The sequence below is a fragment of the Streptomyces sp. NPDC048659 genome (assembly GCF_040650575.1).
GTDB lineage: Bacteria > Actinomycetota > Actinomycetes > Streptomycetales > Streptomycetaceae > Streptomyces.
Genome location: NZ_JBEZHM010000012.1, coordinates 57,672 through 115,342 on the forward strand (window position 1 = coordinate 57,672; position 57,671 = coordinate 115,342).

Below are 57,671 nucleotides of genomic sequence, written 5' to 3' on the forward strand. Positions count from 1 at the left end.
GGCGCCGGTGGTGCCGGGCGCCGAGGCGGCGGAGGTGTTGCCGGCCGCATCGCGGGCCGCGACCTTGTAGTACCACTGCTGCCGGATGCCGGCGGTGGTGTCCCGGTACTCGGTGTTCGACACCCACGGCGAGACGGCGGTGTACGCGCCGTCGGCGGTGGCGGAGCGCAGCACCTGGTAGGCGGTGGCGTCGGCCGCCTTCGCCCAGCTCACCAGGACCGCGTCGGCCGCGACCGCGGCGGTGACCGTCCCGGGCACGCCGGGCGCGGTGCGGTCGGCGGTGGTGACGGCGAGGTCGGCGGTGCCGGAGCCCTCGTTGTTCGCCCGGTCGTGGGCGCGGACCTCGTAGAGGAAGCGCTGTCCGGTGGCGGGCGGGGTGTCGGTGACGGAGAGCCCGGTGGTGGACGCGAGGGGGCGGGCGGGGAACGGCTGCCCGTCCAGGCGCCGGTAGACCCGGTAGCCCGCGAGGTCCATCTCCTGGCTGCGGGCCCAGGAGACCTTGGCGCGCCCGGTGGCCTTGTCGTACGCGACGGTGGCGCCGGCCGGGGCGAGCGGCTTGACCTTGTCGACGGAGGCGGCGGTCCGGGGCGCGTACGAGAACTTCACGTTGGCGGCGCCGGTCCAGTTGACGAAGTCGACGCGCAGGGTGTGGCGGCCCTTGGGGATGGTGAGGTTCAGGGTCCGCTTCTGGACGGCGGAGTAGTCGGCCCAGAGGTTGTAGACGCGGGCGCCGTCCAGGTAGATCCGGATGCCGTCGCGGCTCTCGATGGGCACCGTGAAGGGGCCGCCGGAGCCGAAGTCGCGGGTGACGGTCCAGCGGACGCCGAACCGGTCCCGGGGCAGCCCCGCGGCGGGGGCGCCGCTCCAGCTCTCGTTCACGGCCGTGTCGCAGTCGGTGCGCTTCGGGGTCCCGGTGAGGGTGGTGTTGGCGAAGAACTCCCGCTTGTAGGCGGGAGCGGCGCAGCGCACCGCCGCGGTGGCGGGGACGGCGGTGGTGGTGAGCAGTCCACCGGCCGCGGCGATCACCACGGTGGTGGCCACCGCGGTGTGTCGAGCTGTTCTCATGCGGTTCTGGGGGTCCTTCGGTCTCGGGCTGCGGTCGCGGCCGCGCCGGACGGCACGGCCGTGATCCAGACCACCGAGGGGATCGCATGGTTGTACGAGCTTTTCGCGCCGGTCAGCCGCCCCCGCCGCCCGGCATCATCCCGTCGCCCTTGAGGCGTTCGATGTCCGAGGGGCGGACCTTGATGACGAGGAGGGCGATGAGGAAGGCGACGACGCCGAAGATGGCGGCCGTCACGAAGCCGGCCGAGACGCCGGAGCTGAGGACCTGGTCGCCCCAGGGTGGGGGGAGCTGGCCGGTTCTCGCGAACTGGGCCTTCTCCAGGGGGTTCGCCTGGGAGAGGAAGAGGGGGACCTGGGTGTGGGCCTCGTTGCGGCTGGCGGTGCCGAAGACCGTGACCAGGATCGACAGGCCGAGGGAGCCGCCCACCTGCTGCATGGCGTTGAGGAGGCCGGAGGCCGCGCCGGCCTCGCGTTGTTCGACGTTGGACAGGGCCGTGATCGTGAGCGAGACGAACATCAGGCCCATGCCGAGGCCGAAGACCAGGATCGGGCCGAGGATGCTGCCCAGGTACGTCGAGTCGACGTCCGTCAGCGTCAGCCAGGACAGGCCCCCCGCCGCCAGCAGCGAACCGGTCACCATGAACGGTTTCGGGCCGTAGCGCGGCAGCAGGTTGGAGGTGAACCCGGCGCCCACCGCGATGATCGCGCTGACCGGCAGGAAGGCGAGGCCCGTCGACAGCGGGCTGAAGCCGAGGACCTGCTGAACGAAGAGGGTCAGGAAGAAGAACATGCCGAAGATCGCCGCCGCCAGGCACAGCATGATCGCGTAGGTGCCGGAGCGGTTGCGGTCGGCGAACATGTGCAGCGGCGTGATGGGCTGCTGCGAGCGCCGCTCGTTCAGCACGAACGCCACGAGCAAAACGATCGCCGCCACGAACGAGCCGATCGTGTACGGGTCGCGCCAGCCCTCCTGGGCCGCGCGGATGAAGCCGTACACCAGGGCGGCCATCCCCAGGGTCGAGCAGAGCGCGCCCGCCAGGTCGAAGTGGCCCGGGTGGCGTTCGGACTCCTTGACGTGCCGGGGTGTCAGGAAGGCGATGAGCAGGGCGATCGGCACGTTCACGAAGAAGATCCAGCGCCAGTCGAGCCATTCGACGAGCATCCCGCCCGCCACCAGTCCGATCGCGCCGCCGCCCGCCGACACTCCCGCGAAGACGCCGAACGCCCGGTTGCGTTCCGGGCCTTCGTCGAACGTCGTCGTGATCAGGGAGAGCGAGGTCGGCGAGGCGATCGCGCCGCCGACGCCCTGCAGCGAGCGGGCCGCCAGGAGTTGCCATTCGCTCTGGGCGAGGCCGCAGAAGAGCGAGGCGAGGCCGAAGAGCAGAACGCCGAAGATGAAGACCCGGCGGCGGCCGAGGATGTCACCGGCCCGCCCGCCGAGCAGGAGCAGTCCGCCGAAGGTGAGGGTGTACGCGTTGACGACCCACGACAGGCTGGTGGTGGAGAAGCCCAGGGCGCTCTGGATGTGCGGGAGCGCGATGTTCACGATGGTGATGTCGAGGACGACCATCAACTGGCAGGAGGCGATCACGAAGAGGGCGATGCCCTTGCCGTCGCCCTTCCTCTTCGGGGCGACGGCCTGCGGGGTGGTCGGCTTGGGTGTGCTCATGGCGCATCGCGCCCTCACCTGGGGAAGCCGTGGGCCGGTCAGTCCACCTTTCGACCCTAAGCCCGGCCCCCGCACCCGACCAGTTGATCTTCGGGCGCCCGGCCGGGCCCCCTGCCGGGCCTCCTCACTCCAGGACCGCGAAGCCGTCGATCTCCACCAGCGCCTGCTCGTCCCACAGGCGTACGGTCCCGATGACGGCCATCGCCGGATAGTCCCGGCCCGCCAACCGGCGCCAGATGCGGCCCAGTTCGGCGGAGTTCCGGCGGTAGTCGGCGACGTCGGTGGCGTACACGGTGACCCGCGCGAGATCGGCGGGCGAGCCGCCCGCGGCCCGGAGGGCGGTGAGCAGGTTGCCCAGCGCGGTCTCGAACTGCTCGGGCAGGGTCTCCCCCGTCACCTTCCCGTCCCGGTCGAGGCTGGTCTGCCCGGCGAGGAAGACCAGCTGGGAGCCGGTGGCGGTGACGGCGTGGCTGAAGCCGGCGGGCGGGGACAGGTCGGCGGGGTTGTGGCGGTACAGGCTCATGCGGGGGCTCCTGCCCGGGATGCGGGGGCGTATGGCAATTCCGACGTGCCGGCGGAACCGGCCGGGTCGGCCGGCCCCTCCGGCTTTTCCGTCCCCGCCGACCTCGCGTCCCGGTACAGCTCCTTCGCGATGATCGTGCGCTGCACCTCGGTTGCGCCCTCGTAGATCCGGGGCGCCCGGACCTCCCGGTAGAGGTGTTCCAGGAGGTGGCCGCGCTGGAGGGCGCGGGCCCCGTGCAGCTGGACCGCGGTGTCCACCACGTACTGGGCCGTCTCGGTGGCGAGCAGCTTGGCCATGGCGGCGCGCCGGGGCACGCCGGGCTCGCCCCGGTCGTGGGCCTCGGCCGCCGCGTAGACCAGCAGCCGGGCGGCCTCGGTGCGGGTGGCCATCTCGGCGACCTGGTGGGCCACGGCCTGGAGGTCCGCGAGGACGCCGCCGAAGGCGCGCCGGTCCGCGGTGTGGGCGAGGGTCGCGTCGAGGGCCGCCTGGGCCATGCCGACCGCGAAGGCGCCGACGCTGGGGCGGAAGAGGTTGAGGGTGCCCATGGCGACCTTGAAGCCCTGCCCCGGCGCGCCGAGCAGGTCCTCGGGTCCGACGGGGACGCCGTCGAAGACGAGCGCGCCGATCGCGTGCGGCGCCAGCATGTCGAGCGGCTCGCCGGTCAGGCCGGGGCGGTCGGCGGGGACCAGGAAGGCGCTGACGCCCCGGGCCCCGCCCTCCGGCTCCCCCGTACGGGCGAACACCGTGATGAAGTCCGCCTCCGGCGCGTTGGAGATCCAGCGTTTCTCGCCGTGCAGGCGCCAGCCGCCGGTGGCCGGGTCGGGGACGGCCCGCAGGGTGAGGGCGGCGGCGTCGGAGCCGGCGTCCGGCTCGGAGAGGGCGAAGGCGGCGACGGCCCGGCCCGCGACGACCTCGGGGAGCCAGCGGGCGCGCTGGGCGGGGGTGCCGAAGGCGGCCACGGGGTGGGTGCCGAGGCCCTGGAGGGCGAGCGCCGTCTCGGCCTCGGTGCAGACCCGGGCGAGGGACTCGCGCATCAGGCACAGGTCCAGGGCGCCGGAGTCGAAGAGCCGGGCGAGCAGTCCGTGCTCGCCCAGGGCGGCGACGAGGGGCCGGTTGACCCGGCCGGGCTCGCCGCGCTCGGCGAGCGGGCGGAGCCGTTCGGCCGCGAGCGCCCGTAGCCGCGCGCACCAGGTGATCTGTTCCGGATCGAGCGAGAATGCGGGCATGTGGGCGCCCTCTCTGGCGCTCGCGCGCCGACGGCGGAGCGCGCCGCCGCCGGGCCGAACCGAGACGGCGTATCGCGAACCGTTGACTGTCGTCACCATCACGATACGCTTTTCGGGCGACGGTCGACCCCACCACGACGATCCCACCCGACAGGGGGACGGACGCATGGAGCTGACGCCCTCGGCCCACCAGGACACCTTCGCCCGCGATCATCTGCCGCCCTCCGGGCAGTGGCCGCGCCTGCTGTTCGACCTGCCCGAGCTCGCCTACCCCGACCGGCTCAACTGCGGGGCCGAGCTCCTCGACCGCACGGTGGAACGGTTCGGCGCCCGCCGCCCGGTCTTCCTCGACGGCGAGGGCGGCCACTGGACGTACGGGCAGCTGCGCGAACGGGTGGACCGGATCGCGCACGTCCTCACCGAGGACCTCGGCGTGCGCCCCGGCAACCGGGTGCTGCTGCGCGGCCCCACCACCCCCTGGCTCGCGGCCTGCTGGCTCGCCGTGATGAAGGCGGGCGCGGTCGCCGTCACCGTTCTCGCGCAGGCGCGGGCCGCCGAGCTCGCCGTGATGGCCGAGATGGCCCGGTGCGGGCACGCCCTGTGCGACGTGCGGGCCGTCGACGAGCTGGCCAAGGCGGAGGTGCCGGGGCTGCGGATCGTCCCGTTCGGCGGCGAGGGCCCGGACGACCTGCTCACCCTCTCCATCGGCAAGCCGGACCGGTACGAGGCCGTGCCGACCGCCGCCGACGACGTGGCCCTGATCGCCTTCACCTCCGGCACCACCGGGCGGCCCAAGGGCTGCATGCACTTCCACCGGGACGTGCTCGCCGTCGCCGACACCTTCTCCGCGCACGTCCTGCGCCCGGAGCCGGGCGACGTCTTCGCCGGCTCCCCGCCGCTCGGCTTCACCTTCGGCCTGGGCGGGCTCGTCGTCTTCCCCCTGCGGGCCGGGGCGTGCGCGGTCCTGCTGGAGCAGGCGGGCCCCAAGCAGCTGCTCGCCGCGATCGACCGGCACCGGGTGTCGGTGCTGTTCACCGCGCCCACCGCCTACCGGGTGATGCTGGACGAGATCGGCGACCACGACCTCGGCTCGCTGCGCCGCTGCGTCTCGGCGGGCGAGAACCTGCCGGCCGGGACCTGGCGGGACTGGCGGGAGCGGACCGGCGTGGAGCTGATCAACGGGATCGGCGCGACCGAGCTGCTGCACATCTTCATCTCCGCCGCCGACGGCGAGATACGCCCCGGCACCACCGGCCGCCCCGTCCCCGGCTGGCAGGCCAGGATCGTCGGGCCGGGCGGCCGGGAGCTGCCGGACGGCGAGGAGGGGCTGCTCGCGGTGCGCGGCCCGGTCGGCTGCCGCTACCTCGCCGACCCGCGCCAGACGGAGTACGTGCACGACGGCTGGAACATCACGGGCGACACGTACGTCCGCGAGCCCGACGGCTACTTCCGCTACGTCGCCCGCGCCGACGACATGATCATCTCGGCCGGGTACAACATCGCCGGACCCCAGGTGGAGGAGGCCCTGGCCGCCCATCCCGACGTCCTGGAGGTGGCCGTGGTCGGGCACCCGGACGAGCTGCGCGGGCAGATCGTGGTGGCGTACACGGTGGTCCGGGCCGGGGTGCCGCGCGACGCGGGCACGGCGGCGGCCCTGCGCGCCTTCGTCCGGGCCCGGCTCGCCCCGTACAAGTCGCCCCGCGAGATCGTCTTCCTGGACGAGCTGCCCCGGACGGCGACGGGGAAGCTCCAGCGCTACCGGCTGCGGGAGCCGGCGGAGCCGACCGGTCCGCCGCCCCGGGGCGCGTCCACCGCCTAAAGTGATCACGTGGCCGAGCAGCACACCCCCCGTTCCCTGATCGTCTCCCTGTACGGCGCGTACGGCCGGTCCCCGGACGGCGCGCCGCTGCCGGTGGCGGAGCTGATCAGGCTCCTCGGCGTGCTCGGGGTGGACGCGCCGTCGGTGCGCTCCTCGGTGTCGCGGCTGAAGCGGCGCGGGCTGCTGCTCCCGGCCCGGACCGCCGACGGGGCGGCCGGCTACGCCCTGTCGGACGACGCGCGGATGCTGCTGGACGACGGCGACCGACGGATCTACGCGCGGACCGAGCCGAGCCTCTCCGACGGCTGGGTGCTCGCCGTCTTCTCCGTCCCCGAGGCCGAGCGCCACAAGCGGCACCTGCTGCGCTCGCGACTGGCCCGGCTGGGCTTCGGCTCGGCCGCGCCCGGGGTGTGGATCGCCCCCGCGCGGCTGTACGAGGAGACCCGGCACACCCTGGAGCGGCTCGACCTGGCGGGGTACGTGGACCTGTTCCGCGGCGACCACCTGGGCTTCGCGGCGACGGCCGAGGCGGTGGCGCGCTGGTGGGACCTGCCGTCCATCGCCAAGCTGCACGAGGAGTTCCTGGACGCCCACGAGCCGGTGCTGCGCGCCTGGTCGGCGGCGCCGGGCGGCCCGGAGGACGCCTACCGGGCCTATCTCCCGGCGCTGGACTCCTGGCGGCGGCTGCCGTACGCGGACCCGGTGCTGCCGCTGGAGCTGCTGCCGGAGAACTGGCCGGGCAGCCGCTCGGCGGAGGTCTTCGCGGCCCTCCACGAGCGGCTGCACGCGCGGGGCGGGGAGTTCGTGACGGGCGGATCCCCGGACGAAGCGCGAGCCTAGGTTCCGCCTGTCGAACAGGCCCTAGTTCTCCTTGCGGCCCGTCGGCGGGCGGCGGCTGCCCGCCCGGTACGGGGCGGGCCAGGGGGCCGCAGGGCCCGTGTACTGCTGTTCGGCGGCGGCGTGCAGGGTCCAGTGGGGGTCGTAGAGGTGCGGCCGGGCGAGGGCGCAGAGGTCGGTGCGGCCCGCGAGGAGCAGCGAGTTGACGTCGTCCCAGGAGGAGATCGCGCCGACCGCGATCACGGGGACACCGACGGCGGCGCGGATCCGGTCGGCGTACGGGGTCTGGTAGGAGCGCCCGTACTCGGGGCGCTCGTCGGGGACGACCTGGCCGGTGGAGACGTCGATCGCGTCGGCGCCGTGGGCGGCGAAGGCGCGGGCGGTCGCGACGGCGTCCTCGGTGGTGGTGCCGCCCTCGGCCCAGTCGGTGGCGGAGATCCGGACGGTCATGGGCCGGTCGGCGGGCCACGCCTCCCGTACGGCGTCGAAGACTTCGAGGGGGTAGCGCAGCCGGCCGTCGAGGTCGCCGCCGTAGCCGTCGGTGCGGTGGTTGGTGAGGGGCGAGAGGAAGCCGGACAGCAGGTAGCCGTGGGCGCAGTGCAGTTCGAGGAGGTCGAAGCCGGCCCGGGCGGCGCGGCGGGCGGCGGCGGCGAACTCCTCGCGCACGGCGGTGAGTCCGGCCCGGTCGAGGGCCTGCGGGGTCTGGTTGACGCCGGGGCGGTACGGCAGCGGGGAGGCGGCGACGAGCGGCCAGTTGCCGTCGGGCAGCGGCTGGTCGATGCCCTCCCACATGAGCCGGGTGGAGCCCTTGCGGCCGGAGTGGCCGAGCTGGACGCCGATCGCGGTGCCGGGGGCGGCGGCGTGCGCGAAGGCGGTGATCCGGGCCCAGGCGTCGGCCTGTTCGTCGGTCCACAGGCCCGCGCAGCCGGGGGTGATCCGGCCCTGGGCGCTGACGCAGACCATCTCGGTCATGACGAGCCCGGCGCCGCCGAGGGCGCGGGAGCCGAGGTGGACGAGGTGGAAGTCGCCGGGGACGCCGTCCTCGGCGACGTACAGGTCCATCGGGGAGACGACGACCCGGTTGCGCAGGGTGAGGCCGCCGAGCCGGAGCGGGGTGAACATCGGCGGGACGCCGGGCGGGCAGCCGAAGTCGCGCTCCACGAGGGTGGTGAAGGCGGGGTCGCGCAGCCGCAGGTTGTCGTGGGTGACGCGGCGGCTGCGGGTGAGCAGGTCGAAGGCGAACTGCCGGGGCGGGCGGTCGAGCCGGTCGGCGATCTCCTCGAACCAGCGCAGGCTCGCGACGGCGGCGCGCTGGGTGGACTCGACGACGGGGCGGCGCTCGGCCTCGTACGCGGCGAGCGCCTCGGGGAGGGTGGCGGCGGTGTCGACGTGGGCGGCGAGGGCGACGGCGTCCTCGACGGCGAGTTTGGTGCCGGAGCCGATGGAGAAGTGCGCGGTGTGGGCGGCGTCGCCGAGCAGCACGGTGTTGCCGTGCGACCAGCGGGCGGTGACGAGGGTGCGGAAGGCGGTCCAGGCGGAGTGGTTGCCGCGCAGCGGGCGTCCGCGCAGCACCTCGGCGAAGATCTTGGCGCAGCGGGCGGCGGACTCGGTCTCGTCGAGCTCGTCGAAGCCCGCGGCGCGCCAGACCTCCTCGCGCATCTCGACGATGACGGTGGAGGAGTCCGTGTCGTAGGGGTAGGCGTGCAGCTGCATGACGCCGTGCTCGGTCTCGGCGATCTCGAAGCGGAAGGCGTCGAGGGCGAAGTCGGCGGCGAGCCAGATGTAGCGGCAGCGGTGGGTGGTGAGGGTGGGCCCGAACGCCTCGGCGTGGGCCTCGCGGACGCGGCTGTGCACGCCGTCGGCGGCTATCACGAGGTCGTGGGAGGCGGCGAGGGCGGCGGGCGGCGGGGCCTCGGCGCGGAAGCGGAGGTCCACGCCGAGCCCGGCGCAGCGGTCCTGGAGGATCCTCAGGAGCCGGTGGCGGCCGAGGGCGGCGAAGCCGTGGCCGGTGGAGCGGAGCAGGTGGCCCCGGTGGGCGATGTCGATGTCGTCCCAGCGGACGAGGGCGGCGCGCAGCTGGGCGTGGACGGCGGGGTCGGCGTCCTCGATGCCGCCGAGGGTCTCGTCGGAGAGCACGACGCCGAAGCCGAAGGTGTCGCCGGGGGCGTTGCGCTCCCAGACCGTGACCCGGCGGCGCGGGTCCCCGCGCTTGAGCAGCGCGGCGGCGTACAGCCCGCCGGGACCGCCGCCGACGACGGCGATCCGCAGCGGCGCGCCGGGTGCGGGGGGCGGCAGGGGTCCGCCGTCGGGCTCGGCGGTCGGGAGGGGCGCGCCTGGCCCGGGGGGCTGCGGGGGCGCGCCCGGCGCGGTCATCGGCCCCGCCACTTCGCGGGGCGCTTCTCGGTGAAGGCCGCGTGGAACTCGGCGTAGTCCTCGCCGTGCATCAGCAGCGCCTGGGTGGCCGCGTCCATCTCGACGGAGGCGGCCAGCGGCATGTCGAGCTCGGCGGTGAGCAGGGCCTTGGTCTGGGCGTGGGCGAGCGCCGGGCCCTCGGCGAGGCGGCGGGCGAGGGCGGCGGCGCGGGTGTCGGCGGCGCCCTCCTCGGTGAGCTCGCTGATCAGCCCGATCCGCTCGGCCTCGGCGGCGCCGACCGGGTCGCCCAGCATGAGCAGGCGGGTGGCGTGGCCGAGTCCGACGACCCGGGGCAGCAGGTAGGCGGCGCCCATGTCGCCGCCGGAGAGGCCGACGCGGGTGAAGAGGAAGGCGAAGCGGGCGGTCGGGTCGGCGACGCGGAAGTCGGCGGCCAGCGCGAGGACGGCCCCGGCGCCGGCGGCGACGCCGTGGACGGCGGCGATGACGGGGAAGGGGCATTCGCGCAGCGCCCGGACGGTCTGCCCGGTCATCCGGTTGAAGTCGAGGAGCTGGGCGGTGTCCATGGAGAGGGTGGCGCCGATGATCTCGTCGACGTCGCCGCCGGAGCAGAAACCGCGCCCCTCGCCGCCGAGGACGAGGGCGCGCACGGCCCGCTCCCGGGAGAGCTCGGCGAGCAGGTCGCGCAGGTCGGCGTAGGCGCCGAAGGTGAGGGCGTTGAGCTTCTCGGGGCGGGCGAGGGTGATCGTGGCGACCCCGTCGTCGACGGTGAGGCGCAGGTGCCGCCAGCGTTCGGTGCGGCTCGCGGAGCCGGTGAAGGGGCTCATGGGGGACGGCCTCCCTGGGCTGTGCGCGTACGGGTACGGCAGCACTGGCATCGCCTTCGCGAGGGTATCACTCCGTTGTGACTGTCGTCACGAGTCCGCGATACAGCGTCCCGCGGAGTGCCGCCGCGCGGGCCCGGGGCGGCTCCGGGGCCCGTTCGGGGCGGCCACCCGGGACCGGCGTCGGCCTTGTACCGCGAAGGTCCCGGCACCTCGCGGACCCAGGTCCCTTGTCACGCCGGACGGCCGCCTCTGGATTCGGCGATTCCACTCCGTAAGGTTGAAACCAGGACGTCCCCCACCGCCCACGCAGAGCCCGAAACGGAGGCCCCCCACCGTGTTCGAAGCCCCAGGCCCCGCCTCCTGGCGCGTCGTGCTGCCCCACACGACGGCCGCCGTGCCGATGGCGCGCGCCCTCGTGCGGACCGCCCTCGCCGACGTGAGCGGCGGGGAGGCGAGAGCGGCGGACCGGGACACGGCGGAGCTGCTGACCGCCGAGCTGGTGGCCAACGCCGTCGAGCACACCGCGGGCGACGGCCCCATCGAGCTGGTCGTGGAGCTGCTCCCGGCCCCCGGCGGCTGTCAGATCGAGGTCCACGACGGCCGGCCCGCGGCCCCCGGCGAGCTGATCTGCCCCGAGCCCGGCGTGCCGGTGGACCCCTGGCAGGAGCACGGGCGCGGGCTCCTGCTGATCCGCGCCCTCAGCAGCGACTGCGGGCACCGCCCCACCGCGCAGGGCAAGGCGGTCTGGTTCACGCTCCCGGCCCTGCCGGCGCAGCGCCGTCGCCCGCCGGCGTCGTGACCAGGCGGGACCTGCGGCGCCCGTACAGCGCGTAGACGAGCGCGCCGACCACCAGGAAGACGGCGAACTGCACCCAGGTGGACCAGCCGGTGCCCCAGATCAGATAGCAGCAGAAGCCGACACCCAGGATCGGGCTGACCGGGTAGAGCGGGACCCGGAAGGAGCGGGTCAGCCCGGGGTCGCGGCGGCGCAGCGCGATCACCGCGATGTTCACGACGGCCATGATCGCGAGGGTGCCGATCGTCGTCAGGTTGACCACGACGTCGAGCGAGGCGAAGGCCGCCGGCACCGCGAAGACGCAGGCCACGATCCAGGTGTTGGCCACGGGGGTGGCGCTCTTCGGCGAGACCCGCTCGAAGACGCGGGGCACCAGCCCGTCGCGGGACATCGACATCAGGATGCGGGTCTGCCCGTACATCACGGCGAGGACCACGGAGGCGATGGCGACGACCGCGCCGAAGGCGATGATCCCGCCGCCGACGGTCGAGTGGGTCACCTGGTTGACGATGAGCGAGAGGGCGGCCGGCTTGTCGGCGACGGCGTCGGCGCCGAGCGCGCCGATCGCGGAGAGCGCGACGGCGCAGTAGAGCAGGGTGACCACGCCGATGCAGATGAGGATCGCGAGCGGGATGTTGCGCCGCGGGTTCTTCACCTCCTCGCCGGCCGTGGTGATGGCGTCGAAGCCGATGTACGAGAAGAAGGCGACGGAGGCGCCCGCGGTGATGCCGGCGGTGCCGTGGGTGGCGAACGGGGAGAGGTTGCCGTCCTCGAAGGCGCTGAAGCCGATCACGCAGAAGACGATCAGGATGCCGATCTTCAGCACGGCCATGGCGGCGGTCGCCCGGGCGCTCTCGCGCACCCCGCGCACCAGCAGCGTCGCGGCGAGCAGGATGACGATCACGGCCGGCAGGTTGACCACGCCGCCGTCGGCGGGTCCGGCGGAGAGCGCGGTGGGCAGCTGGAAGCCGAAGAGGCTGTCGAAGAGCTCGTTCAGGTACTGGCTCCAGCCGACCGCGACGGCGGAGACGGAGACGCCGTACTCCAGCAGCAGGCACCAGCCGACGAGGAAGGCGACGCGCTCGCCGAGGCTCGCGTACGCGAAGGAGTACGAGGAGCCCGAGACCGGGATCGCGCCGCCCAGCTCCGCGAAGGAGAAGGCGGTGAAGACGCAGGTGATCGCGGCGAGCACGAAGGAGATCACCACGGCGGGCCCGGCCTCGGCGACGCTGTCGGAGAGGCCGACGAAGATGCCGGTGCCGACGATGGCGCCGATGCCGAAGCAGACGAGCTGGAAGAGGCCCATGGTGCGCTTGAGGCCGTGGCCTTCGAGGTCGGCACCGGATTCGGCGATCAGCTGCTGGGGGGACTTGATCCGCCGGGCGGACGGGGACATGCGGTGGTTCTCATCTCTGGTCGGGCAGACGCGAGGGGGGTCCGGGCATGTATGCCCGAACCCCCCTGAAGGATGCGATCGTAGACCCCACCCTGCATATTCACCCAATTGGCCGCAATTCCATACAGCACATCGGGCGCGATTCCCTACGGCGCGAGGCTCAGACGGCCGGGTCGCCCATGGTGGCGACCATGACCGCCTTGATGGTGTGCATCCGGTTCTCCGCCTCGTCGAAGACGACCGAGTGGGCCGACTCGAAGACCTCGTCGGAGACCTCCAGCTCGGTCAGCCCGTGCCGGGCGTGGATGTCGCGGCCGACGGCGGTGCCGAGGTCGTGGAAGGCCGGCAGGCAGTGCAGGAAGCCGACGTCCGGGTTGCCGGTGGCGCGCAGCACGTCCATGGTCACGGCGTACGGGGAGAGGGCGGCGATCCGCTCGTCCCAGACCTCCTTGGGCTCCCCCATCGAGACCCAGACGTCGGTGGCGACGAAGTCGGCGCCGCGCACGCCCTCGGCGACGTCCTCGGTGAGCGTGATCCGCGCCCCGCTCGTCTCGGCGAGCCGCCGCGCCTCGGCGACGACGGGCTCGGCAGGCCAGTACGCCTTCGGGGCCACGATCCGCACGTCCATGCCGAGCAGGGCGCCGGTGACGAGGTAGGAGTTGCCCATGTTGAAGCGGGCGTCGCCGAGGTAGGCGAAGGCGATCTCCGTCAGCGGCTTGGCGCAGTGCTCGGTCATGGTGAGCACGTCGGCGAGCATCTGGGTGGGGTGCCAGTCGTCGGTGAGCCCGTTGAAGACGGGGACGCCGGCGAAGGCGGCCAGCTCCTCGACGGCCGCCTGGCTGTCGCCCCGGTACTCGATCCCGTCGAACATCCGGCCGAGCACCCGGGCGGTGTCCTTGACCGACTCCTTGTGCCCCATCTGCGAACCGGCCGGGTCCAGGTAGGTGGTCGAGGCGCCCTGGTCGGCGGCGGCGACCTCGAAGGCGCAGCGGGTGCGGGTGGAGGTCTTCTCGAAGATCAGGGCGATGTTCCGGCCCCGCAGGCGCCGCACCTCGGTGCCCGCCTTCTTCGCCGCCTTGAGCTCGGCGGCGAGCGCGATCAGGCCGCGGAACTCCTCGGCGGTGAAGTCCAGCTCCTTGACGAAGTGGCGGCCGGTGAGGTCGGTGGCCATGGGGCGCTCCTGGTGGGATTCGGGAGAGATCGCGCGGGGTCGGCGGGGCCGCCCGTACGGGATCAGGACCCTGGAAGTGTATACGTAATTCAGAATTCTTATACAGCCTCTCGTTCCACCGGACAGCTCATGCACCGGGGGCCGCCCCGGCCCCGGCCCAGCTCGCTGCCGGGGATCTCGATCACCTCGATGCCCTGTTTGCGCAGATGCGTGTTGGTGGTGACGTTCCGCTCGTACGCCACGACGACACCCGGCTCGACCGCCAGCACGTTGCAGCCGTCGTCCCACTGCTCGCGCTCGGCCGCGTGGACGTCCTGGGTCGCCGTGAGCACCCGGATGTCCTGGAGCCCGAGGGCGGCGGCGATGGCGCTGTGCATCTGCTCCGGCGGATGGTCGGTCACCCGCAGCGTCCGCCCGTCGTCGCCGGGCTCGATCGTGTACGAGCGCAGGTTGCCGAGGCCCGCGTACTGGGTGAACGTGTCCTGGTCCACCATCGTCATCACCGTGTCCAGGTGCATGAACGCCCGCCGCTTCGGCATGTCCAGCGCGATGATCGTGCGCGCCGAGCCCGCCGCGAACAGCCCCCGGGCCAGCATCTCCACCGCCTGCGGGGTGGTCCGCTCGCTCATCCCGATGAGCACCGCTCCGTTGCCGATGACCAGGACGTCGCCGCCCTCGATCGTCGACGGGTAGTCGGACTGCCCCTCCGACCAGTGGTGGAAGCCGCCTGCCGCCGGGCCGGTGAAGAGGGGGTGGTGCTTGTAGATCGCCTCGAAGTGGACCGTCTCGCGCTGCCGGGCGGGCCAGCGCATCGCGTTGATCGACACCCCGTCGTAGATCCAGGCCGAGGTGTCCCGGGTGAAGAGGTGGTTCGGCAGCGGGCCGAGCAGGAAGTCGTCCAGCTCCAGGGCGTGGAAGCGGACCGAGGTCGGCTCGCGGTGACCGGCCAGGAACTCCCGCTTGGTCATCCCCCCGACCAGCGCCGTCACCAGCGCGGCGGTGTCCAGGGAGTCGAAGGCCGCCCGCAGGTGGTCGGTGGCGAGGGGCCCGTACTCCTTCTCGTCGAAGACCCGGTCGAGCACCAGCTCCCGCGCGGCCGGCAGCTCCAGGGCCTCGCGCAGCAGGTCACCGAAGAGGTGCACCTCGACACCGCGGTCCCGCAGCACGTCGGCGAAGCCGTCGTGCTCCTGGCGGGCCCGGCGCACCCACAGCACGTCGTCGAAGAGGAGGGCGTCCTTGTTGGTCGGGGTGAGCCGCTTCAGCTCCAGATCGGGCCGGTGCAGGATGACGCGGCGCAGCCGCCCGGTCTCGGAATCGACATGGAATCCCATGCGCCCATCCTGACGGAGCCGGGCGGCTCGCGCGTGGTTGCGTCGGGACCTGTTCCGTCAGGACCGGATCCGTAGGGACCAGACCCGTCGGGACCGGATCCGTCAGGACCGGACGACCATGACGGTGACGACGATCAGCAGGACCAGGACGGCGACGAGCGCCGAGACGATCACCCGCCCGTCCCGCGACGGCCCCTGCCCGGCGGGCGCGGGCACGTGCGCGTCGGAACGGCGGGCGTCGGGGGGTGGGGTGGCGGGGGGCGATGGGGGTGGGGGTGGTGGGGAGGGAGACGGGGATGGGGATGGGGAGGCGGGTGGTTCGGCGGGGCGGGGTGGCGGGGAAGGGGGCGGGGCGGTCCGCGCCGGGGGCGGGAGCTGGGTGGGCGGCGGCTGGGACGGGGCCGCGCCCGACGGGCGGTCCCGTTCGGCGAACCGGTGGGCGCCGAGGACCAGGCTGCGCAGCACGGACTCGGGCAGCTCCGAGCGCTCGTCCCCGACGATCATGAAGAACACGGTCCTGGCCGCGGGGTGCGGGCTGGCCCGGAACCGGGCGAGCAGCTCCGCGAGCTCGCGCGCCGCCGCCTCGGCGCCCGCGCCGCGCAGCACCGGGCGCACGGCCCAGCGGTGCAGGGCCGCCGCGTCGGCCGCGCGCTCGACGGGCTCGACCGTGTCGTGCGGGTGGACGCGGAAGACGAAGTACGCCTCGGCCAGGACCAGATCCCGCAGCTCGTGGCGGAGCCGCCGGTTCCAGGTGGGGATGCGGTGCGCGGCCTCCTGGACGAGGACGGTGAGGAGGCTGTGCGGGAGCGCGTGGCCGCGCAGCACCGCGAGCAGGTCCGCGTCGGACGCCTCCCGCACGGCGGCCTTCGCCGCCCCGACGTTCTCCGCCCGCTCCAGCCGCCCGCCGAGCCCCCCGTCCTTCACCACGACCCCCCGGCGCCGCAACCGCCGGCCGGGCTTCACGGGGCCGGCCCAAGGGGAGGGGGTGGGGGCGGGTGTAGGGGTGGGGGGAGCTGCCTGGGGCTTGGGTTGGGGGTGGGGCTGGGGCTGGGACTGGGACTGGGCTTGGTGTGGGGGCTTGGGTTGAGGCTGGGAGGCGCGCGGTGGGGACTCCTCGGGCGTACGGACGGGCTCGGTACGGCCCGAGGACTCGGTTCGGGCGGGTGGCTCCGTACGGGCGGGCGGCTCGGTACGGGCAGACGGCTCGGTACGGGCAGTCGGCTCCGTACGAGCGGGCGGCTCGGTACGGGCAATCGACTCCGTACGGGCAGGCGGCTCCGTACGAGCAATCGGCTCCGTACGCCCCGCGCCCCCCTGCTCCTCCCGCGCCCCGCCCCCGCCCCCGTGTACGGGCTCCGGCTCCGCCGGGCGGGTCGGGGTGGCCGGGCGGGGGCGGCGGGCGCGGTCGAGGGTGTCGGCGGCGGTCTGGGCCGTGGTCAGCAACGGGGCGCCCGGGCGGCCGGTGTGGGCGTCCAGGAACGCCTTGCCCACCGCGAACTCCCCGTTGTGGCCCTCCGCCAGGCCGCGCAGGTGGTGCTCGACCAGGCGCGCGGCGGCCGACTCCGCCGCGTCGCCCCGGCGTTGGCGCGGGTCCGCGCGGTGGCGGTCGGTGTTGCGGGCGGCGGCGCCCGCCCAGCGGCTGACGAACACGAAGCGGATGGCGGGGAGTTCGGCCGTGTCGTGGCTGGCGAAGGTCCAGCTCCGGTGCACGTGGCCGAACATGCTGTGCAGCCCCCACAGCACGGGCAGCGCCGTGTCGCCGCGCTCGTCGAGGAAGGTGAAGCGGCCCTCCGGGTGGCGCAGCAACTCGGCCGCCGCGCCGCCCAGTTCCTCGGCGGCCTCGGGGATCCGCCCGTCGAGGGCCGCCTGCCCGAGGCCCGCCGCCTCCAGGAGCTGCTCCTCCCGCACGGTCCCCAGCCCGTCGCGTACCTCGGCGAGGGGAAGTCCGGCGCCCTCCCAGTCCCAGGCGTGCAGCCCCAGGCAGGTGGCGGGGCTCAGCACGTCCGGGGAGCCGACCAGGGCGTGGCAGAGGGTGGACGCCCCGCCGCGCGGGTCGGTCCAGGGCAGCCGGTGGACGAGGACCGCGTCGCTGCCCCGGCGCTGGAGCCGGATCAGGGCCGGCCTGGTCTCCTCGCCGCTGGCCCGCAGCAGCGAGCCGGCGGCGTGGAACAGCCCCTCGGCGTCGGCCCGCGCGCCCGACCAGGCGACGGGGCCGAAGCCGGTGGAGCCGGAGGCGTTCCCGCTGTCCCAGCGGAAGACGACCTGGTCGAGTTCGTCGTGGTTTCGCGCCATCAGCCTCTCCCTCGAAGCAGCCCGCACGCGGCGAACACCGACAGCAGCGGGGCCAGGACCCGGCGCGGGCGGACGCCGTTCGGGAAGCGGTCGCCGCGCGCCTGGCCCCCGGTGGCGGCGACGAAGTGCAGGGTGCAGTGGGCGTGGTCGTCGAAGGGCCGCAGCCAGGCGGTGCTGGCGTGGTGGTGGAGGAAGGCGTACGCGTCCCGGCTCTCGGCGCCCGCGTCCCCCTCGTCGTACCGCTCGGGCAGCGCTTTTCCGAGCCAGTGGTCGACCACCGGCTCGAAGCGGAGCAGGTCGCTCTTGTTGATCGCGACGGCGGCGGGGGCGGGGACGAAGCCGTCCGTCCGTTCCAGCCGGTTGAGGACGGTGGTGAACGCCTCGTCGCCGAGGTCGCGCCGGGCCAGCCGGTACAGGCTTCGGACCGGGTCGAGCGAGGGCATCCGCAGGGCGCGCAGCGGGTCCACGACGAAGACGAAGGCGTCCACGCCCATCAGGAAGCTGGTCACCGCCCCGTCGCGGGCGAGGTCCTCGCCGGCGAGGTCGAAGAAGACGACGGGGCGCGGAGTGCGGCCGGGCGCGGAGACGAGGAGGCCGTCCGCGAAGAGGGCGAAGTCCTGCTGCCCGGTCTGGCCGAGCTGCCGGCCCTGCTGGAGGCTCTGCACCCGGTCGCGCAGAAAGGCGCGGTGCGCGTCGGGGTTGAGGGGCAGGGCCCGCAGCCCGTACGGCTCCAGGGCGCCGAGCTCGACCTCGCCGAGCATCGCGGCCATCAGGTGCGTCTTGCCGACGGCGGAGCTGCCGACGAAGGCGATGCTGAGCGGCTCGCCGTTGGTGAGGTAGGGGACGGGCAGTTCGTGCGCCTCCTCGCCCGAGGCGTGCGGGCACAGGTGGTAGGCGGTGCGCAGGGCGTCCTTGAGGCGGGCGGGGCGCTGCTCGCCGCCGAGGTCCAGCCGGGTCCGGTTGCCCATGGCGTCGATGGTGACGAGGAGTTCGGGGTCGTAGTGGACGGGCAGCAGGCAGTACGGGCACATCCGCGCGGGCGGCGGGGGCGGGGCGGGCGGTTCCGGCGGGGCGGGCGGCGCGGTCCGGGTCCGGTCCTGCTCGCGGCCGAAGAGCGGGAAGCGGCGGCGCTGCGGGGCCCGGCCGGCCGCCGCGTCCCGCGCCTCCCGCTCGCGCCGGGCCGCCGCCTCGCGCAGGGTCGCCTCCTTGCGGGCGAGCTCGGCGTCGTACCGCTCACGGCCCTGGTCGAGCGGGTCGGCCGTGTCGGCGGTCCGGGCGAGCGGGTCGGCCATCCGCAGCAGCCGCAGCAGCGCGGCGGGGGACGGCCGGGCGGTCGCCGCCGGGGCGAACAGCCCGCTCTGCGCGAGGGCGCTGAGCCCCCGGTAGGCGGCGAGGTCGGCGGGCGGCCCGTCGGCGCGGTCGGCGAGACCGGGCGGGCCGGGGTGCCCGGAGTGCAGGTAGTACGCGATCCTGGCCAGCGACCACAGGTCGTCGCGGGTGTCGGCGGTGCCCCGGCCCGCGCGCTGTTCGGGCGCGGCCCAGGGCGCGGGGCCGAAGGGCTCGCGGGGCTCGCCCGCGCGCTGCACCGCGTACGGCTCGCCCAGCCGGACGTGGGCGCCGTTCCAGCGGACGGTGGCGGGGTCGAGGGCGCGGTGGACGAGTCCGGCCGCGCCGAGCAGCCGGACGGCGACGGCGAGCTGGCCGACGATCTTCTGCTGCTCCTCGCCGCCGAGCCGGGACACGCAGTCGGCGAGCGGGGCGCCGGGGGCGCCCCGGTAGAGCACGAAGGGCTCCGGCCCTTCGAGGTCGAAGCCGACGAGCCGGGTGAACAGATCGGCGAACTTCTCCTCCCCGTAGCGCCGTTCGAGGGCGACGGCGGCGGCGATCTCCCGTTCCAGCAGGGTGTACGTCCGGGGGTCGCCCTGCGCGGCGCGCGGCAGCCGGAACTGCACGACGGGCCGGCCGTCGTCCAGGACCAGCCGCCGGGTCAGAAGGTGCGGCCGGCCGGGGACCGGCCGCTCCTCGCCGGGGACGGCGGTGCCCCGGAACCACTCCTGCCCGTGGGTCAGGAACTCCAGCTCCTCCGGGTCGGCCTCGCTCATGTGGCCCCGCCCTCCTCCGCCCGCACGGTGCGCACGACGTCCGCGCGCAGCGGTACGAGCCGCAGGACGCCCGCGTGGCGGCCGGAGTCCGTCCACACCACGTCCTCGACGGCGCCCCGCCAGATGTCGTCGCCGGTCGTCCCGCGCCGCATGGTCTCGGGCACGAACCGCACCCGGCGCACCGCGCCCGGCTCGTGGGAGAGCAGCCGCAGGTGTTCGGGGCCGCACAGCGGGACGGTGCGGGCCGGGTCGTCGTCGCCTATCAGGCGCGCCACCGCGTCCGGCGCGACCCCGGTCAGGCGGGCCGCGTCGGGCCGCCCGCCCCGGTCCCGGCCGGGCGGCGGGGAGGCCGCGGCGTCGCGTTCCAGCCGGGTCCTGGCCTCGTCGAGGAGCTCGGCCATCGGCCCGTCGAGCGGGTGCCGGCCCGCGTTGCCCGGGTCGCGCTCGATCCCCGCCCAGCAGCTGTCGAGGAGCGCCACGACCCCGTCGAAGAAGTCGCCCGCGAGGGTGTCGACGAGGGCGGGGCCGCCGTCCCCGTACCGCCGCTCCAGCCACGCCGGGGCGGCGGTGGCGGGGCGGGGTCCGGAGCGGGTGCCGGAGCCGGTGCCGGTGCCTGCGCTGGAGCCGGTGTGCGCGGTGCCGTCCGCGCGGGCCGCGCCGCCGGTCCGCGCGCCGCCGGGGGCCGCCGCCCCCGGACCCGTACCGCCCGATGCGGCGGCTCCCCCGGGGCCGCTCCCGGAATCGCTCCCGTACCCGCCCCCGTATCCGTAGCCGTCGGTCTCCGGGGAGTCGTCCCAGTCCCAGCCGGTCGCCTCCGGCCGGTGCGCGGCGCCCGGCGCGGGGTCGTCGGCGGGGCGGCCCGTCCCGTACGGGTCGGGGTCCGGCTCTCCGCCGTGCGCCCGCGCGGTCGCCGCGAGGCCCTTCAGCAGCCGGGCGACCGCCCCCGCCCCGTCCGAGCAGTGGTGCCGCACCTCGGCGAAGAGCCAGTCGTGCACGGCGGTGGTGACAAGCAGGCCCTGGATCTCCTTGAGCATCCGGCCCGCCGCCTCCGGGTCCGCCCGGTCCCACCAGTCGTCCACGCCCCGGGTCCAGTCGCGCAGGGCGAGCAGCACGACCGCGGCGGCGGCAGCCGCGGCGGCGACGGCGCCCGCCCACGCGGGCAGGGCGAGCCAGCCGCCCGCCGCCGCCCCCGCGAACCCGCCGACGAGGCCGCCGAAGAGCCGGGGCGCGGTGCCGGTGCTCCCGCCGCCGTCGAGGCGTCCGTCGGGCGAACGGTTCGGCCGGCGGCGCAGCATCCGGTGGGCCAGCAGCGCGGCGAGCAGGCCGACGGCCGGGCCGAGGACCCACCCCGCCACGGGCCACAGCCCCGCCACGGCGGCGAGGACACCGGTCACCAGCGCGGCGGCGGACCGGGAGCCGCCGGCCAGGAACGGGTGCCGCCCGCCGAGCCGGTCCAGCTGCACCGGGCCGCAGATCGCGTCCAGGCGCGCCAGGCGGGCGGCGCTGCCCGCCGGGGCGGTACGGGCCGCGAGGGCGGTGAGCCGGGCGGCGACCGAGCGCAGCGGCAGCCGCCGGCCGAGCAGCTCGTGGGTGTGGTCGCGCAGCGCGGGCACGATGCCGGTACGGGTGATCTCCCTCGGCAGGTCGGGGAGTTGGACACCCCGGTCGCGCAGCAGGCCGCGCTCCTCGACGGTGGGCCGGGTGCCGCCGGCGAGCGCGAAGGTCTCGGCGACGGTGGCCCGGAAGCGGCCGAGGGCCAGCGTCAGCCGCTCGATGTCCCCGGGGAGGTCTGTGTCCCGGCCGGCCGCGCCGAGCAGCCCCGCCGGGCCGCGCACCCTGGTGTGGGCCTCGACCGCCTCGTCGAGGGCGTCCTCGCAGGCGCCCAGCTGGGCCCTGGCCTGGCCGTGGGCGGGCAGCCAGGCGTGCCCGGCGAGCGAGCGGGGCACCGACTCGTCTAGCAGCAGGGCCAGTTCGCCGGGGACCTGGCCGACGGCGGCGGGGGTGGGGACCTCGGGGCCGGTGAGCGCCTCGATCGCCTGCCGCCAGGCCCGCTCCCGCGCCTCGTCGGTGAGGTCGTGCTCCAGGATCCGTACGGAGGGGACCGCGACCCCGTGCACGACCCGGCCGAGGCCCCGGAGCACGGCGTCGAAGACCTCGGGGGTGGCGAGCACGTCCAGGAGCGGGCGCAGGGCGTCCGCGCCGGAGTCCCTGGTGTCGTCGAGCAGCCAGAGCACCCCGGCGGCGGGGGGCCGCAGGGTCAGGGAGCGGCGCAGGGTCCGCTCCCCCGGCGCGCCCACGGCCAGGCAGACGATCTGCGCGGGGCCGTAGGAGGAGAGGCGTTCGTAGAGGAGCTGGTGGGCGACGAGCCGGTCGGCGTCGTCGACGACGAGGAAGCGGCGCTCGGCGCCGGGCTGCGGGGCGGCGAGCGCCCGGCGCACGGCCGCGTCGGCGCCTCGGTCGGCGTGCGCGGGGGTGTGGCCGCCGGCCCTCAGGTCGAGCAGGACGGCGTGGCCCGGCACGGGCTGGTCCAGGACGGTACGGTCGTTCACTCGTCGTCCCCCTCCAGGTCCCAGGGGTAGCCGCCGCCCTCGGGCACGGACTCCGGGCCGGCCGCGGACGACCCGCGCTCCCGGTCCCAGTCACGGTCACGGTCCCGGTCCCGGTCGGTGCCACGGTCCGTATCCCGGTCCCGGTCGGCACCCCGGTCCCTGCTCGTGCCCGTGTCCCGGCCCCAGTCCCGCTCCCGCTCCCGGCCCCGGCCCGTATCCCGATCCCGGTCCCGGTCCCGATCCCGATCCCGGTCCCGGTCCCAGTCCCGGCCTGTATCCCGGTCCGTATCCCGGTCCCAGTCCCGATCCCGGCCCGTATCCCGATCCCGGTCCCAGTCCCGGCCCGTATCCCGGCCCGTATCCCGGCCCGTATCCCGGCCCGTATCCCGGCCCCAGTCCCGATCCCCCTCCCCGCCCGTGTCCCGCTCCCTGTTCGTCTCCCTGCCCGTGCCCCCGTCGGCCGCCCCCCGGCCCGGCGCGTGCCGTTCGAAGAGGGCGCGGAGGGTGGGCCGGGTGGCGCGGCCCGCGCCGGAGAAGCGCGTGTCGAGGGCGCCGGGGTAGGTGACCTCCCAGAAGTGCCGCAGCGGGGCGAGCCATTCGGCGTCCTCGTCCCCGTACTCGGCGGCCAGCTCGTCGAGGAGGACGAGCTGGCGCGGGGCGACCTTCTCCACGAAGTGGGTGAAGAGCGGGGACGGTGCCGTCGGGGTGTGCGCGAGCCCCTTGGGCAGGGCCCGCATCAGGCGCTCGCAGAACTCCTCGATGATCTGCCCCTCGTCGAGCAGCGCCCACCGTTCGTACGCGCGCAGCAGCCCGGCCCAGCTGGACAGGGCGCCGTCGAAGCCCTCCAGGCGCAGCGACATGGTCGCGGACTCGCCCTCCTGGAGGCGGATGCGGACCAGGTCCGGGGAGTCGGGGCGGCCCTCGGTGTGGATGTGCCCGTTCCACATGGCGTTGAGGAGGCGGTGCAGGATGCGCTGCCGGTCGTCCTCGGTGGAGACCAGCCAGTCGTCCTGGTAGCCCAGGCGCTGGCGCCAGTGCAGGAAGTCGTCCTGGCCGGCCGAGTCGCGCGCCTCGGCCCAGAGCGTCAGCACGTTGCGGACCTCGGAGATGTCCGTGAGGTTCATGCCGCTGCGGAAGAGGACGACGGTGAGGGAGTCGGTGTCGACGGCCCGGTACTCCTGGGCGGCGCGCGGCGGCAGGTTGAGCTCCTGGCGCAGGTACTCGCCGGCCCGGCCGTCGGACTCGCTCGCCGGGTGCACGATGAGGATCTTCAGCGGGCCGCCGCCGTCCGGGGTGAAGCCGACCGGGAGGAGCCCGGCGAGCGCGGAGCGGAACTGCCCGAGCCAGCGCGGGTCCACCTTGGACTCGGCGGACTCGTCGCCGGACGCCGCGCGCAGCAGCAGCTCCATCGAGGGCAGCAGCGGGCGGTCGAAGCGGTCGTCGTTGGCCTCGCCGAACAGCTTCTTGACCCGCCGCTCGACGACCTGCTTGATCTCCTTGACGGCGGCGCCGGGCGAGCGGCGCACCGCGTCGAGGGCGCGCCGCCAGTCCTCGGGGCGGACCAGCCGTTCGAGCAGGCCGGCGGCGTCGGTGTTCTCGGGCAGGCCCTCGCTCTGCACGAGCCGGTCGAGGACGTCGTCGTAGAAGGCGCGCAGGCTGTTCTGCGGGGGCAGCAGGTAGGAGATGCCGGTGCGGTCGTCGCGGTAGAGCTCGCGGCGCCGGTCGGCGAACTGCTTGCCCTCGTCCTGCTCGTGGGCGCGCAGCACCTTCGCGAGCTCGCCGAGCTCGCCGAGTATCCGCAGCAGCGGGGGCCGCCACTGGGAGTCGCCGGCCTTCCAGGCGCGGTGCCACAGGGCGCGGGCCCGCCACTGGTACCACGCCTCCTGCCGGGCCAGCGCGTCCTGCACGTCGGGGTCGCTCCAGCGGGCCGGGACGAGGCCGCCGGCGCTGCGCTTGATGTGCGGGATGACGGGGGCGGAGGTCGGGGTGTCCGGGGGCCGCTCGGGGTCGTTGCGCCGGTTGTCGAGCATCCCGGTGAAGCCGACGGAGGCGACCCGGTCGGGGTGGCCGGGCAGCCCGTTGAGGACGGCCTCCAGGCGGAACGGGCTGATGACGCCGAGGAGTTCGCGGGCGGCGGTGCCGGGCTTGAAGTCCTCGGTGAGCCGGGGCACCTCGCGGGCCAGCTCGGACTCCAGGCGGCGCAGCGAGTCCTCCATGTCGCCGAGCCGGTCGCGCAGGGCCTGGGTGATGGCGCGGCTGCCCTTGGGGAGCTGCTCGGGCGCGGGCACGTCGGGGGCCTCGCGGCTCCACAGCCGGCCGACGCCGGAGCGGTTGAACATGTCCTGGACGAGCTGCTTGTCCTCGCGTCCGCCGCGCCGGGCCTTCTCGCCGAGGCCGCGGACGGCCTGGGCGAGCAGGCGGGCGGCGACGATCTCGGCGAGGTCGTCGACGGGGACGGTGAGGGAGGCGGCGAGGCTGGTGGACATGCCGCGGTAGCCGATGCCGGTGCGGGCCGGGGTGGAGCGCTCGACGCTCTTGTTGATGAAGCTGGCGGCGAAGGACTGGTAGTCGTCCTCGGCGCGGCTCGCGGCGCCGCTGTCCTCGCTGAGCTCGGTGCCGACGAGGGACAGCACCATGGCGGTGATGGAGCGGCGCAGGTCCTCGGTGCCGATGACGGCGGGCTTGGAGAAGAGGAAGGCGGTCTGCACGGTGGACGGGCGCAGGGACACGACGCCGTCGCCGGGGTAGTGGACGCTGATCCGGCCGCGCTGCTCGACGTCGCCGACCTCGTCGAGGGCGTCGGGGACGTTCTGGTCGTCGACGAGCCGGGAGAGGTCCACGAGGGCGCGGGCGGAGTTGAGTTCGGCCTCACGCCCGCCGCCCGCCTCGGGCGGGAAGGCGGAGGGCATGACGACCAGCGGGTAGATCTTGACGCCGGGGACCTTGGAGCGGCGGAACTCGTGCCCGATGAGGTGGATGAAGTCGTAGAAGATGCCGGCGCCGGTGCCGCCCGCGACGGAGAAGGCGACGAAGACGTCGCAGCCGCGGATCCGGCCGCCGCCGACCCGCTGGAGGTCGCCGGCGGAGTTGCCGATCGCGCCGATGGCCTCGCGGAGTTGGCGCAGTACGGGTTCGAGGCCGGAGCGCATGGTGGCGAAGAGGGCGGCCCGGCCGACGGTGGGCAGCTGGCCCGCGCCGTTGTGCAGGGGTGCCACGCGCGGCTGGCGGGCCTGCGGCGGCAGCCAGAGCCGGGTCTCCTCGTGGAGGGCGACCCGCAGCATCCGGGTGACCTCGGGCGAGGAGTCGTAGTCGGTGGGCAGCAGGTCGCGGACCATGCGGGAGGTGCGGGCGTAGGCGGCGCCCTCGGCGCCCTTGGCGCGGAACTGCGGCTGGCGCAGCAGCTCGGACTCGCTGAAGTCGGCGTACACGAACTGCAGGCAGTCGGGCAGCTGGAAGGGCAGCCGCCGCCCGCCGTCGACGAGCTCGGTGCCGTCGGGACCGCACAGCTCGCGGCGCAGGCTGCGTTCCAGTTCGCTGCCGATGCGTCCGCCGGTGCCGCCCAGTCCGACGAACAGCATGGGCTGGTAGATCTTCATGTCGTCTCCCTGGAGGACCCTGGGGACCCTGAGGACCCCGTGGTTCGGTCGTTGGGGGTGTCGCGTGCCGGGCGGGGTCAGAAGTCCCCGTTCCAGGCGCCTCTCGTGTCGGTGCCGCCGTCGGTGTCGGGTCCCCGTCCGGGTCCGTGTCCGTGTCCGGGGCCGGATCCGGGTCCGGATCCGGGTCCGGTGCCAGGGGCGTCGGGGCGGGGGCGGGGGCGGAGCCAGGGGATGCCGAAGCCGCCGGTACGGGGGGTGGCGCGGGCGCCGGGGGCGCCGCGCACGAGGAGCTCGCAGTCCTCGACGGCGACCGCCTCCCCCGGCCGTACGGGCTCCTCGCGGCCCCCGTGGAGGCGCAGCAGCAGCTCGCCGGTGCCGGTCCTGCGCAGCCGGTGGGCGGCGGCGCCGCCGCGGGCCCGGCGCAGGGTGGGCGCGGCGCCCCGTACCGCCTCGACGGCGAACGGGAACTCGCCGCCCGCGCTCTGGCCGGCCCGGATGGTGAGGGTGTCCAGGGTCCGGCCGTCCCGCCGCAGTTCGAGCCGGGTGCCGGCGAGGACCCGGCGCCGGCTCCGGGCGGCGAGCCGGACGCCGACGACGGCCCCGGCCGCGGCGAGCAGGGCGGCGCCGCCCACGACCCACGGCCACCACCGCTCCCACCAGGTGGGCGGGGCCTCGACGCGGACGTCGAGGAAGGCGGTGTCGAGCGGCCGGTCGGGGGCGGCGGTGTCCACGACGGCTACCTGGCCGCCGAGCTCGCCGAGCGGGGTGCCCTTGCCGACGGTGACGGTGAACGGCACGGTCGTACGGGTGCCGGGGGCGGCGACCACGGTGGCCGGGGTGACCGCCAGGCCGCCGGAGCCGGAGCCGGGGGCCGGGGCGGAGCCGGGGGCGGTGGCCGGGGCGGAGGCGGAGGCTCCCGTCCCGTCCGTGAGGCCGATCCGCAGGGTGTGCGGTCCGGTGCCGTTGTTGGTGACGGAGAGGGTGCCGCGGACCGTGCCGCCCGGGTACACCGTGACCCGGTCGACGGAGAGCCCCGCGGTGACCTCGGGGGTGCCGACGGTCGTCACCGTGTACAGCGGGAGCCGGTCGGAGGTGACACCCGGCGCGGACATCCGGGCGACCAGCTTCAGCGCGCCGGACGCGCCGGCCGGGACGGTGAGCGGGCCCGTGAACCGGACGTCCCCCGCCCGGCGGTCCGGGGCCTTCCCGTCGTCGGCGAGGCGGGCGGTGACCGGGGCGAAGCCCGTACCGCTCAGCTCGACGGTGACGCCGACCCCGGCCAGCTGCCCGGGGTCGGTGACGACGACCCCGCGCCTGGTCTGCATCCGCACCTCGACCACGGCCCGCTCGCCCGCGCGGGGCGAGGCCGGGTCCAGGGTGAGCACGGACCGCAGCCGGCCCTGCCAGATGGCCCGGACGGCGACCTCCCGGTCGCGGTGGCCCTCGGGCGCCTCGATCCGGACCCGCCAGCGGCCCGGCAGCGGATTGCGCACCCGCAGCGCCTCCACGGGCCCGTCCTCGCCGCTGACCTCGAAGGTGGAGTCGTCGAAGGCGCCGTGCGTGGGCACCTTGCGGCCGGCCGGGTCGTAGTAGGTGACGCGCACCTTCGGGTCGTGCTTGCTGACGGTGAGCGAGCCGTCGGTGGCGATCGGCGGGATGGTGACGTACAGGTCGGCGGGCGGCTTGCCGACGGTGCCGTGCTCGATCCGGGCGCAGCGGGCGGCGGCGAAGGTCTCCTGGAGCACCGCGTCGAGCTCGGCGGAGGTGCCGGCCACCCGCATCCGGGGCGTGGAGCCGGGCACGTCGGAGCAGGCGCCCCGGTAGCCGCCCTCGGCCATGGCGGTCAGCGCGCCCTCGTCGATCCCGGTGCCGAAGCCGAGCGGCCAGATCTGCACGCCCGCCTCCCGGGCCTTGGCCAGCTCCTCGTCGAGCCGCTTGGCCCCGTTGGCCTGGCGGGCGGCCGGGTCGGTGCCGTATTCGGGGCTGTCGCCGACGTCCAGCTTCCCGTCGGTGAGCAGGAAGACCACCTTGGGCGTGGCGGGCGCCCCCGGTGTCCTCGCGGTGCTCGGCGCGGCGCCCGAGGTGAGCCGGCTGACGGCCTGTCCGATCGCCGCGGGGAAATCCGTGCCGGGGCCCATCCGGGCCTCGTCGCGCCGGGTCAGGTCCTGGACGCAGTCGCTGAGCCTGCGGCGGCCGGCCTCGTCGACGGGGAGGAGCGGGCAGATGTCGCGGACCGCCGCCTGCCCGGTCTTCTCGGCGCTGCTGAAGCCCAGCACGATGGCGCGGGACCGGTCGGAGATCTCGCCCTGGGTGAGTGCCGCGGCGGCCTCGGTCTCGCGGACCAGGTCCTTGTCGGCGAGGCTGCGCGACTGGTCCACGACGACGGCGAAGTCGATGGGATCGGGCCCCTCGCCCGGGTCGGCGGTCCCAGCGGTCCCGGCGGTCCCTTCGGTCCCGACGGCCGGGGTACGGGACGCGGCCTCGGCCGGTGCCGCGGCGGCGGGGCCGCCGAACGGGCCGGACAGGGCGAGCAGCGCCCCGGCGAGGAGCAGGGCGCCCCTCGGGTGTCTCCACTGCATGGTCAACTCACCACAGTTCGCTGAGGAGGGCCAGGACGGCGCCGAGCACGAGGGACGCGACGCCGAGCCGTAGCCATCGGTACTTGGCGGCGAGCACCACCCCGTGGACGCTCGCCTGTTCGAGGAGCCAGCCGGTGGCGTCCGTGGCGGAGCCCTCCAGGCGGGCCCGCAGGTCACCGGCGGTGGTGCCGGCCGTGAGCTCGCGCAGCAGGGTGCGCTCGGCGCCGAACCGGGTGCGCGGCAGGACGACCGAGACCAGCATCAGGACGCCGAGGGTCCACAGCAGTCCGGCGACGCCCAGCAGGACGAGCCCGGGGCCGCCGGGCAGCGGGCCCTGGTCGCGGGAGAAGACGACCGCGAGGAAGGCGAGGGCACCGGACAGCAGGATCGCCGCCTTGGTGTCGGCCCGGCCGATGTCTTCGCGGACGGTGGTCAGCAACTGCTCGGCCATGTCCCGCAGTTCGGGGGGCGCGGGCGCGGGGGCGGTCCCCGCGCCCGGCGGGTCGGCGGTGGTCATTCGTCGTCCCAGTCGTCGAAGTCCGCGCTCCGCCGCGAGCCGGGGGCACCGGAGGAGCCGGACGAGCCCGACGAGCCGGGGCCGGGCCGGTCGGCCTCGGGGGCGTACCCGTCCCTGCCCCCGTCCCCGTCCCCGTCCCGCTCGAACGACGCCTGGACCCGGGTCGGTTCGTAGACGCGCGGGTCCGCCGGAGCGCCCGGCGACTCCTCGTCGTCCCAGTGGGGCGCGGTCGGCTCCGGGTCCGCCGCCGCCTCCAGGGCCCGGCGGCCGGGGCCCCGGGCGGAGTCGAGGACCCGGTCGGCGACGCCGCCGATGACGGCCCCCGTGCTGCCGCGCAGGTGCTGGAGGATCTGGAACGCCTGCTCGTCGATCTCGTGCCGTTCGAGCACGCCGGAGTCGAGCAGCCGCTTGAACACCTCCAGCAGGTCGGCCTGGCCCTCGCGCTTCTCCCGCGTGAGCTGGGTGCGGATCTCCCACTCGTGGTCCGGGTTCTTGGCCATGTGGTGGGCGATCTGGGCGAGGTCGCCGCGCCGGAACATGTCCTCCAGGTCGGCGGCGCGGGCCATGATCTTCTTCCGCTCCCACTCCTCCCGGCGCAGCTCCGCCTCGGCCTCCCGGGCGTCGGCCCGGACGGTCACCTCGACCTTGTCGGCGCGGGCGATCTCCTCGCGGACCTGCTCGTCCAGGTCGAAGAACACGTACACCTGCGTGCGCAGCCCGATCTCGCGGCCGAGGACGAGCCGGCCGGTGCTCAGCTCGTCGCGCACGGCCTCGTCGGCCCGCTGGGCCTCGGTGAGGCGGAAGCGGCGGGAGAGCGAGCGGAGCCCGTCGAGCAGGTCGTCGTGGAGGAGCTCCGCCACGTTCCACACCTGTTCCTTCACCACCCGGTACGGGTCCTCGACCGTCCACTTGACCCGGACCCGGGCGTTGAACGAGGCCCCGTCCCCGGCGGCCGGGAGCTTGAGCGAGAACTCCGTGACGTTCTGCCCGAGCTGCACCTCGAAGACCGTGTACGGGGCGCGCAGCAGGGGCTTGTCGTTGTCCTCGTTCCGGTCGGGCCAGACGATCCGGTGGCCGCCGTTGCGGTAGAGCAGCACGGCGGCGATGAGGCCGCTGGTGCGCCGGTATGGGGGCGCGATCTCGCGGATCAGCGGCCCCAGCGGCCCCAGCGGCCCCAGCGGCTTGTCGGCGCCCCGGGCTCCGCCCTGGTCGGCTCCGGTCATCGCTCGGCTCCTTCCGCGACGGCGTCCCACATGCGGCGCGCCGCGCTCTTGTCCAGGGGTCGGTCCCGGTCCCGTACCAGCTCGTTCAGCAGGCCGCGGAGCCGGTCACGGTCGCGGCGCTCCACCGCGAGCAGCGGCAGCAGGCCGCAGACGAGCCCGAGGGCCGTCTCGTCCTTCGCGGCCCGGCGCAGCAGTCCGCCGAGGCCGTCCAGCGCGGCCTCGGCGGCGCGCGCGGTGTTCAGGGTGCGGAGCAGCAGCGCGCCGAGCGCGGACGTGAGCCCGGGCCGGGTGGCGAGCAGCGCGACGAGGAGGGGGCGGCTCGCGTGCGCGTCGAGTTCGGGCACGTCACGCAGGCCCCACAGGTGGGTGGTGCGGGTGGTGAGGGCCGTGATCAGAGTGATGTGCACGAGGTTGGCGAGGTTCATGCGCCCGTCGTCGAGCCAGCGCGCCAGGCGGCGCAGCACGGGTTCGGGATCGCCGGAGGCGAGCAGCCGAGCGACGCTGAAGGTGGCGGGGCCCAGTAGTTCGACGTCGTCGGCGTCGTGGTCCCTGACGACCTGGGCGAGGGCGTCGAGCGAGCGGTCGACACCGCCGGCGGCCAGCGCGTAGCCGTGGGTGAGCAGGGCGCTCTCCACGAGCGCGGGCGCGTCGGAGGCGGCCCACTCCTTGACGGTGGCGGCGACGGCGGGCCGGACCAGGGGGTCGCGGGCCGCCTCGGCGAGCGCGGTCGCGGCGGCCATCCGGGCGACCGGCTCGTCGCGGACCGCGAGCGGGGCGACGAGCTCCCCGTAGCCGTGGATCCAGTCCCAGGAGCAGAGCACACCCGCGGCGATGGAGGCGCGGACCCAGACCTCGGGCCGCTCGTCGTCGCACAGGGCGCGCAGCCAGCGGGCGATCGGGCCGCGCACGTTGTGGTGGCCGTGCCAGACCTCGGCGAGGACGGCGGTGGCGAGGGCGTCGCCCTGGAAGCGCACCGAGCGCGCGGGCACCTTCGCGGGGCCGAGGTCGAGCTCGGTGTCCTCCAGGACGGCGCGGGCGAGGACCGGGCGGTGCTCGGCGTGGGTGCCGAACAGGCGCCGTCCGGCGGGGCGTCCGGGGTCGAGGGTGACGGCGAGCTCCCAGGCGAGGAGCTCGGCCGCCTCGGCGGCGATGCTGTACGCGGAGCCGTTGAAGACGGCCACGGCGATCCGGAAGGCGGTGGCGTTGAGGACGGGCAGCGCCTCGGGCAGGGTGCCGGGCCGGTCGGCGCCCGCGAACCACTCGCGCGCCTGGGCCCGTACGAACGCGGCGCAGTCCTCCAGGAGCAGCTCGTCGGTCAGCCCGCCGCGTCGGTGGCGGGCGAGGAGGTCGGCGAGCCGGGCGGCCTCGCGGGGGCGGAGCTCCTCCAGGCCGAGGGCGGCGACCACGTCCGCGCGGGCGGCGAGGGCCCGCGCGGCGGCGGTGGCCTCCTCGGACTCGCCGCGCAGCAGCAGCCTCAGGTGCCGGTGGAGCACCTCGTCGGCGGGCGGCGGGGCGTGGAACACGCCGTACCGTCCGCGCAGCAGCCGCTCGGCGAGGTCGCCGCCGCCGACGACGAGCACGCCGTAGGCGTCGGCCTCGTCCAGCAGTCCGGCGAAGCGGTCCAGGTGCAGTTCGGAGACGCGGACGGCGGGCCGCTCGGCGGGGTCGGTGCGCTCGCCGCGGGAGTGCCGGGGCTCGCTCTCGGTGCGCTCGTCCTCGGCGAGCAGCTCGATGAGGTGGCCGGCGCCGGATTCGAGGTTCTCGGTGGTGATCTCGTCGACGCCGTGCCGGGGGTCGAGCCGGAAGACCCGGCCCTTGGCGACCTCGGCGAGCAGCGCGAGCGCGGTGGCCTCGCGCCCGCTGCCGGGCTCTCCGCAGAGCACCAGGACGCGGTTGCCGCGCAGCCGGTCCTTCATGCGCTGGTAGCCGGCGGTCTCGCAGTACACGGCGTCGAGGTGGTCGAGGGTGTCGCGCGGGACGGCGCCCCGGACGAAGTGGGGGCGCGCGCCGAGCGAGATGCTGTAGTGGGAGTCGCCCTCGTGGATGGTGGCGTCGCGGCCGATGAAGGTGTGCCGGTCGCCCGGCTCCCGCACGAGGGTGCGGCGCGCGGAGGCGGCGGTGGCGGCGCCGCCGGTGCCGGAGCCGCCGCGATAGCCGCGGGCGGCATTCTCGAACGCCTTGGCCTGCGGCTGCTCGGCGGGACCGTCGGAGCCCTTGTCGGAGCCCTCGGCCCGGTCACCCCGGTCGCCGCGGTCACTCCGGTCGCCGCGGTCACTCCGGTCGCCGCGGTCACCCCGGTCGCCCCGGTTCCCCCGGTCGCTCCGGTCCCCTCGCTCCCCTCGCTCCCCCCGGTCCCCTCGGTCGCCCCGGTCACCCCGGTCGCCGCCCCCGGGCGGCCCGCCCGGGCCGTCGGCGCCAGCGCCGCCGCGGTCGAAGTCGTCGTCGCTCACGCCCGGTCCCCCTTGCCCTTGCCGCCGAAGCCGGTCACGCCGCCGTGGATGGTGCCCGCCTCGACGATCTGCATGTCCCGGCCCGCCGTGAACGTGCGGTCCCCGCCGCCCACGCGCGGCTTTCGAGGCGGTGAGCCGTCCCCCCGCGACGGCCCACCGCCGGTCTGTGTGTCACCCTCCGGATCCCCCGGCCCGCCGGAGCGACCGGACCCGGCGGACCCGGCGGACCCGACATGCGCGACCGGCACGTCCGGCCCCTCCGGTCCCCCGGGCCACTCCGCCCCCTCCGGTCCCAGCGGCGGCGACGGCCGACGGGGTACGTGGAACCAGGCGTCCTCGTCGGTCTCCTTGGCGACCACGGGCGCCCGCCGGTAGTGCGCGGGCTCCACGTAACGCCCGCCCTCGACGACCACGTTCCGGTAGAGCCAGTCGGAGACCACGATCAGCAGGTCCACGTCCGGCGCGTCCGTCATGATCTGCTTCGCGCGGGCGCTGTCGCAGAGCCGGCAGGCGAGGTCCACGGCCCGGCCGACGAGCCCGCGTCCGTCGTCGAGGACGAGGCCCGCGTTCATGCCGACGCGCATCCGCAGCGGCGCGCGGCGGCCCTTGTTGTGCTCGCGCAGGCTCTCGTACAGGGTGTCGATCCAGCGGCCGACCATGAGGGTCGGCGGCACGTCCGGGCGCAGCGCGGCGAGGATGCCGTCGCCGCGGTCCTCCTGGTGGACGGTGCCCGGCTCGATGCCGACGGAGGCGTACGCCTCGCCGAACGCCTCGTACATGGCGGCCCTGGTCAGCCGCTTCTCGTCCATGCCGAGGCGTCCGGAGCCGACGACGTCCCCGAAGACGACGAGCCGGTGGATGGCTCCCGCGCTCGCTCCCGTACTGCTCACTCGGACTCCTCGTGACGTGGTTCCGTGGCGGTGAGGTGGTGACGTGACAAGCCTGGCGGTCGGCGCGCGAGAGCGATGTAGCGGTTTACACAGCCGGGGGTGATTTATCGGAGGAGTCCGCGCCGGGGCGTGCGCGCCCCTGCGCGAGGAGGACCAGCAGGGGCATGTCGACGACGACCACGGTGCGGTGGGCGGTGTCGACGACCCCTTGCTCGCGCAGCAGCCGCAGCGCCTTGGCGACGGCTTCGCGGGTGGCTCCGATGGCCGCCGCCAGATCATGCTGGGGCAGTGGGAGTTCGAGGACGGTGCCGGCCTCGGCCCGGCGGCCCGCGCGCTCGGCGAGTTCGACCAGGCGGGCGGCGAGCCGGCGCAGGACGGTCTCGGAGGCGAGCGAGCGGCGCTCGACGTCGGCGCTGCGCAGCCGGGTGGCGAGCTGGCGCATGATGAGCGAGGTGGCGTGCGGGCGGGCGGCGAGGAAGCGCCGGAAGCGGTCGCCGGAGATGGCGACGGCCTCGACGCGGCCGAGCGCGGTGACGGTGGCCGAGCGCGGGCCCTGGTCGACGGCGGCCAGGTCGCCGACGACCTCGCCGGCGCCGCGCAGCGCCAGGATGAGCCGGGCGCCGCGCTCGGTGCCGACGGAGACGACCGCCCAGCCGGAGAGCAGGGCCAGGACGTACGCGGAGGTGTCCCGCTCGCGGATCATGATCTCGCCCGGCTCGTAGGAGCGCGGGGCGCCCTCGGCGAGCAGGTCGCGGCGGTCGGACGCGGGAAGCGCGTGGAGGAAGGAGCGGTCCTGGCCGAAAAGACTCAACTCTCGCTCACACCCCCGCACGACTTGCTCGCTCGCGTGCTCGTTCCCCACACCAAGGGACAACCAGAGTCACAGTGCTGACGCTGTGTCACGCCGTGGGCTGAGAACGCTAGAGGCTGGCCGAGAATCGCGTCAACGCGCTCGGCGACGAACACCGGGGGCGCAAGGGAGCGCCGTTTTCGGCACCCTTGCGCCCCCTGTCACCCCCCGGCCGCGAGGCCGCCCCGGCGGGCCCGTCGTACGGCGGGCGCCGAGGTCACGGGCGCGTGTACGGCGGGCTCACACCCGGGGAAGCGGGCGCGCGGTGCGCGGGGCGCCCGGCGCGTTCCCGTCGCACACACAGCCGAAGAAAGGCCGTATGTGCGACAGGTCGCGGCCGGTCACAGCCGCGGATCGACCGGCTCCGACTCCAGCGCCAGGACCGCGAAGACGGCCTCGTGCACCCGCCACAGCGGCTCCCCGTCGGCCAGCCGGTCGAGGGCCTCCAGGCCGAGCGCGTACTCCCGCAGCGCGAGGGAGCGCTTGTGGCCGAGGAAACGCTCCCGCAGCCGCGCCAGGTTCTCCGGACGGGTGTACTCGGGGCCGTACACGATCCGCAGGTACTCCCGGCCGCGCACCTTCACACCCGGCTGTACGAGCCGCCCGCCGGCGTCCCGGACCAGGGCGGCGAGCGGCTTCACGACCATGCCCTCGCCGCCCGCGCCGGTCAGCTCCAGCCACCAGTCCACCCCGGCCCGCACCGAGTCCTCGTCGGACGGGTCGACGACGAGCCGGCGGGTGGCCTGGAGCAGCCCGCTCGGGTCGTGCTCCACCAGCCGGTCCAGCAGGCCGAGCTGCTCGTCGTGCGGCATCCCGGCCAGCGAGCGCCCGCGCGCGGCGAGCACCTGGAACGGGGCGAAGCGCACGCCCTCCAGGCCCTCGGTCGGCCAGCAGTAGCGCCGGTACGCCTCGGTGAACGCCGCCGCGTCCGCCGCCCGCCCCCGCTGCCGCTCCAGCAGCGCGTCGAGCCCGGCCACCCCGCGCCCGGCGGCCCGTTCCAGCGCGCCCAGCACGTCCGGGAAGACCGTGCGGGAGGCGGCGCCGACGGCCGCGTACTGACTGCGCAGCAGCCCCGCCGACTTCAGCGACCACGGCATCAGCTCGCCGTCCAGCAGCAGCCAGTCCGTGTCGAGCTCGTCCCACAGCCCGGCGGCGCCGACCGCCTCCCGCAGCCGCGCGAGGACCAGCTCGGTCGTCTCCGGGTCGTCGAAGAACGGGCGTCCGGTACGGGTGTGCAGGGCGCCGGTCGGCCCGTCCACGCCGAACCGCTCCCGGGCCGCCCCGGCGTCCCGGCAGACCAGCGCCACGGCCCGCGAGCCCATGTGCTTCTCCTCGCACACGACCGTGCCGACCCCGGCGGCGGCGTACTGCGCGAACGCCTCGGCCGGGTGCTCCAGGTAGCCCTCCTGCCGCGAGGTCGCGGTCGGCGCCATCGTCGGCGGCAGGTACGCCAGCAGCCGGGGATCGACGGCGAAGCGGCTCATCACCTCCAGCGCCGCCGCCGCGTTCTCCTCGCGCACGGCGACGTTGCCGGACCAGCGGGTCTCCACGGTCCGGCGCCCGTGCACGTCGGCCAGGTCCAGCGGGCGGCCCTCGTGCCCGCCGGGCGCGTCGGCGACGAGCGGCCGGGCCGGCTCGTACCAGACCCGCTCGGCCGGTACGTCGACGAGCTCGCGCTCGGGCCAGCGCAGCGCGGTCATCCGCCCGCCGAACACGGCCCCGGTGTCGAGGCAGATGGTGTTGTTGATCCAGGAGGTGTCCGGGACGGGCGTGTGCCCGTAGACGACGGTCGCCCTGCCCCGGTACTCCTCCGCCCACGGGTAGCGCACCGGCAGGCCGAACTCGTCGGTCTCGCCGGTCGTGTCCCCGTACAGGGCGTGCGAGCGGACCCGGCCCGAGGTGCGCCCGTGGTACTTCTCGGGCAGCCCCGCGTGGCAGACCACCAGCCGGCCCTCGTCGAGGACGTAGTGGCTGACCAGCCCGTCGATGAAGGCCGACACCTCGGCGCGGAACTCCTCCGGCTCGCGCCCCAGCTGCTCGATCGTCTCGGCGAGCCCGTGCGTCTCCCGCACCTTGCGGCCCCGCAGCCAGCGGCCCAGCTTGTTCTCGTGGTTGCCCGGCACGCACAGCGCGTCCCCGGCGGCCACCATGCCCATGACCCGGCGCAGCACGCCGGGGCTGTCCGGGCCGCGGTCGACGAGGTCGCCGACGAAGACTGCGGTGCGGCCCTCGGGGTGGTGCCCGTCCACGTAGCCGATCTTGCCGAGCAGGGTCTCCAGCTCGGAGCGGCAGCCGTGGACGTCACCGATGACGTCGAAGGGGCCGGTGAGGTGGCGCAGGTCGTTGAAGCGCTTCTCCCGAACGACCTGGGCCTCCGCCACCTCCGCCTCGCTCTGCAGCACGTGCACCTTGCGGAAGCCCTCACGGGCCAGCCCGCGCAGCGAACGGCGCAGCTCGCGGCGGTGCCGCTGGATGACGTGCCGGGGCAGCCCGGCCCGGTCGGGGCGGGCGGCGTTGCGCTCGGCGCACACCTCCTCGGGCAGGTCGAGGACGATCGCGATGGGCAGCACGTCGTGCGCGCGGGCGAGCTCGACGAGCTGCCGCCGCGCCTCGCGCTGCACGCTGGTGGCGTCGACGACGGTCAGCCGCCCGGCAGCGAGCCGCTTGCCGGCGATGTAGTGGAGGACGTCGAAGGCGTCCTTGCTGGCGCTCTGGTCGTTCTCGTCGTCGGCGACGAGCCCCCGGCAGAAGTCGGAGGAGACGATCTCGGTCGGCTCGAAGTGGCGCCGGGCGAAGGTCGACTTGCCGGAGCCGGTGGCACCGATGAGCACGACGAGGGAGAGATCGGTGACGGGAAGCGTACGGGTCATGCGCGGGCCTCCTTCAAGGCGTCGTCGGTACGGGGTGCGGCGGCGGGTCCCGCGGCGGGCTCGGTACGGGTGAACACGGCCATCTGGGTCGGCGGGCCGACCTCGGGGTCGTCGGGTCCGACGGGCACGAAGGCGGCCTCGTAGCCGAACGCGCCCGCGACACCGGCCGCCCAGCCCCGGAACTCCTCCCGGGTCCATTCGAAGCGGTGGTCGCCGTGCCGGACGTGCCCGGCGGGCAGCGACTCCCAGCGCACGTTGTACTCGACGTTCGGCGTCGTCACGATCACCGTCCGGGGGCGCGCGGAGCCGAACACCGCGTACTCCAGGGCGGGCAGGCGCGGCAGGTCCAGGTGCTCGATCACCTCGCTGAGGACGGCGGCGTCATAGCCGGCCAGCCGCTTGTCGGTGTACGTGAGCGAGCCCTGGAGCAGGTTCACCCGGGACGCCTGCCGCTCGCCCATCCGCTCCAGGCGGAGCCGGCGCGCGGCGACGGACAGGGCGCGGGCGGACACGTCCACGCCGACGATCTCGGTGAACCGCACGTCCTTGAGCAGCGCCTGCACCAACTGGCCCTGCCCGCAGCCCAGGTCGAGGACCCGGGCCGCGTCGGCGGCGCGCAGGGCCGCCAGGATCGCGGCGCGCCGGTGCTCGGCGAGCGGGACCGGCCTCTCCTCGGTGTCGGTGGTCTCGTCGACGGCGTTGTCGACTTCCTCGACCTCCAGGCCGTCCGCCTCGGCGAGCCGCGTCAGCTCCAGCCGCTCGGTCGCCGCGCGGGTCAGCCCCCAGCGGCGCGCCAGGTAGCGGCTGGTGATCAGCTGCCGCTCCGGGTGCCCGGCGAGCCAGCCGTCACCGGCGCGCAGCAGCTTGTCCACCTCGTCGGGGGCGACCCAGTAGTGCTTGGCGTCGTCGAGGACCGGCAGCAGGACGTAGAGCTGGTTCAGCGCGTCGGCGAGCCGCAGCTCGCCCTCCAGGACCAGCCGCACGTAGCGCGAGTCGCCCCAGGCGGGGAACTCCGGGTCCAGCGCGACCGGCTCGGCCGTCACCGTCGCCCAGCCCAGCGGGCCGAACAGGCGCGTGACCAGGGCGGCGCCGCCACGGGCGGGGAGCGCGGGGATCTCGATCCGCAGCGGCAGCGGCTCGGCGGCGCGCTCCGGGAGGGCCGCGCAGGAACCGTGCAGGGCGGTCTTGAAGACCCGGGCGAGCGCGACGGCGAGCAGCGAGGACGCGGCGTAGGGCCGGTCGTTCACGTACTGCGCCAGCGCCGTGTCGGGCGCCCCGCCCCGGCCCTTGCCCCTGCCGCGGCGCACGAGGGCCACGGGGTCGACCTCCAGGAGGAGCGCCGCCGTGCACCGCTCGGCGCTCGCCTCGGGGTACAGCACATGGGCGGTGCCGTGCGAGGTCGAGAACGCCTGCGCCTTCTCGGGATGCTTGTGCAGCAGAAAGCCGAGATCGGTCGCGGGGCGCTCAGGGGTACCGGTGGTACTGATCGTCAGGAACACCCGTCCGAGTATGACCACGGTCCCCGGCGCCGACCAGGCATTTTCCGACGAGGGCGGCGATCTGCGGAGCCGGTCCGGGGGTCCGGGGGCGTCCGGGGGCGTCCGGCTACTTCTCCCTACTTCTCCGGGTCGGCCGCCAGCGTGCCGGCCAGTTCGGCGATCTGTCCGGGGCCGACCCGGCAGCAGCCGCCGACGAGGCGCGCGCCGTCGGCGCGCCAGCGGGCGGTGGTGTCCGGGGCGAACGTGGCCCCGCCCCGCCAGTCGCGGGCCTCCGCGTCCCACTCCTCGCCGCTGTTGGGGTAGACGACCACGGGCTTGCCGGTGACGGCGGCGGCGATCGCCGCGGCGGGCCCCGCGTCGCGCGGGTCGCAGCAGTTCACGCCGACGGCGACGACGTGGTCGAGCCCGGCGGCCACCGCGAAGGCGTCCTCCAGCGGCTGCCCGGCCCGGGTGCGGAGCCCGTCGACCGTGTACGAGAGCCAGACCGGCACCCCGCAGCCCTCGACCGCGCGCAGCAGGCCCTCCGCCTCGTCGGCGTCCGGCACCGTCTCCAGGGCGAGGACGTCCGGGCCCGCCTCGGCCAGGGCCTCGACCCGGGGCCGGTGGAAGCGTTCGAGCTCGGCCACCGAGAGCCCGTACCGGCCTCGGTACTCGCTGCCGTCGGCGAGCATCGCCCCGTACGGCCCGACGGACGCGGCGACCCACACCTCCCGGTCCGTGCCCTCCCCCGCCGCCCGGGCCAGCTCCACGCTCCGGGCCAGCAGCCGCGCCGCCTCCGCCCGGCCGGTCCCGCGCCGGGCGAAGCCCTCGAAGGTGGCCTGGTAGCTGGAGGTGATCAGGACCTGCGCCCCGGCCCGTACGTACGCCGCGTGGGCCGCCTCGATCTGCTCCGGTCCGTCGGCGAGCAGCCGGGCGGACCAGAGCGCGTCGGACAGGTCGCAGCCCTGCGCCTGGAGCTGGTTGGAGAGCCCGCCGTCGAGCACGAGCACCTGCTCGTCGAGGGCGGCGGCGAGCGTACGTACGGGTTTCATCGGGTCACCCCAGCTGCGTCTGGACCTGTGTCGAGATCAGCTCCAGGTGGTCCAGATCGTCCAGGTCGAGCACCTGGAGGTAGATCCGGCGGGAGCCGACTGCACCGTACCTCCCGATCTTCTCGACGACCTCGGCGGGCGTCCCCGCGAGGCCGTTCGCCTTGAGCTCGGCGACCTCGCGGCCGATCGCGGCGGCCCGCCGGGCGACCTCCGCGTCGTCCCGGCCGACGCAGACGACCAGCGCGTTCGAGTACACCAGCGCGTCGGCCGGCCGCCCGGCCTCCGCGACGGCCTCCCGCACCCGCCCGAACTGCCGCTCCGTGTCCTCCAGCGAGGCGAACGGGATGTTGAACTCGTCCGCGAAGCGTGCCGCCAGCCGCGGGGTGCGGCGCGCCCCGTGCCCGCCGACGAGGACGGGGATCCGCGCCTGGGCCGGCTTGGGCAGCGCGGGCGAGTCCTCGATCCGGTAGTGCGGCCCCTCGTGGGAGAAGGTCTTGCCCGGCGCGGTGCCCCAGAGGCCGGTGACGATCTCCAGCTGCTCCTCCAGGCGCCCGAACCTCTCCTTCGGGAAGGGGATGCCGTACGCCCGGTGCTCCTCCTCGAACCAGCCCGCGCCCAGGCCCAGTTCGATCCGGCCGCCGGACATGTGGTCGACCTGGGCGACCTGGATGGCCAGCACGCCGGGGAGCCGGAAGGTGCCCGCCGTCATCAGCGTGCCGAGGCGGATCCGCCGGGTCTCCCGGGCGAGCCCGGCGAGGGTGATCCACGCGTCGGTGGGTCCGGGCATGCCGTCGCCCGGGCCCATCCGCAGATAGTGGTCGGAGCGGAAGAAGGCGTCGAAGCCGAGGTCCTCGGTGGCCTTGGCGACCTTGAGAAGGGTGTCGTAGTCGGCGCCCTGCTGGGGCTCCGTGAAGATGCGAAGATCCATGCCTCCATCCTGCACCGCGCGGGCGCGTCAACCACTTCGTCAGCGGGCGATCACCACTTGCCCGGTCGGGTGAATATCCGCCCCCTGGGCGGGCGGCGTTCCGCCAGGCCAGTGACCGGGGCCCGGGACCCGTCGTTGGCTCGGGCGGAGCCGGACCGCCCGGCCCGCGTGCCGGCGGCCGTTGCCGGTGCGACGCACCTTCTCGTGGCCCTTCCCTCAGCGGAGGGGCCTGGGCCAGGAGGCCGACATGTCCCAGGAAGCCGCGCCGGAGCGGGCCGTGCCCGAGCAGCCCGTACCGCAGGTGACTCCGGTGCCGCCGGGGCAGCAGTCGGCCCAGCCGGCTCCGACCGTGCCCGAGCAGCAGAGCGGCGGCGCCCCGAAGGGCCTGCTCCAGCAGATGGAGGAGCTGATGGCGGCGCTGTCGGCAGATCTGACGCAGCTCGACGCCGACATCCAGTCCTCCGCCGACCGCCAGGCGGGGACCGCGGACGACGCCTCCGGGACCGCGGCGGGCCCGTCCGGCGCCTCCGGCCCCGCGGAGCCGCGCGGCGGCGGGCTCGGCTGACGCCCTCAGCGGCACTCCCCGCCCCGGGCCGGCCGCGGCCGGGGCGCTCCTCATCGCGGGCCCGGTCTCGGACCGGCCCGCCCCCGCGCCGGGTCGGGCGGACGGCCGCGCTCCCGCAGCACGAGGCGGCGCAGCATCCCGCGCACCCGGTCACCGGCCTCGTCGGCGGCGTCGATCGCCTCTATGCACTGCCAGTAGAGCCCCTCCTCGTCGGTGGCGCAGGCCACTCCGACCAGGGCGAAGCCCACTTCGCCGAGGAGCGCCGCGAGGGCCGTCAACGCGGCCCGCTCGTCCGCCACTTCGGTGAGCCGCGCGGCCCTCGGCACCCCGCCGCGCAGCGTGGGGTGGTCCAGCGGACCACGCGCCACTCCGATCTCGCTCAGCCCCCGCGCCTCGCTCCGCAGCTCCAGCGGTCCGCAGAGCAGCAGATGACTTCCTATCGCCTGGGCGAGGACCTGTGCCTGCCATGCCTCCGCCACGATGTCCAGCGCCGTGCGGCTCTCGGCCAACGCGTGTCGACCGGTCGCGATGAGTCGCTCCGCTTCCATCAACGCCGCCCCCGTTCTTATGACTTACTGTCCATCAATTCATTACCCAGCGTGAGGCCGACTGAGCCCAAACACCAGGGGAATTCGGAAATCTGTGGACAGGTGGCTCGGTGGGGATAAGTCGATCACTCCGAAGAGTGACGATGAGTGTCGTTCTCGGCGCGGACCGGGAAGCGGAGCTCGTTCCGGTCGATCTTCGCCGCCAGCGCGGCGAGCGGATCGACCCCGAGCGCGGTGCAGAACTGGAGCAGGTAGGCGAGGACGTCCGCCACCTCGTCGCCCACCCGGTGCGCGGTGTCCGGGTCGTCCATCACCCGCTCGGCCTGCTCGGGTGTCAACCACTGGAAGATCTCCAGGAGTTCGGACGCCTCGACGCTGAGCGCCGCCGCCAGGTTCTTGGGGTTGTGGTACGGCTGCCACCGCCGGGCGGCCGCGAAGTCGGCGAGGCGGCGCTGCAGGCCGGCCACATCTGGTTCGGTCACACCCCCAGGTCTACCACCGTCACCCCGGGCCCCCAGCCCCCGCCCGCGTCACCCGCCTCACCTGCTGTGCCTGCCTCACCCGTCTCACCTGCCGCGCCTGCTCCCCCGCCCCACGCCGTCCCCACCGTGCCCACCAGTCGCATATGCCCGTTGGCGCAGATCGAGGCCGCGAGCCCGAGGAGTTCGCGCAGCTGGCGCGGGTCGAGCCCCCGGTCCAGGCCGTCGGCGAGGACCGTCAGCGTCCGCATCGCCTCCGGGACCTCGGCGAGCGGGTCCACCGCGAGCACGCCGGGGCCCGTGAGCAGGACCAGCGCGAGGGCCAGATAGCGCAGCTCGCCCTCCCCGAGCCGGCCCAGCGGGGTCGCGCCCCGCCCCGCGCCGCGCTCCAGCACCGCCTGCACCAGGCCCTCGGCCGGTTCGCGCAGCCCCAGTCCCGTGACCGGCCCCGCGCAGCCCGCTCCCGCCATCGCCGCGAACCGGGCGTGCCGGCGCGGGCACTCGGTGGCGGTGCGGTGCAGCACCTCGGCGAGGTTGCGGCAATCGCGCCGCAGCCGGCCCTCGCCGACCGGCACCGGCGCCCGCATCCCCGCGGGCCTCGGATCGCACGCGAACACCGACCGCAGTCCCACCAGCACCTGTTCCGCCGCCGCCAGCACCTCCAGCTGCCCCTTGGTCTTACCCGCCACGCGCAGCGGCAGCAGGGCGGTGCCGAGCAGGTCGTCGGGGAGCGGGCCCCGGGTGACCGGGGTGGCCCCCGCCGTGTGCCACTCGGCCTGCACCGTGCTGCGCTCGGGGTCGCGCAGGGCGGTGGCCAGGAGGGTGCGGCCGTTCGCGGTGAGCCGCTCGCCGACGATCCGCAGCCGGGGCTCCGCCTGGACGGCGACATCGAGCCGTACCGGGCCCGCCGGCCCCTCGACCGTGCAGCCGATCCGGAAGCCGCGCCTCCCCTCCGCGTCGGGCCGGGCCCGCTCCGGGACCAGATCGGCCGCGTCGGGCAGCACCTCACCGAGCCCGGCGCCCGCCCCGAGCATCGCCAGCGCCTCGTACGCCCGCAGCGCGCTCGACTTCCCGCTGCCGCTGGGCCCGCGCAGCAGGGTCACGGGCCCGAGCGGCAGCACGGCCGCCCGGTGCACCGCGAACGCGGACAGCCGCAGCTCGGTGACGACGGGCCGCTGCTGCCCGCGCCCTCCGGGGGCGGGGGCGGAGCCGGGAACGGGGCCGGGGTAGGGCGCGGGGTTCGCGAGCGGCGGCAACGGCCGCCGGGCGGGAGCGAGACCCCGCACCGGGGGGCGCCCGGGGGCCGGGGGCCGACCACGGCCGGCGGCCTGTGCGGGGCCGGTGGGCGGGGTCCGGCCGGGGGGCGGGACCAGCCCGGAGGGCGGGACTCGGCCGGGGGGCGAGACTCGGCCCGGGGCCTGGGGTCGGCCCGGAGCCTGGGCTTGGCGCGGAGCCTGGGCCTGGCGTGAGGGCTGGGCTTGGCCCGGAGCCTGGGCCCGGCCTGGCACCGGCCCTTGGCCCGGCACCTTGGCTTGCCCAACAGCCTGCGATCGGTCGGGGGCAGGGGCCTGACCCGAGGCCGTGGGCCGACCAGGGGCAGCGGCCTGACCCGGAACAGCGGGCGTACCGGGCGCTGCGGACCCGCCGGGGGCAGGCGCCTCGCCGGGGGCAGGCGCCTTGCCGGGGGCAGGCGCCTTGCCGGGTGCGGAGGCCCGGCCGGAAGCAGGAGTCCGGCCCGGAACCTGAGCCTGATCGGGGGTCGGGCTCTGCGTCGGAGGGGTCACCGGCCCCTCGGTACGGGCGCGTCCCCGCCCCTGGGCGCCGCCCTGGGCAGGAACGCTCGGGACGGAGTCGGGGCCGAGGACGGGCGCGCCCGGGGCGGAGCAGGGCGCAAGGGCGAGACCGCCCCGAGAGAGCTCGCTCGGGTCGGAATCGGACACGAGGGCGAGGCCGCCCGGAGCGGAATCGGAGTCGAGGGCGGACGCACCCTGGGCGGAGCCGGACGCGAGGCCGAGGCCCCCCGGAGCGGAATCGGGGCTGAGAGCGGACGCGCTCGGAGCAGAGTCGGGGCCGAGGGCGGGCACGCCCAGGGCGGAGCCGGACGCGAGAGCGAGACCGCCCGGGACGGACGCACCCGAGGCGGAGTCGGAGCCGAGGACGGGCGTGTCCGAGGCAGAGCCGGACGCGAGGCCGAGACCGCCCGGGGCGGACACACCCGGGACGGAATCGGAATCGGAATCGGAATCGGAATCGGAACCGAGAGCGGGCGCGCCCGGCGCGGCATCCGACGCGACGGCAGGCGCGCCCGATTCGCGACCCGGCGCGGTCCCAGGCACAGCAGCAGCGCCAGCGCCGGGCACCGCGCCGGCATCGGGCACAGCGCCAGCGCCGGGCACCGCACCGGCGTCGGGCGCCGAAGAGCCCACGAGAACGTCAGGTTCGGGCCCGGCGCCCCCGGTCACGGACCGCGATGGCGCGGCCCCCGCCGTCTCGGGTGTCCCCGCCGCCCCGGCGTCGGGCCGGGCCGGGCGGGCCGGGACGGCGACCTCGCAGGTGGGGGCGGGCGGGCAGGGGGACGTGCGGGCGGGGGCGGAGCCGCCGGTGGTGGTCATGATCGGACCGTACGCAGCACTTCACGTGACGAACCGTTACGTCTGAATGACCTTCCTACGAACGGGGGACCGCGACCCCGGCTCCGTCGACGTCCTCCACCGACTCCTCCTCCGCCCCCTCGACCTCCGTGCCGGCCGGCGCGAGGAGGAAGACGTTCCGGTCCACCCGGTGCATCCCGCTGCCGAGGCCGAAGACCACGCCGCTGCTGAAGTCGAGGATCCGCTTGGCGACCTCGGTGTCGGCGCTCGTCAGGTCGAGGAGCACCGGGATCTGGGCGATGAGGTACTCCGCGACCTCGCGGGCGTCGGCGAAGACCTGGACACGCAGCACGACCATGCGGCGCTGTTCGACCGCTCCGTACTGCTCGGGGATCGCGTGGTGGTCGACCCTGGACGGCCATTCGTCACGGCCGCGCAGGGGCACGACCTGCGCGAGGCCCTCCCACTGTTCGTCGGTGACGTCGTACCTCTCGTACCTACTCATGGACCCATCCTCCCGTTACTCACCCGTTCGGCCCAACAGCGACACGAGCGGACTGGGCTCGCCTCACCCGGGCAGCCCCCACAAGATCACCCCTTGGCGCGCCCTGTCATCTCGGATCGGCCCGGCGTCCGCTTCTCGCCACCACCGCACGCCTTCGCGCCGATCTCGCCGCCGCGTCCGCCAGTACGTGCCGTTCCGTCACCATCTCGTCGGGATCGCTTGGTTGCCACGGCCCCGCACCCCGGGGTATGAGAGCTCCCACGAGAAAAAAATTCTCCAGAGACTGTTATTTTCCGTGACCGAACGACTCCGGAGGGACACCGTGGCGAAGCAGGAGAGAGCGGTGAGGACACAGGAACGCTTCCTGGACGCGTCGGCCGAGGAATTCGCCCGACACGGCTTCGTGGGGGCCAACCTTCAGCGCATATCCGCCCAGGCGGGGATGACCAAAGGCGCGCTGTACGGCCACTTCTCCTCGAAGGAGGCCCTGGCCGCCGTCTTCACCTCCGCCTTCGACACCGGCTGGCGCGAGCTGTTCCGCACGATCGGCGAGTCCGATCCGCCGATCGCCGTCCTGCACCGCGTCACGGTCGGCTTCGTCCACCGGATGCACACCGACCTCCGCTTCCGCGCGGGCCTGCGCCTCGTGTACGAGGAGGCGTCCGCGCGCGACACCGCCCCGCAGGCGGTCACCGACCTGACGGCCGAACTCACCCGGCTCGTCACCGCCGCCCAGGACCGGGCGGAGCTCGCCGCGACCCACAGCCCCGAGGTCCTCGGCTCGATGTTCCTGTCGCTGATGCTCGGCATGGGCTACACCGCGCCCATCGACGCCTCCCCCGCCCACGGCACCCGGCAGGTCTGTCAGGTCTGGCAGTTGCTGGAGGCCGGGGAAGAGAAGGCTGGGGAGCGAGTCGCTTAGGGGAGCACGCTTCGAGGGACGCCCGCTCTCCCTGCTCTCCCTGCTCTCTCCGCTCTCCCGTCACCGGCGAGTTCGAGCCGGGGTTCCTGCCCGGCCGCGGGCAGCCCGCCCCGGCTCGCGGCTCGGGCGGGCCGCCCATCCCGTGGGGTCCGTCAGGGCGCGTGGCCGGGCCCAACTCGGCCGTTCCTGCGGCCGGTCCGGGGCCGCTTCCCCCGATGTGGGAGCGGCCTCCGCGGGTCCGGCGCGGCGCGCGTGGCGCGGCCTTCGGTTTTCGGCCACCCTCCCGTACGATTCCTTCCCGGCGGTACGAAACGGGGATCAGTGGGGCCGCGGGAATGGGACGGGGCATGGCAGCCAACTCGGGCGATATCTTCAGCGTTTCGGCTCCCGCCGTCACCAAAGAGCTGAAGCAGGAGCGCGCGGTACGGACGCGGGAACGGGTGCTCGCCTCGGCCGCCTCCGCCTTCGCCGCCAAGGGGTATCCGGCGGTCACCATCCTCGACGTGGCCCAGTCGGCCGGCATGACCAAGGGCGCCGTCTACTTCCACTACGAGAACAAGGACGCGCTCGCCGTCGCGGTGACCGAGCTCTTCAACCGCCGGATCGGCGAGATCGCCCGCGCCGTCGAGGAGTTGGGCCTCCCGCCGGTCAGCGCCGTCGCCGAGCTGCTGATCCGCACCGCCGTCGCCTTCCGTGACGAGACCGCACTCCAGGCCGGGGCCCGGCTGCAGCTGGAGCGGCAGCTGATCGGCGCCCAGATCCCGCTCCCGTACGAGGGGTACACCGACCTCATCACCTCCTGGCTCGCCAAGGAGACCGCCGACGACGGGGCCGACCCCGCCGGCGCCCTCACCTCGTCCACCAATCTCGCGACCGTCCTCGTCTCCGCCTTCTTCGGGGCGCAGCACATCTCGTGGGTCCTCAACAACCGTGCCGACCTGCCGGAACGCACGATCGCGGTGGTGCGGGCGATCATCCCGTGCGCCGAGGAAGACATCGAGCTCTGCCCGTCCGCTCCCCGAGGCTGATCGCGCCCCGCGACCAATCGCTCCCCGAGGCCGTCGCACCCCGAGGCCATCGCACCCCAAGGCCGATCGCGTCCGGTCGCCTCTCGCTCCGTCAGCCCGAAGTCGGCGTCTCCGGCGCCCAGTCCAGCTCCTCGCGCGCCCGCTCCACCGCCTCGTACGCCGTCAGACCGGCGCCCCGCGCGAACGCGGTCTCGTACCCGGCCTCGCCCAGCGTCGCCCCGGCCGCGCGCGCGAGGCGGTCAACGTCGCCGCGCTCGGCGGGCGGCAGGGGGGCTCCCACGCCCCGGCGGGCCGCGTCCGCCGCGCCCAGCAGCAGCGCGGCGACCGCCGGGCCCCGGGCTCTCCCGGCCGCCAGGGCGGCGCCCGCCAGGCCCTCCAACGACAGGGCCAGCGCGCGCGGTTCGTCGAGCGTGCGGGCGACGGACCAGCCGCGCAGGTGGTGTGCGGCGGCCCCGGCGGCGTCACCGCGCAGCTCGGCCAGGAAGCCGAGTTCGGCGAAGAGCAGGTGGTCGCCCGCCGCCGAGGACAGCTCGGCGTAACCGTCGCGGATGCGCAGCAGGTGGGTCTCGGCCGTGTCGAGGTCGCCGGAGCGGCGGGCGCCGAGCGCCAGGCCCATCTCGGAGTGGATCTCGCCGTATTTGTAGCCCTGTTCGGCGGCGATCCGGCGGGCCTGCTCGTGCAGGTCGCGGCCACGGTCCCAGTCGTGGTCCAGCAGGGCGAGCCGGCCGAGCCCGGACAGCCGGGCCGACACCTCCGCCTCAAGCCCCAACTCCCGCGCGATGGCCAGCCCTTCGTGCTGGCGACGGGTCGCCTCGGCGTAGTCGCCCTTGATCTCGGCGAGCGCGGCGAGCGGCGACACCGTCTGCAACTCACCCCACCGGTCGCCCAGTTCCCGGAAGAGCGCGGCGCTGCGCAGGCCGTCCCGGCCGAGCCCCGCCAGGTCGCCGCCCGCCATCGCGAGCGTGGCGCGCAGCCCGAGCGCGGCGGCCGTGCCCCACTCCTCGCCCGCCGCGCCGAACAGGCCGAGCGCCCGGGTGTTGAGTGCCGCGCTCTCGGCGGGGTCGCCGACGCTGAACAGGCCGTACGCGCACAGCCACAGCGCCCGTGCCCGCCGTACGGGATCGGGCACGCCGTCGGCGGTCGCGACCGTGTCCGCCAGCGCGCACGCCTCCGCGTGGTCGCCGGTGAGGAGCGCGAAGGCGCCGTGGAGCAGGGCGAGTTCGGGATCCGTCGGACGGTCGTCGGGCGCGGTGGCCAGTACGGCGGCCAGGCTGCGGCGGCCCTCGGCGAGCCGTCCGCGCAGCAGCCACCACCAGGCCAGCTCGGTGGCGAGCCGGACGGCCTCGGGAGCCGCAGGTTCCGCCGCGGCGGAGCGCCGTATCGCCTCGTCCAGGGCGGCGCGCAGGTTGCCCGCGTCCGCGTCCAGGCGGGCCAGCCAGGTGCGCTGGCCCGCGCCGCGCAGCCGGGGCTCGGCCTGTTCGGCCAGGGCGAGATAGTGGCGGAGGTGCCGGTCGCGCACGGCGGCCAGGTCCGCCATCTCGTGCAGCCGCTCGGTCGCGTACGCCGCCACCGACTCCAGCAGGCGGTATCGCCGACCGGTCGGCCCGTCCACCACGCCGACGAGCGACCGGTCCACCAGGCGCGTCACCAGGTCGAGGACCTCCTCGCGGGTCACGCCGTCCCCGGCGCAGGTGGCCTCCGCCGCGTCCAGGTCGCAGCCGTCGCTGTGCACGGCGAGCCGCCGCAGCACGATGCGTTCGGGGGCGCTCAGCAGCTCCCAGCTCCAGTCGATGACCGCCCGCAGGGTCTGCTGGCGCTCCGGGACGCCGCGCCGACGGGAGTTCAGGACGCGGAAACGGTCGCCGAGCCGCGCCGCCAACTCCCTTACCCCCAACGCTCGTACGCGAGTGGCGGCGAGTTCGAGAGCGAGCGGGATGCCGTCCAGGCGGCGGCAGATCTCCGCCACGGCCTCCCGGTCGGCCGCCTCGACGGCGGCCGGGTCGCGCGGGAAGCCGGGGTCGCGGTCGGAGGCCCGCTCGCTGAACAGGCGCACCGCGTCCGCCGTCCCCAGCGGCTCCACCGGGAACACCGCCTCCCCCGCCAGCCCCAGCGGCTCCTGGCTGGTGGCGAGGACGCGTAGACCCGGTGCCGTCCTTAGCAGCAGCTCCGCGAGCTCGACCGCCGCGTCCACCACGTGCTCGCAGTTGTCGAGGACCAGCAGGGTGCGCCGGTCCCGCAGCGCCGCCGCGAGCCGGTGCGCGGGCGAGGGCGCGCCCGCCGCGCCCGCGCCGGTGCCGGGCAGCGCCGCCGGGGCGTCGTCACGGATGCCGAGGGTGGCGGCGACGACCTGCGCCAGGTCGGCGGCCGTGCCGCCGCGTACACCGGCGAACTCCACGAGCCAGACCCCGTCGCCGAGTTCGGCCCGTTCCGGCCGCCCGGCCAGCTCCTCGGCCGCCGCCACCGCGAGCCGCGTCTTGCCGACGCCGCCGGCCCCGGTGAGCGTCACCAGCCGGGCGCCGCCGAGCAGTCCCGTCACCTGGGCCACGGCCTCCTCGCGGCCGATGAGGTGGGTGAGGGGGACGGGGAGATTGGAGGGGGTGGGGGTGGGGGTGGGGGTGGCGGGCGGGGTGGAGCTCGGGGTGGCCGCGGCTGTCGCGGTGGCTGTGGACCCATCACCCGCGAGGGAGGCCGCGTCGCCCGCGTAGGCCGCATGGCTCGCGTCGCTCGCCCGGGCCGCCGCCGGGGCCGGTGCGGCGCCCCGCTCGCCCCCGGGCCCGCCCGGCACCCCCACCCCCGCCCCCGTCGTCTCCCCCAGCCGCGGGTCCTGGCGCAGCACGGCCTGGTGGAGGGCGGTCAGGGCCGGGCCCGGGTCGACGCCGAGCTCCTCCGCAAGGCGGGCGCGCAGGTCCTCGTAGGTGGCCAGCGCGTCGCTCTGCCGACCGGCCAGGTAGAGGGCCCGCATCTGGACCGCGCGGAGGCGCTCCCGCAGCGGGTGCCGGTCGACGAGGGCCGCGAGCTCCCCGGCGAGCAGCACGTGGTCACCGGCCAGGAGCCGGGCCTCCGCCTGCTCCTCCAGCACCGACAGGCGCTGCTCGGCCAGCCGCTGGGCCGCCCCCCGTACGAACTCCTCGTCGGCGAAGTCCGCGTACGCGGGCCCCCGCCACAGGTCGAGGGCGTCGGTCAGCAGCGCGGCCCGCCCGCGCGGGTCCCGTACGGTGCGGGCCTCCGCCACCAGGGCGCGGAAGCGGTCGGCGTCCACCTCGTGGGCCGCCCGGTCGAGGCGCAGCCGGTAGCCGGGCGCCTGGTGGACCACCCGGTCGCGCCCGATGACCCGCCGGAGCTGGGACACCTTGGCCTGGAGGGCGCCCGTGGGCTTGCCGGGCGGTTCGTCGCCCCACAGGTCCTGCACGAGGCGGTCGACGGAGACCGGGTCCCCGTCGTGGGCGAGGAGGTCGGCGAGCAGGGCGCGGACCTTGACCTCGGGGACCGTGACCGCCGCGCCCTCGTCGTCCCACACCACGAGCGGTCCCAGTACCCCAAAGCGCATGTCGGCCACCGTACCCCGCGCCCGCCTCGGCGTACGCGCGCGTCAGCCGACCGTCAGCGCATCCGAAGCGTCCCCGAAGCGGCCGGGCGCACAGTCGGGGAGACCCATCGGCGGGCGGCGGAGAGGAGCGGCGGTCATGACCAGGTACGCGGGCAGGAGGGCCGTCGTGGTCGGCCAGGACACCGGCATCGGCCTCGCCATCGCGAAACGGCTGGTGGAGGGCGGGGCGCGGGTGCTGCTGACCGCCCGCACGGCTGCCGACGGCGCCCACGCCCGCTCCGAACTCGGCTCGGCGGCCCACGTCGTCGAGAGCTTGGACGGCTTGTACGACACGGCCGGGCGGCCGGACGGCCTCGACGGTCCGGATCTGCTCTTCGCGGACGCCGTCGCGACCGCCCGCCCCCTCCTCCCGCTGCTGCGGGACGGCGGCGCCGTGGTGCTGACCGCGCCCGCCCCGTCCCAGGCCGCCGTGCGGGCGCTCGCCGCCGAGCTCGCGCCGCGCGGCATCCGCGTGAACGCGGTCGCCCCGGGCTGTATCGAGGCGGCGCCGCCCGTCGCCCCGCCGCCGCTGCCGCCGCTCGGCCGGCTCGGCTCCGCCGAGGAGGTCGCGCGCGCCGCGCTCTTCCTCGCCACGGACGCGACCTTCACGACCGGCGCCCACCTGCCCGTGGACGGCGGACTCGGCCCGGCGTAGGCCGCGCGGAATCCGTCAGGTCCCCGCCCCGCCCTCGGCCCGCACGTACGAGCGCACGCACTCCGCCTTCCCCATCCCCTTCCTCATCCCCTTCTCCGTCCGCTTCCCCATCCCCATCCCCATCCCCTTCTCCGTCCCCATCCCCTTTCCTTCCTCCCTCCGGAGCACACCAGATGAGCACCTCACCCGACACCACTGCCGCTCCCGCGTCGCCACCGGCGGCGGCGGGCGGGGGTGACGAGCCGCAGAAGCTGCCGCTCTTCGCCCTGCTCGCCCTCGCCACCGCCGTCTTCATCACCAGCCTCACCGAGACCCTGCCCGCCGGTCTGCTGCCCGCGATGAGCAAGGACCTCGCCGTCAGCGAGTCCGCGACCGGCCAGACGGTCACCATCTACGCGCTCGGCACCGCCCTCACCGCGATCCCGCTCACCGCCGCGACCGCCCGCTGGCGCCGCAAGCGCCTGCTGCTCGCGTCGATGGCCGGATTCGCCGTGGCCAACACGGTCACCGCCGTCTCCTCGGTCTACGAGGTGACGATGGTCGCGCGGTTCGTCGCCGGTGTGGCCGCCGGTCTGGCCTGGGCGCTGCTCGCCGGTTACGCGCGGCGCATGTCGCCCGTCCACCTCCAGGGCAAGGCGATCGCCATCGCCATGGCGGGCATCCCCGTCGCGCTCTCGCTCGGCGTGCCCGCGGGCGCCTTCCTCGGCGCGCAACTCGGCTGGCGGGTCGCCTTCTTCGCGATGACCGGACTCACCGTCCTCCTGCTCGTGTGGATCAGCGCCGCCGTGCCGGACTACCCGGGCCAGGAGGCGGGCGAGCGCCCGAAGATGCTGCGGGCCCTGAAGGTGCCGGGCGTCAGCCCCGTCCTGTTCGTGACGCTCGTCTTCGTGCTCGCGCACACCATCCTGTACGCGTACATCGCCACCTTCCTGGACGACGTGGGCCTCGGCGGCAGCACCGACCTCGTCCTCCTCGTCTTCGGCGGCGCGTCACTCGCCAGCATCTGGATCGTCGGCGCGCAGATCCACCGCAGGCTCCGCGCGCTCACGGTCGTCAGCACCCTGCTCGTCGCCCTGGCGGCGGCGCTGCTGGCGGTGCTCTCGGACAGCACGGCGCTCGTCTACGTCGCCGCCGCCCTGTGGGGCCTGGGCTGGGGCGGGGTGCCGACGCTGCTCCAGACGGCCGTGGCCGACGCGGGCGGCGAACAGGCCGACTCCGCGCAGGCGATGCTCGTCACGCTGTGGAACGTGGCCATGGCCGGCGGCGGCATCATCGGCGGCGTCCTGCTCGACACGATCGGCAGCGAGTCCTTCCCGTGGACCGTGCTGCTGCTCCTGGCGCCGGTGCTGGTGGTCGTCCTGGCCGCCCGCGCCCACGGCTTCCCCGGCAAGCGCCCCACCGCCTGACCGGAGCCCGCCGCGGGTCCCGCACCAGCGGGTCCCGCGGCGGGTCCCGCACCCCGGGCCCCGCGCCGGGCCCGTAAGGCCACCGACCGGAGCGGCCGGCGTCCCGTCCGCTCCCCGAGCAGCCGCCGAAGGCACACATCCCCCGGGCCTTCGGCGGCTCCCGGCGTCCCGCCCGTCGGATTGTTCACGAGCTGTTGACACGTGCGCCCGAACACCTGTCCCGACCCCGCCGGAACGCCCCGTACCGCGGCCCGCGCGATGGCCGTGTGACCAGCGGGCGCAAGCCCGAGGGGTGTTGTTCACGCCGTTCTCCGGCCCCCGGCCGCACACCGCCGCGCGGTGCCGGGAGAGGGTCCCGCACGCCCCCGTACAGGGGGTGTTTTCGCAGGTCAGAGGGCGAATGAGCAAAGTCGCCGAGCACCCCGTGAAATTTTCCTTCGAGACGGTATTTTTGAGCTTCGTACGGCACGCGGAGCACCGACTCGGGTGCCCGCGAAGGAGTACGAGGGGGCGTAGCGTCACATGTCGTCAAGCACGTCGACCACGACCGGCACGGCACGCGCGACCGCGGGGTACGAGGACACCCACCTGCACGCGTTCCTGGAGGAGATCTTCAGTCCCCTCCACCGAGCGGAGCAACGCCGCTGGGCCCGCGCCTATCTACGGGGCCTGCTCCACGTCTCCGGCCGGAAGACGCTCCGGAGCATGGCCCGCACCGAGCGCTTACCGCCCGCCGCGGCGCACAGCCTGCACCAGTTCATCAACACCAGCACCTGGGACTGGGAGCCGGTGCGCCGCAGACTCGCGCTCCGTGTCGCGGCGGGCGCGGCACCCTACGCCTGGACCGCCACGGAGCTGCTCATCCCCAAGCGCGGGGAGCACTCGGTCGGAGTGCACCGACGGGTCGACACCGAGACCGGCCGCACCGTCAACTGCCAGCGCGCGGTGGGGCTGTTCCTGGTCACCGACGCGCACTGCTTCCCCGTCGACTGGAGCCTGGTGCTCGACGGTCCGTGGGGCTGCGACCAGGAGCGCCGGCTGCGGGCCCGGATACCGGAGGAGGAGACGGCGCGCTCGGTGGGCGCCTGCGTGCTCGACTACGCGGCGGGCACCGCGGCCCAGCCCCGGCTGCCCCGGCTGCCGTGGGTGCTGGACCTGACCCGCAGCGAGGACGCGAGCGGGGTGCTCGCCGGGCTGGCCCGGCACCGCGCGGACATCCTGTGCGAGGTGAATCCCGGCCAGGTGGTGATCGGCGGGCGCCGCACCCCGACCGTGACGACCGTGAGCGTCCTGATGGACGAACGCAACGCACGCCGACCGTATGTGATGACCCGTCACGCGAGCATGCTCGGCGCCGTCCCGGTGACCGCCCCCTCCCCCGCCCCCGCCTCCGGCGGCGCCTCCGCCCCGGCGGCCTTTCCCGCGACCGTCCCCGCCGCCGTGTCCGGTCCGGTCCCGCTCGCCGACCCCCGCTACCGCGGCGGCGCACGGGCGCCCCTCTACACGTACGCCGGTACGGTACGGCTCCCGCTGCGCACGGTCGGCGCCGACGGCGCCCAGCGCGGCTACCGGCTGCTCGAACTCCCCGACCCCGACGGGCTGCGCCCCGCCCGGTACTGGATCACCAGCCTCGACGACCGGCGGGTGGAGCGGATCCTGGCGCTGATGCGCAGCCGCGCCACCGTCCGATCGACGGTCACCGCGCTGCAGGAACGCTTCGGCGCGCTCGACTTCGAGGGCCGCTCGTATCCCGGCTGGCACCACCACATGACGATGACCTCCGCCGCCTACGCGTACCAGCACCTGCGCCGGCGCGGCAGCACCGCCGCCCCGCCGTCCCGCAGCCCCACCCCGGTGCCGGCCCGGGCCGCGGGCTGACGAGAAGGGGCCGCGACGATGAGAAACGTACTCGTGGTGGAGCGGGAAGCCTCCTCCGCCGCGTCACTCGTGCGCGATCTGCGCCGCCAGGGCTTCGCCGCCCGCAGCGTGGACAGCGGGGCACACGCCCTGCGCACCTACCGCGACGCCGACCTCGTGCTGCTGTCGCTCGAACTCCCCGACGTCGACGGCATCGAGGTCTGCCGCAATCTGCGCGCCGAGAGCGATGTCCCGCTGATCGCCTTCACCCGCAGCGACGACGAATTGGAACGGGTCCTCGCCCTGAAGGCGGGCGCGGACGACTGTGTCGCGCAGACCTGGGGTTTCCGGGAGATAGCGGCCCGCGTGGAGGCCGTTCTCCGCCGGGCCCGAAGACCCCATTCGGCGATTCCCGAGGAGATCTCCCTGGGGCCGCTGCACATCGATCCACGGGCCCGCGAAGTGCGGCTCGAAGACCGACTCGTCGACATCACGTCGAAGGAATTCGAGCTGCTTTACGTACTCGCCTCGCATTCCGAGACCGTGATCTCCCGAAAGGAACTCATGGCGAAGGTGTGGGGCAGCGAATGGGCCACCACGAGCCGCACGATAGACACCCATGTGAGCACCCTGCGCGCGAAACTCGGGTGCAGCCGCTGGATCATCACGGTCCGCGGGGTCGGCTACCGGATGGGGCACTTCAAGACCTACGCCCGGCTGCCGGAGACGACAGCGGGCTGACAACGGTGGGCTGACACTCCGGGGCGGACACCCGGGGGCGGACCGGCACCCGGCCCGCCCCCGGGTGCCGGCCTCGTTCGCGTCAGCGCGCCCCCGCCCCCGCCCCCGCGACCTCCACCTGCGCGGCCAGCCGCCGCACCAGCGGATGCACCCCGTCGGCCCCGGCGGCGCCGGCGTCCCCGGCATCCACGCCCCCGCCCGCCCGCAGCGCCCACCACGCGGACGCGAGGTTCGAGGAGAGCAGCGGCCGGCCGGCGGTGTCCGGGCGGGCGGCGAGCTCCGTCAGGGCGGCCAGCGTGCCCATCCCCGTACCGGTGAAGAGCAGCGCGGAGCCCTCGGGCAGCGGGTGTTCCCGCAGGTGGGCGCGTATGCGCTCGCCGATGCGCTCGGCCGTGACCTCGTACGGGTCGAAGTGCTCGGCTCCCTCGGGTGTGCGCCCCGCCGGGACCAGGACGACGTCGTCGACGGTGAGCCCGGCCCGCTCCCAGAAGGCCCGCGAGACGTCCGTCAGCCACGGCTGGTACGGGGAGACGAGCGTCAGCCGGCGCACGCCGAGCGCCTCGCACGCGGCCAGGATCGCCTGCGTCGAGGAGCGGACGGGGAAGCCGGCCTCCCGGGAGAGCTCCTCGCACAGGGCGAGGTCCCCGGCCGGGTCCAGCAGGTAGTGGGAGGCGCTGCACGCCACGACGGCGGCGTCCAGGCGCATGGCGCCGAAGCCGCCGAGCGTCTCGGGCAGCACCCGGTTGTAGGTCTCCAGCATCTCCTTGAGCCCGACACCGGGAGTGGTGGGGAAACGGGACGTGTAGACGTGCATTCCGGCTCCCAGCAGCCGGTTGAACTCCGGTTCCGCCGTGGGGTTCTCCGGCGGGACGACGACACCGAGTCGGGGCAGCGAGAAAAGGTCCATGGCCCGCACAGTAGGGCGCGCCCCGCGCGTCCGGCAGCGGAAGGAGCGCGAAAACACACCCCGCTCACAACGGCCTTGCACGTCCTGTCGTTCCTGACAGTGCCTGAACCTGCCTGACACTGCTTGACATTCCCCCACAGAGCCCTGACCGGATTCCCCTTGTTTCTTGCGTACGTCCAATGGAGTGTGGTGATCACAGGCCGCCAGTCCCCCAGGTCCCGGGAATCCGGGAACCCCCGACAAGGAGTGAGGAAATGGCAGCAGGAGAAAGGCCGGAGGCGCCCCAGCACCTCCCCCGCGTATCCGATGCGACGTTGCGGGATTCGGCGCACATGGCGGGCGTGGAGTTCGGCCCCGAGGACGCCGCGGCCATCGCCGGCCTGCTCGTGCGGACCGGCGTCGAGCTGGTCGAGGTCGGCATGGTGTCCGGGCCCGGCTCGAAGGACGCCGACCTCGTGCTCGCCACCCACGAGGCCGTGACACCCGAGCGGAGCATGACGCTCGTCGTGGTGCGGGACCGCCAGCAGGTCGGGCGGGCCCTCGACGAGGCCGAGCGGCTCGGCGTGCGCCACATCATGTACTCGATCCCGACCTCCGAGCAGCACGCGAAGCTGAAGCTGGGCTCGCCCAGCGCCAAGTTCCTCCATACGCTGGCCCGTTCGGCGATCACCCAGGCCAAGGAGCGCGGCTTCCACGTCACGTTCAGCGGCGAGGACGGGGCCCGCACCCCGCGCGAGCGGCTGGTCCCGTACGTCACCGCCGGCTTCGAGGCGGGCGCCGACCGCTTCCGGCTGGCCGAGACCGTCGCGTACCTCTCGCCCTGGCAGATGGAGGAGGTGATCGGCGACCTCACCGAGATCGACGGGTCCGAGATCGAGATCCACTCCCACAACATGCTGGGCATGGCCGTCGCCAACTCCCTCGCCGCCGTCCGGGCGGGCGCCCAGTGGATCTCGGCGACCGTCGGCGGCATCGGCGAGCGCGGCGGCAACGCGCCGCTCGCCGAGCTGCTCACCTCGCTGCGGGTCATCCACGGCGACACCCGCTTCGACCTGACCCACCTCACCGAGCTGTCCCGGATCGCCCTCAGGGGCGCGGGGCTCGGCGAGGCGTTCCAGTCCGGGCCGACCACCTCGCACGCCTTCGCGTACGAGCTCCCCGGCCAGCTCACCCACCCCGAGGCGTACGAGACGCTGCCCGCCGAACTGGTCGGCAACTCGCGCGAGTTGCTGGTCCGCACCCGGCTGACCCCCGCGCTCGTGAAGTGGGCGCTTGACGGCTCCGGCGTCTTCGTCGACGTGGCGGCCTTCACCCCCTGGCTGACCGAGCGCCAGGAGCGCGGGGGCGCCCCGCTGCTCGACCGGGACGCGATCCGCAAGGCCGCGATCGACTTCCAGTCGGCGGCCTGAGCCGCCGCCCTCCCATTCAAAGACTTCTCTTCAACTCACCTGAACCGAAAGGCAGTCCACTCATGC

41 protein-coding genes (2 of these 41 cut by a window edge) are annotated in these 57,671 nt (G+C 75.1%); 12 read left to right on the top strand and 29 right to left on the bottom strand.

Annotation, left to right across the window (positions count from 1 at the left end; translation table 11 throughout):
- From AB0C99_RS12290 to AB0C99_RS12305, 4 genes are all read right to left on the bottom strand, one after another.
- A protein-coding gene (locus AB0C99_RS12290; RefSeq protein WP_362473327.1) for a PA14 domain-containing protein crosses the window boundary here: on the bottom strand, window positions 1–1,065 show its 5' portion. Its footprint begins 870 nt before the window's first position; the window shows 1,065 of its 1,935 coding nt (coding positions 1–1,065); the start codon lies at window positions 1,063–1,065; its stop codon lies off the left edge, out of view.
- A 112-nt stretch (window positions 1,066–1,177) separates the two neighbouring features.
- Window positions 1,178–2,734, bottom strand: coding sequence for an MFS transporter (locus AB0C99_RS12295; protein WP_362473330.1), 1,557 nt, complete (start codon window positions 2,732–2,734; stop codon window positions 1,178–1,180).
- 124 nt (window positions 2,735–2,858) lie between these two features.
- Window positions 2,859–3,257 (bottom strand): RidA family protein, encoded by a 399-nt coding sequence (locus tag AB0C99_RS12300; protein WP_362473333.1) that lies wholly within the window; start codon window positions 3,255–3,257, stop codon window positions 2,859–2,861.
- Complete coding sequence (locus AB0C99_RS12305; RefSeq protein WP_362473335.1) at window positions 3,254–4,483, bottom strand: acyl-CoA dehydrogenase family protein; 1,230 nt, start codon at window positions 4,481–4,483, stop codon at window positions 3,254–3,256. The genes AB0C99_RS12300 and AB0C99_RS12305 overlap by 4 nt, the downstream gene beginning before the upstream one ends.
- Before the next feature lie 166 nt (window positions 4,484–4,649).
- Here AB0C99_RS12305 and AB0C99_RS12310 point away from each other — a divergent pair, with 166 nt between their 5' ends.
- Both AB0C99_RS12310 and AB0C99_RS12315 read left to right on the top strand, forming a co-directional pair.
- Complete coding sequence (locus tag AB0C99_RS12310; protein WP_362473338.1) at window positions 4,650–6,302, top strand: AMP-binding protein; 1,653 nt, start codon at window positions 4,650–4,652, stop codon at window positions 6,300–6,302.
- A 9-nt stretch (window positions 6,303–6,311) separates the two neighbouring features.
- Window positions 6,312–7,142 (top strand): PaaX family transcriptional regulator C-terminal domain-containing protein, encoded by an 831-nt coding sequence (locus AB0C99_RS12315; protein WP_362473341.1) that lies wholly within the window; start codon window positions 6,312–6,314, stop codon window positions 7,140–7,142.
- A 21-nt stretch (window positions 7,143–7,163) separates the two neighbouring features.
- On the opposite strand, the gene AB0C99_RS12320 is transcribed toward AB0C99_RS12315, so the two are convergent.
- Window positions 7,164–9,512: a bifunctional salicylyl-CoA 5-hydroxylase/oxidoreductase gene (locus tag AB0C99_RS12320; protein WP_362473344.1), complete on the bottom strand. Its 2,349-nt coding sequence runs from the start codon at window positions 9,510–9,512 to the stop codon at window positions 7,164–7,166.
- Window positions 9,509–10,336 (bottom strand): enoyl-CoA hydratase family protein, encoded by an 828-nt coding sequence (locus AB0C99_RS12325; RefSeq protein ID WP_046911368.1) that lies wholly within the window; start codon window positions 10,334–10,336, stop codon window positions 9,509–9,511. Before AB0C99_RS12325 ends, AB0C99_RS12320 begins: the two co-directional genes overlap by 4 nt.
- A gap of 334 nt (window positions 10,337–10,670) precedes the next feature.
- On the opposite strand from AB0C99_RS12325, the gene AB0C99_RS12330 reads away from it, so the two are divergent.
- Window positions 10,671–11,135 (top strand): ATP-binding protein, encoded by a 465-nt coding sequence (locus AB0C99_RS12330; RefSeq protein ID WP_362473347.1) that lies wholly within the window; start codon window positions 10,671–10,673, stop codon window positions 11,133–11,135.
- Here AB0C99_RS12330 and AB0C99_RS12335 read toward each other — a convergent pair.
- The 17 genes from AB0C99_RS12335 to AB0C99_RS12415 form a co-directional block, all read right to left on the bottom strand.
- Window positions 11,086–12,528 (bottom strand): amino acid permease, encoded by a 1,443-nt coding sequence (locus tag AB0C99_RS12335; RefSeq protein ID WP_362473350.1) that lies wholly within the window; start codon window positions 12,526–12,528, stop codon window positions 11,086–11,088. The two genes, AB0C99_RS12330 and AB0C99_RS12335, sit on opposite strands and share 50 nt — an antisense overlap.
- 160 nt (window positions 12,529–12,688) lie before the next feature.
- Window positions 12,689–13,699, bottom strand: a complete 1,011-nt coding sequence (gene argF, locus AB0C99_RS12340) for an ornithine carbamoyltransferase (RefSeq protein ID WP_362473353.1) — start codon at window positions 13,697–13,699, stop codon at window positions 12,689–12,691.
- 98 nt (window positions 13,700–13,797) lie between these two features.
- Window positions 13,798–15,030 (bottom strand): arginine deiminase, encoded by a 1,233-nt coding sequence (locus AB0C99_RS12345; RefSeq protein ID WP_362473356.1) that lies wholly within the window; start codon window positions 15,028–15,030, stop codon window positions 13,798–13,800.
- Window positions 15,031–15,132: 102 nt separating this feature from the next.
- The gene (locus tag AB0C99_RS12350) at window positions 15,133–17,322 is read right to left on the bottom strand and encodes a hypothetical protein (RefSeq protein ID WP_362473359.1); all 2,190 of its coding nucleotides are present in this window, start codon (window positions 17,320–17,322) and stop codon (window positions 15,133–15,135) included.
- Window positions 17,322–19,424, bottom strand: coding sequence for a hypothetical protein (locus AB0C99_RS12355; RefSeq protein ID WP_362473362.1), 2,103 nt, complete (start codon window positions 19,422–19,424; stop codon window positions 17,322–17,324). The genes AB0C99_RS12350 and AB0C99_RS12355 overlap by 1 nt, the downstream gene beginning before the upstream one ends.
- Window positions 19,421–21,973 carry a hypothetical protein gene (locus AB0C99_RS12360; protein ID WP_362473363.1) on the bottom strand — a complete coding sequence of 851 codons (2,553 nt, stop codon included), beginning with the start codon at window positions 21,971–21,973 and terminating at the stop codon, window positions 19,421–19,423. Before AB0C99_RS12360 ends, AB0C99_RS12355 begins: the two co-directional genes overlap by 4 nt.
- On the bottom strand, window positions 21,970–25,569 hold the full coding sequence (locus AB0C99_RS12365; protein ID WP_362473366.1) for a tubulin-like doman-containing protein: 3,600 nt from the start codon (window positions 25,567–25,569) through the stop codon (window positions 21,970–21,972). Before AB0C99_RS12365 ends, AB0C99_RS12360 begins: the two co-directional genes overlap by 4 nt.
- 77 nt (window positions 25,570–25,646) lie before the next feature.
- A complete protein-coding gene (locus tag AB0C99_RS12370; RefSeq protein WP_362473369.1) occupies window positions 25,647–28,148 on the bottom strand; it encodes a vWA domain-containing protein in 2,502 nt (833 codons plus the stop codon).
- A gap of 7 nt (window positions 28,149–28,155) precedes the next feature.
- Window positions 28,156–28,665 (bottom strand): Pycsar system effector family protein, encoded by a 510-nt coding sequence (locus AB0C99_RS12375; RefSeq protein WP_362473372.1) that lies wholly within the window; start codon window positions 28,663–28,665, stop codon window positions 28,156–28,158.
- The gene (locus tag AB0C99_RS12380; RefSeq protein ID WP_362473375.1) at window positions 28,662–29,888 is read right to left on the bottom strand and encodes a hypothetical protein; all 1,227 of its coding nucleotides are present in this window, start codon (window positions 29,886–29,888) and stop codon (window positions 28,662–28,664) included. Before AB0C99_RS12380 ends, AB0C99_RS12375 begins: the two co-directional genes overlap by 4 nt.
- Window positions 29,885–32,338 (bottom strand): hypothetical protein, encoded by a 2,454-nt coding sequence (locus AB0C99_RS12385; RefSeq protein WP_362473378.1) that lies wholly within the window; start codon window positions 32,336–32,338, stop codon window positions 29,885–29,887. Before AB0C99_RS12385 ends, AB0C99_RS12380 begins: the two co-directional genes overlap by 4 nt.
- On the bottom strand, window positions 32,335–33,228 hold the full coding sequence (locus tag AB0C99_RS12390) for a hypothetical protein (RefSeq protein ID WP_362473381.1): 894 nt from the start codon (window positions 33,226–33,228) through the stop codon (window positions 32,335–32,337). The genes AB0C99_RS12385 and AB0C99_RS12390 overlap by 4 nt, the downstream gene beginning before the upstream one ends.
- Window positions 33,229–33,313: 85 nt before the next feature.
- The gene (locus tag AB0C99_RS12395; RefSeq protein ID WP_362473384.1) at window positions 33,314–34,039 is read right to left on the bottom strand and encodes a Crp/Fnr family transcriptional regulator; all 726 of its coding nucleotides are present in this window, start codon (window positions 34,037–34,039) and stop codon (window positions 33,314–33,316) included.
- A 380-nt stretch (window positions 34,040–34,419) separates the two neighbouring features.
- Window positions 34,420–36,948 (bottom strand): polynucleotide kinase-phosphatase, encoded by a 2,529-nt coding sequence (locus AB0C99_RS12400; protein WP_362473387.1) that lies wholly within the window; start codon window positions 36,946–36,948, stop codon window positions 34,420–34,422.
- On the bottom strand, window positions 36,945–38,447 hold the full coding sequence (locus tag AB0C99_RS12405) for a 3' terminal RNA ribose 2'-O-methyltransferase Hen1 (RefSeq protein WP_362473389.1): 1,503 nt from the start codon (window positions 38,445–38,447) through the stop codon (window positions 36,945–36,947). Before AB0C99_RS12405 ends, AB0C99_RS12400 begins: the two co-directional genes overlap by 4 nt.
- 116 nt (window positions 38,448–38,563) lie before the next feature.
- On the bottom strand, window positions 38,564–39,478 hold the full coding sequence (gene mmuM, locus AB0C99_RS12410; protein WP_362473392.1) for a homocysteine S-methyltransferase: 915 nt from the start codon (window positions 39,476–39,478) through the stop codon (window positions 38,564–38,566).
- A 4-nt stretch (window positions 39,479–39,482) separates the two neighbouring features.
- Window positions 39,483–40,406, bottom strand: a complete 924-nt coding sequence (locus AB0C99_RS12415) for an LLM class F420-dependent oxidoreductase (protein ID WP_362473395.1) — start codon at window positions 40,404–40,406, stop codon at window positions 39,483–39,485.
- 349 nt (window positions 40,407–40,755) lie between these two features.
- Between AB0C99_RS12415 and AB0C99_RS12420 the strand changes: the two genes are divergently transcribed.
- Window positions 40,756–40,971 (top strand): hypothetical protein, encoded by a 216-nt coding sequence (locus AB0C99_RS12420; RefSeq protein ID WP_362473539.1) that lies wholly within the window; start codon window positions 40,756–40,758, stop codon window positions 40,969–40,971.
- 50 nt (window positions 40,972–41,021) lie between these two features.
- Here the strand turns inward: AB0C99_RS12420 and AB0C99_RS12425 are convergent, their stop codons facing one another.
- The 4 genes from AB0C99_RS12425 to AB0C99_RS12440 form a co-directional block, all read right to left on the bottom strand.
- Complete coding sequence (locus tag AB0C99_RS12425) at window positions 41,022–41,519, bottom strand: DUF6099 family protein (RefSeq protein WP_362473397.1); 498 nt, start codon at window positions 41,517–41,519, stop codon at window positions 41,022–41,024.
- A 125-nt stretch (window positions 41,520–41,644) separates the two neighbouring features.
- Window positions 41,645–42,001 carry a nucleotide pyrophosphohydrolase gene (locus AB0C99_RS12430; protein ID WP_362473399.1) on the bottom strand — a complete coding sequence of 119 codons (357 nt, stop codon included), beginning with the start codon at window positions 41,999–42,001 and terminating at the stop codon, window positions 41,645–41,647.
- Complete coding sequence (locus AB0C99_RS12435) at window positions 41,998–43,155, bottom strand: ATP-binding protein (protein WP_362473542.1); 1,158 nt, start codon at window positions 43,153–43,155, stop codon at window positions 41,998–42,000. Before AB0C99_RS12435 ends, AB0C99_RS12430 begins: the two co-directional genes overlap by 4 nt.
- A 1,510-nt stretch (window positions 43,156–44,665) precedes the next feature.
- Window positions 44,666–45,094 (bottom strand): cell division protein SepF, encoded by a 429-nt coding sequence (locus AB0C99_RS12440; protein ID WP_362473402.1) that lies wholly within the window; start codon window positions 45,092–45,094, stop codon window positions 44,666–44,668.
- 343 nt (window positions 45,095–45,437) lie between these two features.
- Between AB0C99_RS12440 and AB0C99_RS12445 the strand changes: the two genes are divergently transcribed.
- The gene (locus AB0C99_RS12445) at window positions 45,438–46,016 is read left to right on the top strand and encodes a helix-turn-helix domain-containing protein (protein ID WP_362473405.1); all 579 of its coding nucleotides are present in this window, start codon (window positions 45,438–45,440) and stop codon (window positions 46,014–46,016) included.
- Between the two features lie 347 nt (window positions 46,017–46,363).
- Window positions 46,364–47,044, top strand: coding sequence for a ScbR family autoregulator-binding transcription factor (locus AB0C99_RS12450; RefSeq protein WP_362473408.1), 681 nt, complete (start codon window positions 46,364–46,366; stop codon window positions 47,042–47,044).
- A gap of 91 nt (window positions 47,045–47,135) precedes the next feature.
- Here AB0C99_RS12450 and AB0C99_RS12455 read toward each other — a convergent pair whose 3' ends face one another.
- Window positions 47,136–50,591, bottom strand: a complete 3,456-nt coding sequence (locus AB0C99_RS12455) for a BTAD domain-containing putative transcriptional regulator (RefSeq protein ID WP_362473411.1) — start codon at window positions 50,589–50,591, stop codon at window positions 47,136–47,138.
- A 136-nt stretch (window positions 50,592–50,727) separates the two neighbouring features.
- Between AB0C99_RS12455 and AB0C99_RS12460 the strand changes: the two genes are divergently transcribed.
- From AB0C99_RS12460 to AB0C99_RS12475, 4 genes are all read left to right on the top strand, one after another.
- Window positions 50,728–51,285, top strand: a complete 558-nt coding sequence (locus AB0C99_RS12460) for an SDR family oxidoreductase (protein ID WP_362473414.1) — start codon at window positions 50,728–50,730, stop codon at window positions 51,283–51,285.
- A gap of 173 nt (window positions 51,286–51,458) precedes the next feature.
- Window positions 51,459–52,691 (top strand): MFS transporter, encoded by a 1,233-nt coding sequence (locus tag AB0C99_RS12465; protein WP_362473416.1) that lies wholly within the window; start codon window positions 51,459–51,461, stop codon window positions 52,689–52,691.
- Window positions 52,692–53,213: 522 nt separating this feature from the next.
- A complete protein-coding gene (locus AB0C99_RS12470; protein WP_362473419.1) occupies window positions 53,214–54,569 on the top strand; it encodes a transposase in 1,356 nt (451 codons plus the stop codon).
- A gap of 33 nt (window positions 54,570–54,602) precedes the next feature.
- Window positions 54,603–55,289 carry a response regulator transcription factor gene (locus tag AB0C99_RS12475; RefSeq protein ID WP_362473422.1) on the top strand — a complete coding sequence of 229 codons (687 nt, stop codon included), beginning with the start codon at window positions 54,603–54,605 and terminating at the stop codon, window positions 55,287–55,289.
- Window positions 55,290–55,371: 82 nt separating this feature from the next.
- On the opposite strand, the gene AB0C99_RS12480 is transcribed toward AB0C99_RS12475, so the two are convergent.
- Window positions 55,372–56,196, bottom strand: coding sequence for an arylmalonate decarboxylase (locus AB0C99_RS12480; RefSeq protein WP_362473425.1), 825 nt, complete (start codon window positions 56,194–56,196; stop codon window positions 55,372–55,374).
- 254 nt (window positions 56,197–56,450) lie between these two features.
- Between AB0C99_RS12480 and AB0C99_RS12485 the strand changes: the two genes are divergently transcribed.
- Both AB0C99_RS12485 and AB0C99_RS12490 read left to right on the top strand, forming a co-directional pair.
- Window positions 56,451–57,605, top strand: a complete 1,155-nt coding sequence (locus AB0C99_RS12485) for an isopropylmalate synthase (protein WP_362473428.1) — start codon at window positions 56,451–56,453, stop codon at window positions 57,603–57,605.
- A 62-nt stretch (window positions 57,606–57,667) separates the two neighbouring features.
- Window positions 57,668–57,671: the 5' portion of a lysine biosynthesis protein LysW gene (locus AB0C99_RS12490; RefSeq protein ID WP_362473431.1), read on the top strand. The gene runs 182 nt beyond the window's last position; 4 of the gene's 186 nt are visible here — the first part of the coding sequence; it begins with the start codon at window positions 57,668–57,670; its stop codon lies off the right edge, out of view.

Bases quoted from the DNA above. Each gene is read 5' to 3' on its own strand.
- AB0C99_RS12295 (WP_362473330.1), bottom strand. From the start codon at position 2,734: ATGAGCACACCCAAGCCGACCACCCCGCAGGCCGTCGCCCCGAAGAGG.
- AB0C99_RS12300 (WP_362473333.1), bottom strand. From the start codon at position 3,257: ATGAGCCTGTACCGCCACAACCCCGCCGACCTGTCCCCGCCCGCCGGC.
- AB0C99_RS12305 (WP_362473335.1), bottom strand. From the start codon at position 4,483: ATGCCCGCATTCTCGCTCGATCCGGAACAGATCACCTGGTGCGCGCGG.
- AB0C99_RS12310 (WP_362473338.1), top strand. From the start codon at position 4,650: ATGGAGCTGACGCCCTCGGCCCACCAGGACACCTTCGCCCGCGATCAT.
- AB0C99_RS12320 (WP_362473344.1), bottom strand. From the start codon at position 9,512: ATGACCGCGCCGGGCGCGCCCCCGCAGCCCCCCGGGCCAGGCGCGCCC.
- AB0C99_RS12325 (WP_046911368.1), bottom strand. From the start codon at position 10,336: ATGAGCCCCTTCACCGGCTCCGCGAGCCGCACCGAACGCTGGCGGCAC.
- AB0C99_RS12335 (WP_362473350.1), bottom strand. From the start codon at position 12,528: ATGTCCCCGTCCGCCCGGCGGATCAAGTCCCCCCAGCAGCTGATCGCC.
- argF (WP_362473353.1), bottom strand. From the start codon at position 13,699: ATGGCCACCGACCTCACCGGCCGCCACTTCGTCAAGGAGCTGGACTTC.
- AB0C99_RS12345 (WP_362473356.1), bottom strand. From the start codon at position 15,030: ATGGGATTCCATGTCGATTCCGAGACCGGGCGGCTGCGCCGCGTCATC.
- AB0C99_RS12350 (WP_362473359.1), bottom strand. From the start codon at position 17,322: ATGGCGCGAAACCACGACGAACTCGACCAGGTCGTCTTCCGCTGGGAC.
- AB0C99_RS12355 (WP_362473362.1), bottom strand. From the start codon at position 19,424: ATGAGCGAGGCCGACCCGGAGGAGCTGGAGTTCCTGACCCACGGGCAG.
- AB0C99_RS12365 (WP_362473366.1), bottom strand. From the start codon at position 25,569: ATGAAGATCTACCAGCCCATGCTGTTCGTCGGACTGGGCGGCACCGGC.
- AB0C99_RS12370 (WP_362473369.1), bottom strand. From the start codon at position 28,148: ATGCAGTGGAGACACCCGAGGGGCGCCCTGCTCCTCGCCGGGGCGCTG.
- AB0C99_RS12375 (WP_362473372.1), bottom strand. From the start codon at position 28,665: ATGACCACCGCCGACCCGCCGGGCGCGGGGACCGCCCCCGCGCCCGCG.
- AB0C99_RS12380 (WP_362473375.1), bottom strand. From the start codon at position 29,888: ATGACCGGAGCCGACCAGGGCGGAGCCCGGGGCGCCGACAAGCCGCTG.
- AB0C99_RS12400 (WP_362473387.1), bottom strand. From the start codon at position 36,948: ATGACCCGTACGCTTCCCGTCACCGATCTCTCCCTCGTCGTGCTCATC.
- mmuM (WP_362473392.1), bottom strand. From the start codon at position 39,478: ATGAAACCCGTACGTACGCTCGCCGCCGCCCTCGACGAGCAGGTGCTC.
- AB0C99_RS12415 (WP_362473395.1), bottom strand. From the start codon at position 40,406: ATGGATCTTCGCATCTTCACGGAGCCCCAGCAGGGCGCCGACTACGAC.
- AB0C99_RS12425 (WP_362473397.1), bottom strand. From the start codon at position 41,519: ATGGAAGCGGAGCGACTCATCGCGACCGGTCGACACGCGTTGGCCGAG.
- AB0C99_RS12440 (WP_362473402.1), bottom strand. From the start codon at position 45,094: ATGAGTAGGTACGAGAGGTACGACGTCACCGACGAACAGTGGGAGGGC.
- AB0C99_RS12450 (WP_362473408.1), top strand. From the start codon at position 46,364: ATGGCAGCCAACTCGGGCGATATCTTCAGCGTTTCGGCTCCCGCCGTC.
- AB0C99_RS12455 (WP_362473411.1), bottom strand. From the start codon at position 50,591: ATGCGCTTTGGGGTACTGGGACCGCTCGTGGTGTGGGACGACGAGGGC.
- AB0C99_RS12460 (WP_362473414.1), top strand. From the start codon at position 50,728: ATGACCAGGTACGCGGGCAGGAGGGCCGTCGTGGTCGGCCAGGACACC.
- AB0C99_RS12465 (WP_362473416.1), top strand. From the start codon at position 51,459: ATGAGCACCTCACCCGACACCACTGCCGCTCCCGCGTCGCCACCGGCG.
- AB0C99_RS12470 (WP_362473419.1), top strand. From the start codon at position 53,214: ATGTCGTCAAGCACGTCGACCACGACCGGCACGGCACGCGCGACCGCG.
- AB0C99_RS12480 (WP_362473425.1), bottom strand. From the start codon at position 56,196: ATGGACCTTTTCTCGCTGCCCCGACTCGGTGTCGTCGTCCCGCCGGAG.
- AB0C99_RS12485 (WP_362473428.1), top strand. From the start codon at position 56,451: ATGGCAGCAGGAGAAAGGCCGGAGGCGCCCCAGCACCTCCCCCGCGTA.